Consider the following 57,671-nt stretch of genomic DNA (forward strand, 5'->3'; position numbering starts at 1 on the left):
TTTCCAAGTCGTAGATGGTTTCTACGGGGCCTAAAACTCCGTTTTTTTCATCCTCTACTTCAAACCCAATTAATTCGTGGTAGTAGTATTGGTCTTCACCTAACTCTGGCAAAGCGGTCAGGGGAAGATAAATTCCCGATCCAACCAAAGGCTCTACCTGTTCGATGGTATCGAAGTCCTCAAACTTGGCCAAGGCCTTATTTCCAGACTGAAGAACGAAATGTTCCAAAAAGAATGGAACCAAGCGTCCTTTTTGTTCGATAAAGATGTGTTCCAGATCTTCATAATCTTCTGGATAATCCACATCAAGAACGACCATCACTTCTCCACGAAGTCCATGAACTTTGGCCACATAGCCTACTTGAAAGCATTGCTCCTTGTTCATGGGGAGATTTTCTATTAAGCTTCTGTTGCTTCTTCGCCTTCTGCGGAAGCTTCAGGAGCTGCATCTTCAGCGGCTTCTTCGGCAGGAGCTTCAGCTGCAGCAGCAGCTGCTTTTGCTTCTTCTTCTCTTGCTTTGATCGCGTCTAGACGAGCCTGATTCTTAGCGGCTTCAGCTTCAAGCGCTTTTTGACGAGCTTCTTCTTTTGCCTTACCGATAGAGTCTACTTTGCTTTGGATCTTAGCTTCTTTCTCAGCTACCCAAGCTTCAAATTTCGCGTCCGCTTGTTCTTGCGTAATCGCACCTTTCACCACTCCGATTTGGAGGTGTTTTTTAAGCATTACCCCTCTGTAAGACAGCATTGCCTTTACCGTATCGGTAGGCTGGGCTCCGTTCAACAACCACTGTAGAGCGCGCTCATTGTTGATGTTGATCGATGCAGGGTTCGTGTTCGGATTGTAAGTTCCGATTTTCTCGATGAAGCGTCCATCCCGTGGAGCTCTCGCATCAGCGACAACCACGTCATAAATGGCCATTTTCTTTCTGCCTCGACGTGCTAATCTGATTTTTACTGACATAGTTTATTTTTGTTTGTTTAGCGGATGGAACCCGTCCATCCTAAATTTGGAGTGCAAAGATAGGGTAAATCTCTGAATCCCCATAAGTTGACTCGAGAATATTTATGGGTTTTTTGGCAATTCTAGTATCTTGCCAATCCTTTTTGGCCCCGTACCTGCCTGCCGGTAGACAGGGTTCAATGGATACCAAAACAGGATCGGATAGGAAATAGAAGATTTCTAAAGATTAAGTCGCTACTTTTCTATTTGAAATTATACTTGTTGAAAGATATCCGAAAGCTCAACCAATACTTGAAATAATGGCCCCGTAGTTCAATGGATAGAATAGAAGTTTCCTAAACTTTAGATACAGGTTCGATTCCTGTCGGGGCTACTACCTTCTTTCCAAAAAAGAATTGAGATTTTTTGAAATCAGTTTTCAGAACAGTCTCAAGGAAAAAACTTCATGAAGAATGAAAAAAATTCTTTTACCCATTTTCCTTTCAATTTTCCTTTCGAATTGTACAGAAAAGCCGAAAGAAAGTAGTTTCTCCTACCATCCAAAACAACTTTCTTCCCTTTCAGAATATCTACTTGAAAGCGGCTATTCGCAAATACAAATGGAAAAAGAAAAATCCGGACATCTCCATCTCAAAGGAAAAATAAACGGAGTGGAGGCCAACTTCATTTTAGATACCGGTGCAGGATTAACGATCATCGAAACGAAACGGAAAAACAAATTCAAAATGAAATCAAACGCTGCTGAAAGTACCGGAACAGGTGCTGGAGGAGCAAATCTTAGAATTGAAAATTCCAAAAATAACACCATCGAAATCGGCAATATTAAACTAGAAAACTATCAATTGGCCTTAATGACCCTAAACCATGTCAATACGGCATTTACTAGTTTGGGAATAAAAGAAACTGACGGAATCATAGGAGCTGATATATTATCTGATCAAGAAGCTATCATCGACTATACCAACCTCATCCTGTATCTGAAAAATTCTAAGTAAAACACTAGGGAGACTTAATTTAATTACCAGGTTTTTCTTTTTTTAAACTTAACCAAACCCCATTGATCGGTTACATGCCAGGACATTTGACTTGGGAATTTGGAAAAGAACTTCAAAAGCTAGGTGTAGAAATTATCAATAGAAAAGCGGATAAAACTGTGTTTCGTGATCGGAATCTAATTATTGGAGCAAGTCCCGATGCAGCCAATAATTTTGGAAGATTAGCTGCTGAGGCTTTGCTTCAAAAAGTTTCCAACTTGCCGTCTTAATTCGGTATGGATTTTTGAAAAGCTTTTGGGATACGGTTAAAAAACCTGCAACGAATTTCCAGAAGGAATATGATGAACAGGCAAATCCGGAAATTGGTTCTCTAGCCAAGTCTTTAAAAACTCGGACCCTCCCTCCTCACTGGCTGAATGCCCAATTACAATCATGCTCAGCTTTTTACCAGATGCGTTGGCAGCTCGGACATACTCGGGAGTTTCCCATTCATTCGATTCACCACAAATCAGCACATCAGGATCATATTTCATAATCCCTTCTATCTGCGCTCTTCCTCCAGCTGCCCCAGGTATCAAAAGCACTTTCTCGCATGTTTGTCCCAAGTCACCTGCATAGCGCATCGCGGGAACTCCCAATTTAGCCTTCGCATGATCAATTAATAACCGTAGGCTGGTCGGGGGAATTTTCAAAAGAGGACTACCAGGTTCATAATACGTTTCCCATCCCAACTCCTTCACCACTCCTATGCGTACTCCATCATCCACGAGTCGATGGATGTAATCATGGTTTCTCCACAAGGCAATACCATGATCTTTCATCAATCGATTTTTGGATTGGAACACCTCATCATCTTCCAACCAGTCCGTTTCATCTGCATGATTAAAAAAAGTAGGTTCATGCGGAATGATAAAATTTGCCCCTAGCTCGATCGTCCGCTCAATTACCTCCATGGTGGCAAACATGGTGGCCACCACACCCGTTACCACCTGGTCTCGGGAACCCATTTTAAGTGTATCAACGGTTTGGGGAAATGGAGCCCCAGGCACCTGATTGATAAATGCGTCCATAATATCTCCGACAGTCACATCTTTTTTAAGATTATTCCCAAAAGTTAAAAAGGGGTTGAGGGATAGGCCTGCTCCTAAAAGCACACCGGATTGAGCTAGAAATCTTCTTCTGGATGGATACATGGACTGGATTTTTTCAAAAAATTACCAAATTTTTCAATAAGAGGTCTAGAAAAAGAAAAACCACCCCGGAATCAGGGTGGTTGGAAATATTTTAAGGATTAATAATCTACTCAAATTTTATATCCGAAATCCAAATAAAACGATTCCCTGCCCCATCCCGATGCATGGTGGCAAGTTGAATAGGGCCAACATCCTGTACATTTTCCCAAGTCCAGGTTCTTCCTTCAGGAGCATTTTGTCTCCGATAAGTCCATTCAAGGATGCGATGATTCTCATCCAGATATAAATCATAGGCATCCCCAGGAGTGTAGCCATCTCCCGAGCTATAAACCACTGTTAATTTTGTAGAATTCTGCTGATGAAGGGGTGTGGGAACATTTTCGGCCACTTCATATTCGTAGCCTTGATCCCAAGCCAATTGAAAAGGCATCATGCACCAGTACTTATCATTGACAAAACCCTTATCTGCATCTGGAAGGGATTCTTTTGGCAAATCCTGACTGTAGGTAAAACTAGTATCCGGTCCTGTATAGGTAACCATTCGGTTTTTGATATCCCAAGACCAATTCCGGGAAAATATATTTACCGAATCACGTTGCACATTCCAAGTATAGGATATGGATTTTAGCTGATCGAAATTCTCAATTCCATAGGCCTTTGCTACTTGAAAAGGAAGCGTGTCAGGCATTTTTGGTGAACAAGCAAAAGTCACCAGAATCGCAAAAACTAAGAGGTAGGATTTATTCATATGTTAAAGGGTTAGATGAGGGTAACTTATTCATTTTTAGGATTGTTTCGAACCCATTTCTTTAATTTTTTTCTTTCAATAGCCTGATAAATAGGCTGGATAAAAAAGAAAAAACGGTCCAAATTCAGCATCAATGGAAATAAGCGTGAAGGGAAAATACGTTTTTTTCTGCGGATGATCCCAATCAGGATTTTTTCTGCGACTTTTTCTGGCTTTTGAATAGGAAAAGCCTTGGGAATGGATTTTCCTGCAGCAGCAAAAAATTGAGTATCTGTAGCGATTGGAAAAACCAAAGTCAACCAATCCTCCTCGGACTCTTTCCAGACGGTGCGAGCCCATTGAAGCAAAGCTGATTTGCTAGCCGCATACATACTATATCCGGGAACAGTCCAATAGGAAATCGCGGAAGCAACAATCACATGTCTACCGAAATTCCCCTTCAGTAGCTGACGTAATTCCATCCCCAACTGGATAGGACTGAAAACATTGAGCTGAAAAAGCTGATCCATTCCCTTCCAGTTTTGATACTCAGCCAAGCCATATTCTGCCTTTCCTGCATTGGCAATGCTGACATCTACTCTTTCCCAATGAGTCCGTACCCAATATAAGATCTTTTGATTCCCTTCTTTTTGGCTCAAATCCACTTTTAAAATCTGGACAGCCGAAAATTCCCTTTTTATTTCAGCCAAACCTTCTTCCGAATAATCCACAGCCAAAACATTTGCCTGTTCAGAATGGAGTAGCCGAACCAGTTCCTTCCCAATTCCTGAGGCAGCTCCTGTCACGATGATATTTTTTTGGCTAAAGAATTTTTTCATGGACAACAGCTTCGGGGAAATGGATTTGAAAAGGGCGGATATGAACTGCCAAAAGGGGCTTTATTTGATCAATTGGAGGGAAAAATGAAGGGTTGACGTGAAGAATATTCACCCTGGCTAATTTGGCTTTTCCTTTTCCAGAGGGTTTTGTAAAAAAATCTTTTCCTTTCCAATGCTGGTAGAGATCAATGGGAAGCAATTTTGTATTTGCAGGAAATGTAAATCCAAAGGGTTTTACCTCGCAGGAAAAGAAAGTTTCTTCTTTGGATTTAACCCGTATTTGGATTTGTCCCTCTTGCTCTTCCCAACTAAAATCCATCGTCTCCTTCGGAATCCCCCAATTCGCTCGACCATTTTGAGTGCTTTGCTCTGAATCCACAAAAATGCGGGTGATGGTTTGTTTTCTATGATTTTTGAATTTTCCGGGAATAAACAATAATTCCCTATAGGGACCAACCGGGCTTTGTGTATAGTTAACCAGCATGAGATAACCTAGACCTCCTGAAAATTGCCCCTTTAAATAGTCGGGCAATTGGCCCTGCTGTTCAACCCAGTTTTTGGAGAATTTATAAACCAAAATCACCCCTTCACCTTTCAAATCCCAAGGAGCAGGAGCAATAAGAAAGGAATCTTTTGTTAAGGATTCCGCCATGGCTTAATTTCTTTTAGGCATAAGGCGAAGGACTTACCGAGGTCCAACCCCCATCGATCACCAGTGTCTGACCTGTGATGTGTCGGGCCGCATTGGATAATAAAAATGCTGCTGCTTCTGCAATATCAGTGGTAGAAGCAGGCCGTCCCAAAGGAGTCAACTGAGACCAGATTTTGGCATATTCCGGGTCAGAGGTAGTTCGCTCGGTCAACGTTGCTCCCGGAGCAATAGCGTTGATTCGGATTCCATGGGGAGCCAATTCCAATACCAAATTTTTCGCAAGCATTTCGATAGCCGCTTTGCTCATGGCATAGGCGGTTAGATTTTCATGACTTTGATGAGCTGTGACGGAAGAAGTCAAAAGTATAGATCCTCCATCTTCTTGTCTTTTCATCACGCGAGCAGCCGCCTGCACCAAAAAGAAAGTACCAGCTTGATTCACCCGCATCACCTCCATAAAATCTTCACGATTGTACTCTAAAAAATTTCCAAAAAGAGTAATTCCTGCATTAGCTACTACTTGATCGACTTTGCCGAAATGATGAAGAGCTAATTCAATCATTTCCTGAATTACAGAATCCGAAGCTGCATCACCAGAACATCCGATGACACTTCCTTTTCCCATTCGGGAAAGATTTGCCACCGCATCCTCCACTAAGCTTTTTTCGGAATCATTTAAAATCACCTGAGACCCATTTTGAAGCATTTTCCGGGCAATCTCCAGACCTATTCCCTGTCCTGCCCCTGTGATAATTACTGTCTTTGGAGTTTTCATGTTTGTATTTGGTTACCCTCTTTGGGTTTAATTATAATTAATGGGAATCCCTCTTCACCTCCGATCCCGAACTTCCCTGCAGAAAATCAAAATCAACGCCTTCATGTGCCTGATTTACCCGATGAAGGAATAGATTTACATAACCTCGATCATAGGGCAGTTCGGTTGGTTTGAACGCCGCTTTCCGATTTTCCATTTCCTCCTCCGATATCAACAAATTCAGACTGCGATTCGGCACATCCAGTTCAATCAAATCTCCATTTTGAACCAAAGCCAAGGGCCCTCCAATGGCTGATTCTGGTGAAACATGTAGCACTACTGTCCCGTAGCCTGTCCCACTCATTCGACCATCTGAAATACGAACCATATCCTTGATCCCTTTTTGAAGCAGTTTGGCAGGGAGACCCATATTCCCAACCTCTGGCATTCCTGGATACCCTTTAGGCCCCACATTTTTCATCACCAAAACAGAATTTTCATCCACTTCCAAATTAGGATCATCGATTCGAGCTTTGTAATCATCGATATCTTCAAAAACCACTGCCTTGCCAGTATGGGTCAATAAATGGGGGCTTGCTGCTGAAGGTTTAAGTACGGCTCCATGAGGACAGAGATTTCCCTTGAGCACGGCAATTCCGGAATCGGGCTTAATCGGCTTCTCCAAGGTTCCGATTAATTCACGATCATAGCATTCGGCCTTTTCAATATTCTCGCCTAAGGTTTTCCCATTGACTGTGATGCAATCCGTGTGCAATTTGGATTGAATTTCACGCATTACGGCAGGCAATCCCCCCGCATAGAATAAATCCTCCACCCAGTGCTCGCCGGAAGGTTGAACATTGGCAATCAATGGAATTCGAGCTGAAAAGTGATCGAAATCTGTCAAGTCCAACTCCACTCCGATTCGTCTTGCGATGGCTGTCAAATGCAGGATAAAATTCGTAGACCCGCCCAAAGCCGCATTGACCATAATGGAATTTTCAAAGGCTTTACGAGTCAAGATTTTACTCATCCTCATATCTTCTTTGACCATTTCGACGATGCGCATGCCAGCCATGTGAGCCAGAACCTTCCTTCTTGAATCGGCTGCAGGAATGGTCGCATTATCCGGCATTGCCAAACCCAATGCTTCGACCATAGCCGCCATCGTAGAAGCTGTACCCATTGGCGCACAATGCCCTCGGGAACGAGACATAGCTGCTTCAGCTTCAATAAATTCTTCTTGAGAAAGCTTCCCTAATTTGTATTCTTCAGCAAAACGCCACACATCTGAAGTACCGATTTTTTTCCCCTTAAATCTTCCAACCAACATAGGACCTCCAGAAACCACCAAAGTAGGGAGATCTACCGACGCAGCACCCATCACCAAGGAAGGTGTGGTCTTATCACAACCGCACATGAGAACCACCCCATCCATTGGATTGGCTCGAATACTTTCCTCCACATCCATGGAGGCCAAGTTTCGAAAAAGCATGGCCGTTGGCTTGATAGAGCATTCTCCTAAAGACATCACCGGAAACTCCAAGGGAAAGCCTCCTGCCTCCCAGATTCCCTGTTTGATGGATTCTGCTAATTCCCGAAAATGGGCATTACATGGAGTGAATTCTGACCAGGTATTACAGATTCCTATTACGGGTTTTTCACCTTCAAAAAGGTGGTGAGGAAGGCCTTGGTTTTTCATCCAGGAGCGATATATAAAGCCATCTTTTCCAGTTCGGCCGTACCACTCCTGACTGCGAAGCTTCTTCTTAGTCATGGTTTTTTTGGGTTTGAGAAATTTTTCAGAAGATAGGAAAAAAAGAAGATTTTATCGAGTAAAAACCCAATCCAGATTCATCAAAAAGAAAGATTGAAGCTAATCATAAAATTGTAGCACTGGTCCACTCTGAAAACTTGAGTCTTTTGAAACTCAAGAAACACCTCAGCAAATTCTCGGAAATTTGGAAACAAAAAGAGCGGACTTAAATCCGCTCAATATCCGCTCCCAGTGCATTTAAGCGCTGATCGATGAATTGGTAACCTCGGTCAATTTGCTCGATATTATCGATAATGGAAGTACCGTTTGCAGAGAGAGCTGCAATCAACAAGGCTACCCCCGCCCGAATATCCGGGGATGTCATCCGTATACCTCTCAATGGATACTTGCGATCCAAGCCAATAACCGTAGCCCGATGCGGATCACAAAGAATAATCTGCGCTCCCATATCGATCAGTTTGTCCACGAAAAACAAGCGGGATTCAAACATCTTTTGGTGTACTAAAACGGTCCCTTTTGCCTGTGTCGCAGTCACCAAAACGATCGACAATAAATCAGGGGTAAACCCGGGCCAAATCTGGTCTGCAATCGTCAAAATCGAACCATCAATAAAGGTTTCAATTTCGTAATGATCCTGTGCAGGAATAAAAATATCATCACCCCGAAACTCCATCTGAATCCCCATTCGCTTAAAAGTATCAGGTATGATCCCCAATTTCGGAATTTGGCAGTTTTTGATTGTGATTTCGGACTGAGTCATTGCTGCCATCCCGATGAATGAACCGATCTCGATCATATCCGGCAACATGGTGTGGGTAGTTCCTCCCAATTTCTCCACGCCTTCGATATGCAACAAATTGGAACCTAAGCCGGTGATCTTGGCTCCCATTCGGTTCAGCATATCGCAAAGCTGCTGCAAATAAGGTTCACAGGCAGCATTGTAAATTGTGGTCTTCCCTTCAGCCATTACCGCTGCCATCACGATATTGGCAGTACCTGTCACGGATGCTTCATCCAAAAGCATGTACGTGCCTTTCAGATGCTTTCCATCAATATGAAAGATCTCGCGCTCAGCATCGTAATGAAATGTGGCACCGAGCTTTTGGAAACCTGTAAAGTGGGTATCCATCCGCCGACGTCCGATTTTATCACCTCCTGGTTTGGATAATTTCCCTGTTCCAAAACGAGTCAACAATGGCCCCAAAATCATCACGGAACCTCGAAGAGCAGAAGCTTTTTTCAAAAATTCTTCCGTTTCCAAATACTCCAGATTGATTTCATCTGCTTGGAAAGAATAGGATTCAGGACCCAATTTGGTCACTTTTACCCCCATATCGCTCAAAAGCTCTATGAGTTTGTTGACGTCCCGAATATTAGGGATTTTATGGATGGTGACTTTTTCGTCTGTTAAAAGTACTGCGCAAAGAATCTGAAGCGCTTCATTTTTTGCTCCTTGAGGGATAATCTCACCTTTGAGCTGATTTCCACCACGGACCCGAAAAGATGCCATTTAGTTTCGCCGTTTTTTGTTATGCCCATTTCTGCGACGGCCTCCGCCTCGCTTGTTTTTACTACTGTGCTCTTCGTGAGTGGGTACTTTGAAATCTCTTCTGGTATTCGATTCAAAAAGAGCATTTTCTTTTACCTTTTCTAGATCGATATGCAGTTTCCCTCCTGAGAGCGTTTTGATATCGTCAAGGATAATGCCATCATCGAAATTGTCACGATTCCAAGTGGAATGAAAACTTCTCATCAGCTGTCCGATGTAGATGATGGCTGCTTCCTGCTCCTCATCATCCTCGATTTCGATGGCCTTCTCGATTAATTTTTCAATGTTTCGACCATAATGCTTAAACCGAACTTCTCCTCTTGGATAGCCAATTGGCAAAGGCTTTTTCCCCAACAACTCCTTTTCAGGCATAGGAAATGGGCTGTCTACATCCAGTTTAAAGTCAGACATAATATAGAGATCATCCCAAAGCTTTTGGTCATTCTCCTGCTTCATAGCAGGATTTAATTGCTTGATGATATCAATGATGGTGTAGGCACTGGCAGTGCGTTTTTCCCGGTCTTCAATGCTGCAGACATAGTCCACCAAGCCTTGAATGTTTTTTCCGTATTCTTTCAAAATAAGTCTTGTTTTCTGATTTTATCTGCTCTAGTACCCCCTTGGGCTGCCAGTCAAAAGGTAACAAAAAATCACCAAAAGGCAGGAGGGTAATTCCATTAGTCTATAATCCTGAGCTTCGCAAAGCTAAGTAATAAAGTTTTCTCCCCAAAATGCTCAAATTGAATGGTAGCCTTGCGGTTAAGACCATCCACTTCGATCTTCAAAACCTTCCCGAAACCGAATTTTGGGTGTTCCACCAATTGCCCTTCCTGCAGGTTGTTGGTGTTGCTAGGTTTGAAATCCGGACTAGGTGTATGCACCTTCATTTGGGTCGGCATCCGAGTTTCCGGTTTTTTCTTAATCCCAATGAAACCAGAGCTACCCGGCAATCCTTCTCGTCGGAATGCTCCCGGCATTTCCCGGCTAGTCAACTTTTTATTCACCTTGATGCAGGCAGGATCTATTTCTTCCAAAAATCGACTCGGCTCGCAATTCAATAAACGTCCAAATCGATAACGACTGAGGGCATAGGTCAGGTAAAGCTTATCCATGGCCCGAGTTGTCGCCACATAGAAAAGTCTTCGTTCTTCTTCCAAATCCTCCCTACTCTGCATCATCATTTGGGAAGGGAAAAGATCTTCTTCCATCCCCACCACAAATACCTGTTTGAATTCCAAACCCTTGGCGGAGTGAATGGTCATCAAGGTAATCGCATCGGTTGTATCCTTATCCCGATCATTATCTGTCAAAAGGGCGATTTCCTGTAAAAAGGCTCCTAAGCTCTTATCCTCGTTTTCCTCATTATCCACGTATTCCTTGATGGCATTGAGCAATTCTTGGACGTTTTCGTAGCGATTGAGCCCCTCGATGGTTTTATCCTCATATAATTCGCGCAACAAACCACTTTGCTTAGCAATGGTGCTTGCGGCTTCGTAGGCATCCTTTCGCTGAACTTCAATTTGGAAAGCTTTAATCATCGTCGCAAAATCATCCACTGCCGAACCTGCTCTTCCACCTAAAAACGGAAAAGCATTTTGTACCACTTCCCAGAGGGGCATGTCATGATCATAGGCGGCAACGTGGATTTTTTCTACAGAGGTATTGCCGATTCCTCGCTTGGGATAATTGATAATCCGCTTGAAAGCCTCCTCATCCATCGGATTGATGGTAAAGCGTAGATAGGCCATCAAATCCTTGATTTCTTTTCGTTGATAGAAAGAAAGCCCACCCACAATCTTGTAGGTCAGGTTCATTTTTCGAAGCGCTTCTTCTATTGCCCGGGACTGGGAGTTCGTTCGGTAAAGAACTGCAAAATCACTGTTTTGAAGCTTCTTGTTATTCTTCTCCTCAAAAATCGTCGTTGCTACCACTCTTCCTTCTTCATTATCGGATGCGGCTTTGATTAATTCGATCAAATCCCCATCCGGATTTGAAGTCCAGACGGTCTTCTTGAGCTGGGCCTTGTTTTTATCAATGATGGAATTGGCTGCCTCCACAATGGTCTTAGTAGATCGGTAGTTTTGCTCCAATTTGACCACAAAAAGGTCTGGATAGTCTTTTTCGAAATTTAGGATATTCTGGATATCCGCTCCGCGGAAAGCATAGATACTCTGAGCATCATCGCCTACCACACAGATATTTTGATGAACTGCTGCCAGCTTTTTCGTGATGAGGTATTGGGAAAGGTTGGTGTCCTGAAACTCATCAACCATCACGTATTTGAAGCGCTGCTGATACTTATTCAGCACATCAATATGATCTCTGAAAAGCACATTCGTATTGAAAAGCAAATCATCAAAATCCATCGCTCCCGCTTTAAAAAGCCGTTCTTGGTAGCGCTGGTAAATTTCCCCCATTTTGGGCTTCATCGCGGCTTCATCATCTGCCTTTACGAAGGGGTCCGCCTGATAAGCCTGCCAAGAAATCAACCGGTTTTTGGCACCGGAAATTCGGGATAAAACTACACCGGGTTTATATACCTTGTCATCGAGACGCATTTCTTTGACAATGGTGCGAATCAAAGACTTGGAATCATCGGTATCATAAATCGTGAAATTTGAGGGATAGCCAATTTTTTCGGACTCCACCCGAAGTATTTTGGCAAAAACGGAGTGAAAGGTCCCCATCCAGGTATTGCGAGCTTCCAAACCTACCAACCGTTCAATCCGCTGCTTCATCTCATTCGCGGCTTTATTGGTAAATGTCAGGGAAAGAATCTGAAAAGGATCTACCCCTTGAGCATAGATGAGGTGGGCAATCCGGTAGGTTAATACCCGGGTTTTGCCCGATCCAGCACCGGCAATGATCATCACCGGACCTTCGGTACGTTCTACTGCTTCCCGCTGAGGTGGGTTGAGTTCTTCTAGGTAATCCATTATTTTGAGTAGCTAGTAGCTAAATTATTGTAGCAAGTGGTAAATAAGTATCAAGTACGAAGTACCAAGTAGCCAGAAACAAGAAATCCGAGACAAGAAGCTAGATTCTGATGTTTTAATTAAAACTGAATTTTGGACAATTTTTCAATTTTGAAATCTTCCAATTTTTCAATCCATCCTGCATCAAATCTTCCACCGCTTATGACTCCATAAGTACATGTCCGGTTGTTCACGGATGTTATCTTCCAACATTTTACAAAAACGATCCGTGATGGAATGGGGTTCCTCCTCATCATGAGGTGGCCTCGCTAGTGGCACAAACTCGAAACGATAATGGCCACGCTTAATTTTGGTCATTTTTCCATAATGAACATACAAGTTCATTTTTTTGGAAAGAAATTCTGCTCCTTCGAAAAACACAGCAGGCCTATTGAGAAATTCCCGCTGATAGCGGTTTTCCGAAGAGGGAGGTCGCTGATCTGAGCCCAATAGGACGATGCGTGGATCCCGTCCTAAGGTAAGCATGCCACGACGAAACTCCTTTTTCTCGGTGACAAATCCGCCAAATCGTGTCCGGATTTTTTTCATCAACTCATTGAAAAAGGAATTGTTGACTTTCAAATAGACAGTCTCAACAGGAACCTCGGAGTACAAATTGATTCCTACAACTCCCCATTCCCAATTGAAGATATGCCCGGCCACCATCAATGAACTGACGCCCTTTTTGACAGGCTGGTCAAGATCAGGCTGATTGACTATGACAAACCTGCGGCGGAATTCCTCTTCCGAAATTGTCAGCAATTTGATGGTTTCAGCAAATGTGTCAGTAAAATTCCTGTAAAATCGGTTTCGGACCTTTTTTCGATCTTTATCCGATAGCTCCGGAAAAGCAAATCGAAGGTTTTCATCGATTACCTTCTTCCGATACCGAATGACAAAACGGGCCACCACATACAGGAGATCCGTCAGCAGATAGAGTACAGGAAGGGGAAGCCGGGACAACAGCCGAAAGAAAAACATATCGTATCGTGAATGTCAGGAAATTTGACCTTTTCGAAGCAACAAAATAAAGGAAAAGCAGGGATAAGTTCCCGAATCCTAGTTATAAATTACACAGATTATTACTTTTGAGACATATGTCGGAAAGTCAGCGCAGAAAATATACGCAGGAAGAGAAAAACCGCATTTTTGACGGGGAGTTTATGCCGCATATTGACTCCATGTACAATTTTGCCTATCGACTCACCTTTGATGAAGATGATGCCAAGGACTTGGTGCAGGATACCTATTTGAAAGCCTACCGATTCATCAATTCCTTCGAGCAGGGAACCAATGCAAAAGCCTGGCTGTTTCGCATCCTGAAAAACAGCTTCATCAACGAGTACCGCAAGAAGTCTAAGCAGCCTGCCAAAGTCGATTATCAGGAAGTTGAAACTTATTACAACTCAGATGATGTTGACTTTCAAGGAACTACTGATTTGCGGGCGGAATCTGTCAAGGATATGCTGGGAGATGAAATTTCCAATGCATTGAATGCCTTGGCAGTAGATTTCCGAACGGTGATTATTTTGGCGGATTTGGAAGGCTTTACGTATGAAGAAATGGCCAAAATCCTGGATATCCCCATCGGGACAGTGCGGTCACGGCTTCACCGGGCACGGAACCTGCTGAAAGATAAATTGCGAGGCTATGCCCAATCCATGGGCTATAAGACAGACGAGGAGGAATAAAACGAATACCAAATGGAAAAGAACGGAAAACCCAATTCCGAAGATAGAAAGCTACAGTGCAGCGATGTGAGCAAATGCTTTCAGCTTTTGGAAAGCATTCTGGACGGAGAAATGGGTGAGGAAGGAAAGGAAATTCTCAAAGAAAAGCTGGATAAATGCCAGCCTTGCTTTGAGCATTTTCACTTGGAGCAAGCCATCCGGGAAGTATTGAAAACCAAGTGCACCAAGCAACCTGTACCCAATCAACTAGCCGATTCCATCCGGCAAATGATCCAAGAAAGCAAATAAGATGACTCAGGGCAAAGCCATCATTTTTTCCGCACCTTCCGGGTCGGGAAAGACCTCACTGGTCAAACACCTCATCGAACGAATCCCAAATTTGGGATTTTCTATTTCAGCCTGTACACGAGACCGGAGAGGAAGGCATGAGGTTCATGGAAAAGATTATTACTTTTTAACCCAAGAGGAGTTCAAGCAAAAAATCGACGAGGATGCTTTTATCGAATGGGAAGAGGTCTATGCCGGTAACTTTTACGGGACACTGAAAGAAGAAATTCAACGCATCTGGGATTCTGGCAAAGCCGTCATTTTTGATGTAGACGTGAAAGGCGGATTAGCGCTCAAAAAATATTTCGGTGATCAGGCCTTGGCGATTTTTGTCAAAGTACCTTCTTTGGATGTACTCAAAGACCGTCTTAATGATCGGGGTACCGAATCGGAAGAATCACTTTCAAGACGACTTTTTAAGGCAGAGTTTGAAATGAAGTTTGAACCGCAGTTTGACGTAACGATCGTCAATGATGACTTTGCGAAGTCCTCACAGGAAGCTGAGCAACTTGTCAGAGATTTTTTAGCCTCCTAAGTTGTGAAAATCGGGCTTTTTTTCGGCAGTTTCAATCCCATTCATCTTGGTCATCTGATCATCGCGGAGACGATTTATGATCGGACAGATTTGGATGAGGTGTGGTTCGTGGTCAGTCCTCAGAATCCCCTAAAAAAACGAAAATCACTGGTTCATGAATTTGACCGACTTCGAATGGTCGAGTTGGCGATCGAAGACAATTTCCATTTCCGGGCCAGCGATGTGGAGTTTCACATGCCCCGTCCGAGCTATACCATCGATACATTAACCTATCTGTCGGAGAAGTATCCCCAGCATGAATTCAGCATTTTTTTGGGCTCGGATAATCTCAAGCAATTCAAGAAATGGAAAAACTATGAGCAGATTCTCGAGCACTATCAGGTCTATGTCTATCCTAGGCCCGGAGAAAAAAGAGAGTTTGATCATCCTGCCGTACTTTGGGTAGATGCTCCCCTGCTAGACATTTCAGCGACATTTATCCGCGAATCAGTTCTAAAAGGCTATTCCGTCAAATACCTACTACCCCAGAAAGTAGAAGAATATATCCTGAACAAGAAGCTATTTTTGTAAGCTGGCTTACTTTTTTGAATTGAATGCTTGAGTAGACTCAATTGAGCCTAATATTTTGCATCCTATCCCCTTTTTTGCTTATTTGCTTCTGACCCAATAGCCGCACTTTTTTCTCAAACCAAAGCTTTAAATCAATGAGCAAACATCTTTACGAATCCGGCCTGATCGGAAACTGCGCCTATATTGCCCATATCGAGAAAGACACCAATATTTCCTGGCTTTGCATGCCCCGCTTTGACTCAGACTTTATTTTCGGCGGGATGCTGGATCGGGAGAAAGGCGGAAAATTCACGATTCTTCCTGATTCCGGAGAGTTTTCTTCCAGTCAGTCCTATGTCGAAAACACGAATATTCTGGAGACGATCATTTCCAATGGTTCGTACAGCTATAAGGTCACGGATTTTGCCCCACGCTTCAAAAATTACGACCGTTACTACAAGCCCCTGATGTTGATCCGAAAAGTGGAACCACTTTCGGGTGCTCCCAAAATTAAGATTACTTGTCAGCCCGTAACCAACCAAGGGCAGCTCGCACTTACTCCCAGTCAGGGCAGTAATCATATCCGCTACATGGGTATTGATCATGAACTTAGACTGACTACCAATGCCCCCTTAACCTATATCTGTGAGGGGAAGCCCTTTGTTTTGCAACGACCGGTGTATTTGGTATTGACCTACGGTCGGCCCCTTGAGGCTCCGATCGAGACGACTTCCGAGCGATTTCTTCAATCAACCACAGACTACTGGAGATCCTGGGTGAAGTCTACGAGTATCCCCAATTTCTCGCAGCGTCTTGTCTTACGCTCCGCTTTAATCCTGAAAATTCACCAGTTTGAGGATACGGGTGCCATCATCGCTGCCTCGACGACTTCCCTGCCGGAATCTCCGGGTTCGACCCGAAACTGGGACTATCGCTACTGCTGGATTCGTGACACTTACTACACACTGACCTGCTTCAATAGCTTGGGACACTTCGAAGAATTGGAAAAGTACTTTGACTTTATTTTAAATCTTCCCACCGGACCAGAGGGACGGTATCAGCCCCTGTATTCTATTACGGGAGATTGGCTGTTGACGGAGGAAATCTCGGAGTTGGATGGCTATCTAGGAAATAAGCCGGTTCGATTTGGAAATCAGGCTTACACCCACATTCAAAATGATTTGTATGGGCAGGTGCTGGTTTCTCTCTTACCCTTATACTCCGATCACCGATTTACAGAATCCGAGCGAAGTCATTCCGAGCCCTTGATTATGAATTTGTTGGATAAAATCGAGGCTACCATGCATGAAAAAGACGCGGGATTGTGGGAGTTTCGAAATCTGGCGCAGGAGCATTGCTACACCTTCCTCTTTCACTGGGCTGGCGCCAATGCTGCCGCCAAGATTGGAATTCGCTTAAAAAATGAAGCGATGTACCAAAAAGCCATTATGCTACGGGACGAGGCTGCCAAAAAAATCGAAGCCTGCTACCTACCGGAGCGAAATGCTTATTCCCAGGCCATCGGTTCGCAACATATGGATGCCTCCACACTGCAGTTGATTACCATGGGTTATTTCGGGGATGATCTGGAGCGGGCTAATAATCATTTGAAAGCTTTAGAAGAAGACTTATTGGCGAAAGACTTTTTGTTTTATCGCTACAAGCACATGGATGATTTCGGCGTGCCGGAGACCACCTTCTTGATCTGTGCCTTTTGGTATATCGAGGCGTTGGCTTGCGTCAATAGACTGGAAGAGGCGATCGAAGGATTTGAAACCTTAGTGAAGTATTGTAATCACCTGAATCTATTTTCCGAAGACGTGGATCAGGCAACAGGCAGCCAATGGGGAAATTTCCCCCAGGCCTATTCGCATGTAGGTTTGATGAATGCGGCTTTCCGAATTGGGAAAAAGCTGGACCGGCCAAATTTCTTGTAAAAAGTCTCCGCTCGCTGAGTCTTAAGGGATCATTCTCCCGCAAAGATGGGAAGAAGGAAAAGGGAAATTTTTGGGCAAAACTTTGGTCGTTGGGGATAATTTTAACCCCAGCCGTGGATACAATAACAGTTTATTTTTTAATCGAATCTAGGTCAGTCCGAGTTTTAAACATTCTTGGAACATACAAAAAGGAAGTGCCGGTGATAAAGTCTTAGAGCAAAATTTGGGTCACCTTGAGCGGAGTCGAAAGGTTCTCGACTTCGCTCGAACTGACAGAATTTTCTGTACAAGATTAATCCGCAAATGGCATGATAGTCGAGGACCTTTTGATTGCCTGTATTGCAGGTGCAAAGGAAGGGATGATTTCTCCCACAGATCTGCACAGAAAAAGTCACAGATTTACACAGATCTTACCCTATTATCCTATCTCGCCGCAGGCGCATTTCACTGAGCGTAGCGAAGTGTATTTCTTTATATTTCACGAAGTATATTTCGCGACCGAAGGAAGCGTATTTCTTATGATTATTGAATCAACTTCCCTAACAGATTTCTTACCTGCCGAAACGATTTGATATTGTAATTGGCTTGGGTATAGGCATAGCCGACACGGATGGTGTAGGCATTTTTAGGCATGGCTTTGAAAGTATCTTCATCCGTCCAATCATCTCCAATCGCTAAAATAAAATCAAACTCCTGCCCTTTCATCAAGGCAGTGGCAGCTCGGCCTTTGTTGATATCCGGACGCTTGATCTCGAGAACCATATTTCCTTCCAAAACCTGAAGATTATGACCCCGGGCCATGTACTTCAAATGGCTGAAAAGTTCACGCATACGAAGATCCCCCAAGCCACTTTCTACTTTTCGATAGTGCCAAACCAAGGAATGATGTTTCTCTTCGATAAAGGCTCCCGGTGTACGTAGCACATAATATTCCATCACATTTCGGATGTCTTCTTTCCAACTGTCGTCTACATCTGCATACAATTCCCAATCACTTCGATTGGACTTGCGCTTCACCCAAACTCCATGTTCTGCGATCATATCGATTTGGAAACCTTTGAACCAAGTTCCCAAGGTATCCTTATCCCGTCCTGAAATTATGACTACCTCTGCCTTTTGACTCAAACCCTTGATGATGGCCTTAAGCTCTGCATCCGGTTTTGCATCTTGTGGATTAGCCACAAATCCTGTGAGTGTTCCGTCATAATCCAAGAAAAGAATTGGCCGGTCTGCTTTTTTGAAGGCCTTATCGATCTCATTGATGACTTTGGTATCCACGTCTTTGGAGGTGAGTTCGGCCTGCTTTTCCTTCACATGCTCGATACGGTCCATGAATACTTTGACCCATTGGAAGATATCATATTTCTTGACCGTGGATTGAAGAGAAGCAATTCGCTCTTTTTGTTCCTTTGGATCCATAGTAAGCGCATCGTAAATCGCATCTACCACCCCTTGTTGATCATTAGGATTCACCAAAATAGCATCCTGTAATTCTTTAGAGGCTCCTGCCATTTCCGAAAGGATCAATACTCCACTCTGATCGGTCCGACTAGCTACGTATTCCTTGCAGACTAGATTCATCCCGTCCCGAAGTGGAGTGACTAATGCAATATCCGATAGATTGTAAAATGCACTGAGTTCCTCGAATGGAAAACTTCGATAGAAGTAATGAACTGGAACCCAATTCAGGGTAGAATAATCTGAGTTGATCCGACCTACCAAAAGATCAATTTCCTCCTTGAGCTCTTTGTAAGACTGCACTTTATCCCGACTGGGCACCACGATCATAATCATGGAAACCTTGCCGTGGAGTTCTTTATGATCTTTGAGTAATTGATCGAAGGCATGTAAACGCTGCGGGATTCCTTTGGAATAATCCAGGCGATCGATGGTAAGAATCACTTTTTGATCGAAAACCTGTTTTTGGAATTCCTTAACGAGATTTTGGGTCTTTCGACTCTTGGCTTGCTTCGCAAATTTATCGTAATCGATTCCCATCGGAAAGGAATCCACATTGATGATGCGATTTTCTGCCTGAATGTATCCACTCTCACTGGAAAGCCCTGTAATCCGTCCTACTGCACTGAGGAAGTGACGCATGTCATCATAGGTATGGAAACCAATCAAATCTGCTCCGCAAACGCCCTCCAGCAATTGCTTCCTCCAGGGAATCATTCGGATTATCTCATAAGAAGGAAAGGGAATATGCTGGAAAAAGGCAATGGTAGCATCCGGTAAAACTTCCCGTAACATTTGGGGAAGGAGTAGCAATTGGTAATCGTGCACCCAAATGGTATCATCCGGATCCGCTTTTTTCAAAATAGCATCGCAAAACTTCCGATTCACGCGCACATAAGCCTCCCAATGCTCCGGATTGTAGACCATGTATTGGGTAAAATAGTGAAAGGCGGGCCATAAGGTCTCGTTGCTAAAACCCTCATAAAACTGCTCCACGTCTTCTTTCGAAAGAAAGACAGGAGCCATCTTCAAATCATGAAGTTCCAAGATGATTTCTGCCCGTTGTTCCGGATCTTCCACTGTATTTCCCGGCCAGCCGATCCAGATATTTTCCCCGGACTTATAGATCGATCCCAAACCGGTGGCTAATCCTCCTGCTGAAGGCTTGAACTCAAAGCGCCCGTTTCGGTGGCGAAGTGAAATAGGAAGTCGATTGGATACAATGATGGTTTTTGCCATAATGGATTTTAGATTAAAAACAGGTAAAGGGGAAGGCCCCTTCGCAAAAAGGTGATATGCTTAAAGATAGGGAAATAGACTTAAAAATGGAGGCTTTTTCGAGGGAAACTGGTCTTTAAGGAACGAGGAAAACAAAAAACCCCGGGTTAAACCGGGGCTTTTGAAATGATTTAGATTGGATTACAAACCAAATGCAGATTTGATTTTATCTACGTAATCCAATTTCTCCCAGGTGAAGAGTTCCACATCCAGGGTGATTTCATCCCTATAAGGAGAATAAAATGTCTTGCTTACCACTTCACTTGTTCGACCCATATGTCCGTAAGCGGCAGTTTCTTCATAGATAGGGTTTCGAAGCTTCAGTCTTTGCTCGATGGCATAAGGACGCATATCGAAGAGTTTCTCGATTTTCTTAGCAATCTCTCCATCGGTCATTCCCACTTTGGAAGTTCCGTAAGTATTTACATAGATTCCCATTGGAGCGGCTACTCCAATAGCATAAGAAACTTGTACCAACATTTCGTCAGCAACACCTGCTGCTACCATGTTTTTGGCAATGTGGCGGGTTGCATAGGCTGCCGAGCGGTCTACTTTTGAGGGGTCTTTTCCGGAGAAAGCTCCTCCACCGTGTGCACCCTTTCCGCCATAGGTATCCACAATAATTTTTCGTCCGGTCAAACCGGTATCTCCATGCGGTCCACCGATCACAAACTTACCGGTAGGATTGATGTGGTATTTGATATCGGCGGTGAAGAGTTTTTGAATATCAGGCGTTAGCCCAGCTTTTACACGAGGAATCAAAATGGAAATCAAATCGGATTTGATTTTAGCCAACATGGCTTCTTCCGTATCAAACTCGTCGTGCTGTGTAGAAATCACGATCGCATCGATACGTTGCGGCACATTGTCATCGCTGTACTCGATCGTTACCTGAGCTTTGGAGTCAGGACGGAGGTAGGGAATATCTTTATTCTCACGTCTTAAGGCTGCCAATTCTCTCAGAATCCGGTGAGATAAATCCAGCGCCAAAGGCATGTAGTTCTCGGTTTCGTTGGTAGCATACCCAAACATCATCCCCTGATCACCTGCACCTTGCTCCTCTGGATTTTCACGTTCAACCCCTTGGTTGATATCCGCAGACTGCTCGTGAATAGCAGACAATACCCCACAGGAATTGCCCTCAAACATGTATTCACTCTTGGTATAACCGATCCGATTGATCACGTCCCGTGCGATCTTCTGCACATCGAGGTAAATATCGGATTTGACTTCTCCTGCCAATATCACCTGCCCAGTGGTAACAAGCGTTTCGCAAGCCACTTTGGAACTTGGATCAAAAGCCAAAAAATTATCAATCAATGCGTCTGAAATTTGGTCAGCGATTTTATCCGGATGACCTTCCGACACAGACTCTGAGGTAAATAAGTAAGGCATAAATTAAATGATAGTTACTTTCTTGGATGGTGCGCAAAAATACAGGAACTGAGGGAAATAAAAAACCGGATTTGGATAAGGAGAATAGAAGCGTTAAAGTGATCCTGTCGTTTCAAAAAGATTCACACCAACTCTTTCAAAAAACAAAAAATCCCCGACGAATTGCCGGGGATTGGGTATTTAAACCCTCCGAGGGATTAAGAATCCTCGAAGGGTAAATTCGAACCATCAAATCATCTCCACACTTCTCTTTACAAAGGCGGTCAAATCCCTACTTATAGAGGGACTTTGAAATAGTTAGGATTGGAAAACAGCGACATAAATCTCCCTAGAGACCAGCCCCTTAATTCATGATATTTATTTCAAATCAACCCGGAAAAGATTTGCCTTTCCATCATCCACATATCCAACCAAATAGTTGTCATCTTCATGCACAGCAATCCGACTCAAAGTTTGATCTATATCCAGAATTTCAACTGGATTCAACTCCCAGTCATAAACAAGAATTCGATTACTAGTTTGAAAAAGATCATTTTCCCAAGGTTTATCTCTATAAAGAACGTAAATTTTATTTGCTGAAACGGTAGTGCTTATATTCCCGAATACTGCATCTGGCAGAATGGTAGAAGAGAATCTGGAGGAATTTTCGGATGGATCAAAAAGAGTAGGCCAATAATGTCGTGAGGCTGTTATTTCTAAGGCCCCATTTTTATCCAGTTCTAGAACATCCATATTAAAAGAGTAAGGAGAAGTGCTTAAAGTTTTGGTTTTTTTGGGATTCTTAAAAAAATCAAACTGATAAGCTAAAGCTAAATTGATCTCAGGGACAGCGGGAGAATCAGCTTGAAAAGGATAAGCGCCCAAAGACTGAATATTTTCAGCTTCTCGAAACAAGTTGTAAGGTTTTCCGAATAGGGAAGAACCTAAAAAATGGATTGAATCAAGCTTCACGTATTGTGTGACAAGACCATCAATAGGAAACAAATAAGGTTCACACTGAGCTGTTTCGGCTGAATCCTCAAGAGAGGAGACGGTAAAGCTTTGAAAGCGAATTTGAGAGGCATCAAATATTCCTAAATTCTCACCATTACTTCCGAATCTATTCAAAAATACTGATGCACTTAGTTCGCAGGGACCTTGGCCTGAGCGGCCAAATTTACCCAAGTATCTATCTTCGACAGGATCAATCAAGCGATAGATAAAATCCAAGCCATCGTCATTAATAAATAATTTATCCTCCACCAAATACATGTTCCATGCCCGGAACAGTGAATCGGCGGAGGATAATGGGATTGAATTTAGTTTTCTTGACCGGTCAAATTCCACCAATGGATCCCGCAATTCGACTTTTTTACCGCAAGAAATGAATAGTGAAACTAGAATTACAAAAGAAAAAAGGAAACTTTTTTTCATGATCGGAAAAGAAAACGTATTAAATAAAAAATCAGACTACATATAAGATGGACATCGAACTTCAGTGCCGTTTGCTACATTAAAATTAACCTGATTACCATCTGAGTCGAAATAAACGACAACGGCACATTTTCGCCATGGATTTTCAAGACAACAAATAACAGTGGGTTCTGCCATTGACTTCTGAGACGTGACCATAGGAAGGAAAACCATCCCAATACAAATAATTTTGATAATTTTTTTCATTTTTTAAAAATTTAGAATTTAACCATCGATTTAAAAGTCCCATGCGCATCGACCTTGAACTAAAATTATTCTCTCAAATTTAAAAATGCAAGCTTTCTACTAATTTTAGTTTCCAAACTAAATAAGCCTTTTAGTTTTTCAATGAGGATTTCTTCAATTTTTTGAAATAGATTTTATTAACAGACACCTATATTGTAAGGTAATAATAGTTTATAGCGTGCTGGAATAAAAAAATCCCCGACGATTTGCCGGGGATTGGGTATTTAAACCTTCGGAAGGTGATTCCTATTCCTTAAATCATCTCCACACTTCTTTTTACAAAGGCGGTCAGATCCTTACCAGTCAGCAAACCTTGGGAAAGTTTCGCCAAGTCAAAGGCTTGCTTGGCGAGTTGCAATTGGGCTTCTTCGCCTTCTGCTTTAAGTATTTTATCAACTACGGGGTGGTTCCCGTTGATCGCCACCTTGTAACTATCCGGCATCTGTCCATAGAAACTCATCGGTCCTCCTCCGGTCTGTGCCATGTCCTTCATTCGGCGCATCCACTCTTCCATAGTGATGGTCACCGGCATTTCCTCGGGGCTTAAGCCTTCGATTTCTACCGTATAGGACTTGTTATCGATTGCTTTTTCGAAAAGCTCCTTCACCTGCTTGCTTTGCTCTTCAGTCAGCAAGTTGGCATAGCTATCTTCTTTCTGAATCAGTTTCTCTACGACATCCGCATCTACCCGCTTAAGCTGAGTTTTATCCAATTTCGTTTCGATATGCTGGATAAAGTGACTGTCAATCGGCGAATCCATCACCAGGACATCGTAATCTTTCTTATTGGCAGAGGCGATAAAGCTATCCTGCTTGTCAACATCCGTCGCATATAAGAAAACGGTCTGATCATCCTTATTGGTTTGAATGGCCTTTACCTTTTCAGTGTATTCATCCAAGGTATAGTATTCGTCCTTGGTATTTTTAAGCAGGGTAAACTCCTTTCCTTTTTCGTAGAATTTATCCTCGGAGATCATTCCATACTTCACAAAAAGGCCGATATCATTCCACTTAGCTTCGTAAGCTTTTCTATCCTTTTTGAAGAGTTCGGAAAGCTTATCTGCTACCTTCTTGGTGATGTAGTTGTTAATCTTCTTCACATTTCCATCAGCCTGCAAGAAGCTTCGGGATACGTTCAACGGAATATCCGGAGAATCAATCACTCCATGCAGCAACATCAAGAATTCAGGTACGATATCCTTCACCTCGTCGGTAATAAAGACCTGTCGGCTGAAAAGTTTGATCTTATTGCGTTGCAATTCAAACTCATTCTTCACTTTCGGGAAGTACAATACCCCGGTCAAGTTGAACGGGTAATCTACATTCAAATGAATCCAGAAAAGCGGATCTTCACTCATCGGATAAAGCTCCTTGTAGAAAGCCAGGTAATCCTCATCCTTCAGATCGCTAGGTGACTTGGTCCAGATTGGAGAAGTGGTATTGATGATATTATCAACTTCGACGGACTTCCATTTCTTCTCACCTTTGTCATCTACACCGTCTTCAACAGATTCGGTCTTGGTGCCAAACTTGATCGGAACAGGCAAGAACTTGCAGTATTTGTCCAAAATCCCCTGTAGCTTCCACTTGTCAAGGAATTCCTCGGAATCCTCATTGATGTACAAAATCACATCAGTTCCACGGTTTTTCCGCTTCCCTTTTTTGATTTCAAATTCGGTGCTGCCATCACAAGTCCAGATAGCTGGCTCTGCGCCATCCTGATAAGATAGGGTGTGGATTTCTACTTTTTTGGCCACCATAAAGGCAGAGTAAAAGCCCAAACCAAACTTACCGATGATCTCATTGGCATCTTTGGCATCTTTGAACTTCTCCACGAATTCGGTAGCACCGGAGAAGGCAATCTGATTGATGTACTTCTTGATCTCCTCGGCGGTCATCCCCAGACCTTTGTCAGAGATGGTGATAGTCTTCTTTTTCTCATCAAAAGAAACCTCTACGGTAATGTCACCCAACTCACCTTTGTACTGACCTAATGTCGCAAGCCGTTTGATTTTTTGGGTGGCATCGACTGCATTGGAAACCAATTCACGAAGAAAAATTTCGTGATCAGAATACAAGAATTTTTTAATGATAGGGAAAATATTCTCGGTATGAATCGAGATGGTACCTTTTTCCTGCATGGTATAAATCAGTTTAGTTATTACAATATTTGACACTAGCGATTTATCAATGCCCGTTCCAATCGGAAAAAAGTGACAAGTTGGCAGAATGAATTATTGGGAAATACAATTGAAATATACTCCCTTCGGTCGTGAAATAGATTGGAGATACACTTCGCTCCGCTCAGTGAGGTACGCCTGAGGCGAGATAAGCTCTCCTTCGTCGAGCGAGATAGCATTGGTTCACTTCTTCAAATTACTTTACGCCTTCGAAGTTTTGCCGGAGAAAAAGAAAGTTTAATTAGGTTTTCCGGAAGTTTTGTTCTCATTTTCAGAGGAATCTTTCAAAGCTTCGAATCCCGAAACCACATCAAAAAGTTCTTCATCTATCGAACTTTGTCTTAAATGATGATAGGCTTGACTGATCTCTTCAAGTAGGCTTTCTATATTTTTCTCAGCTTGTTGCATGGCTCCTAATCGGCTATAATTTTCACTTGCCAAGGATTCTGCACAGGCTTTATACAGGGTGACAAAAAGATACTCACTAATCAAGGAACCAATGATGTCCTTGTCTTTGCCGATGACTTCTGGGTTCATCTTTTCCGGCCAGGAATGGGCCATCAAATCTTGTCGCCACTTTTCATCAAAAGGGAGTAATCTTTTCACTGTGGGAGTATAGACTGTCTCCGGTTTGGATTGGTTATGGAAAATGTAAAACTCGCTCAGTAAACCTTTTTCATAACTTTCCTCTACACTTATTAGTATCGAGCTAATTAGAGAAGTAATAGCATCAAGGGAATTGGGCAGGGGAAAATTCCGAGTTTCGTTCATCGCAGTCTCTTTAATCAACAAAGACACCCTGTCCCCGATGGTCCAAACTTCCTTAATCGGTGCGCGCCCCTGAAAGGATTCGCCAAGAAAATCAATGACTTTGTCGTTGAATTGCCCCACAAAACCCTGATCAGATCCAAAGACTATGGCGCAAACTGAGTTTTCGGAATTCTTTTTCAATTTCTCCATTTCCAGTAAGGATCCGATCTGCTCATCCTGAAGATAGGCCAAAATACCCATGGCAACAGAAGAATAATATTTGCCGATAGATTCCACGGCAGCCTCAAATTGGCCGATATTCGCAGCTGCCATGGCTTTCATGGTGCGCACAATGGATTTTAACTCCTTTGCTCCACCAATCTTTCGACTTAAACTTTCTAAGGTTTGCATTATTCCTGACCCGGTTTATTTTCCGTCTTTTCCTGTAAACCCTCAAGGGTATGCTGTGCAAATTCCACCAAGTATTTTCGGTCCTCCTCGTTCAATACCTCATTTGAATTAAGCCGTGAGATCAGATCATCGGCAAGTTCCGCTGCGGAATTGAGCAAGGCTTCTTCTGCTGCCTCAATTTTATCGAGTGGTATAGTATCAAAAACACCCTCCTTCAAAGCAAGAAGAATTAAAATTTGAGCTTCTACAGCCATCGGATGGAGTTCTTTTTGCTTTAAGCAGGCTCTAATTCGCTTTCCATGCTCAATGATTTTTTTGGTGTTTTCGTCCATATGGGAACCAAAACGAGCAAAGGTTTCCAATTCCTCAAACTGTGAAAAAGCAAGCTTAAGATCACCGGTAATGGAATGGTAAGCCGGCAATTGGGCTTTCCCTCCTACCCTCGATACAGATCTACCTACATCCACGGCTGGAAGTATACCCAGCTCAAACAATTTGGGTGACAAATAAATCTGCCCATCTGTAATCGATATTAAATTGGTTGGAATGTAGGCAGAAATATTTTGGGCTTCGGTTTCGACGATGGGTAATGCCGTCAGCGAACCGCCGCCAAGTTCTTTGCTCAAATGGGTAGATCGTTCCAATAACCTGGAGTGGATATAAAAAATATCTCCTGGGAAAGCCTCTCTTCCCGGAGGTCTCCGAAGAAGAAGGGAAAGTTCTCTATAAGCCCTCGCATGATTCGTCAGGTCATCATATACGACCAACACATCTTTACCCTCTTGCATGAAATATTCAGCCATACTAGTGGCTGCATAAGGAGCTATATATTGTAACCCCGGAGAATTATTCCCCTCAGTAACCATGACAATAGTGTAGCTCATGGCACCTCTTTCCCGCAGGTTAGCAATCACTTTTGCGGTGGATGATGCTCGCTGTCCAATTGCACAATAAATGCAGATAACGTCTTTGTCTTTTTGATTGATAATGGTATCGACAGCAATGGCAGTTTTTCCGGTCTGTCGATCACCAAGAATCAACTCCCGCTGTCCCCGGCCAATCGGAATAAGTGCATCGATCACTTTCAAGCCGGTCTGGAGTGGTACTGTCACCGCTGATCGATCCATAATGGGTGTAGCACTTCGTTGAATCGGCAGGCGTTTATTTGCGATTAAAGGCTTTTGATCATCCAAAGGTTTACCCAAAGGATCTATCACTCTTCCTATCAAAGAATTCCCTACGGGTATATCCATCACACGTCCAGTCCGCTCTACTTCATCCCCTGTTTTTAGATTTGAGACATCACCCAAGATGACGACGCCTATCTCCTGTTCATCGATATTGAAGGCAATCCCAAAAAGCTCATCTGGAAATTTCAAGATTTCCTCATAGCCCACATTCGGCAATCCTGAAACCTTTACCACACCAGCAGACACACTAATCACTTTTCCAACCTCTCGTGGGATAAATGAAAAATTATGTCCTTCTCTCAATTTATTTAACCGAGTGAAGGTAGTCCCTACAATATTTTTGGCTTTCCCATCGGCCATATTACTTTTTATCAGAAGGTTGATCTTTCTTATCTTGAATTGGATCGTTCAGTTCGTTTTCGAAGGAATGGATATATTCTGAAATTGTCCATGACAATTTGTACCCATTGGCGGAAAGCTCTATCCCACTAATCAACTTGGGGTTAACTTTGAATTCAAAACCATATTCCTTCTTGGTGAGGCCATTTACTTCCTTTTGAATTTCACTTTTTTCGCTTTTTGAAAGATCAAAAGCGCTCTGCACCAAAATAGGATCTTTACCTGAAGCCAAGGTTGAGACAAACTTTTCCTTTTCTTCTTTTCCCAGCTGATTCACCTTTGCCACAAAGGTTCGCACCATTTGTTTTTCAAGATCGACTGATGAAAGATCAGCCAAGGTTTTGCGGGCGATTTCAAGTACTTCCCGTTGAATATTTTCTTCTATTTCATTTTTTTGAGCAGCATGATTAGCCAGAATTTCATCATCGAGTTTTTTCTTTAATGCATTCGCTTCGAGTCTGGCTTTTTCAGTTAGTTTCTTTTTTTGCTCCTTACTTTCAGCGATGACTTTCTGCATCAATTCATCCCGTTCGCTGTCGAATTTTTCATTCTTTTTGTTGAATTCCTCCCGTTCTTTCAGAGCTTCTTTCTTCTTTGATTCAGCATCTTTCAGCTGGGCCACAATTTTACTTTCTCGCTCATCTATTGCTTTCAGAATAGGCTTATAGAGATAGCGTCTCAGCAACCACATCAAAACTAGAAAGTTGATAACCTGCGCTACTAATGTGAACCAGTCGATTTGCATGTTTTTGTCTTAATTAACCGATAATGTGATTCCAGAAAGGATTGGCGAAAATGAGAATCATCGAAATGACGAAACAGTATATTGCCAAGGACTCAAGCATTGCAAGACCAACAAAAAGGGTCCGTGTAATGGTCTGACCGGCGTCGGGTTGCTGGGCCATAGAGGTTAAAGCAGCAGAAATCGATTTTCCCTGACCCATAGCCGGTATCATACATCCAATTCCGGTGGTCAGCCCAGCGGTAATGATGGATATCACTGCAATTAGGGTTGTATTATCCATAGTGTTTAATTTTTAGGTTTCAGTTTGATTTTTTTGGATTTGGATTCCTGCGTGGCAGCAGCAATGTAAACTGTAGCAAGAATGCTGAAGATATAAGCCTGAATCAACCCGGTGATTAGCCCAAGTACAGTCATCAGAATAGGAAATAGCAAAGGAGCAATACTCAATAGAATTGCTACGATCAGTCCACCGCTCATGATATTTCCAAACAATCGCACCGCTAGTGCAAGCGTCCTTGAAAGTTCGCTGATGATATTGAAAGGCAGCATAATAAAGGTGGGCTGCACATAGGTTTTCAAATATCCGATTACTCCGCTCTCCGAAATTCCGAAAATAGGAACCGCCAAGAAAACGCTGATTGCCAATGCCGCAGTCGTGGAAAGGGAACTTGTCGGCGGAACGTAGCCTGGAAAGACAATGGATAGATTGGAGAAAGCAATAAAAATGAAAATGGTCCCAATAAAGTCTAGGTACTTCTTTGGCTCTTCAAGACCGATTTCTTGGATCTGCTTATTCATCCCCAAAACGAGCATTTCCAAAATGCACTGCCAACGTGAAATACGGATATCAGTCCTCAACCTGCGTGTAATCAAGTAGGAAACAATCACCAAAACCGCCATGAGAACCCAGGTGGTAACTAAGGTGAGATTGATATGGATAAATCCATATTCCCAGAAGACCCGCTCATCAGGACTGAGTTCCATTTCAGATTCCGTTTTTAATTTTCACTGACTTATCATCTCTAGTTTTCACATAATGCTGGACTAGAAAACGGGCCAATACAAAACCCACTAAGCTGAGCAGCATATGGATCCAACCGCCCGGAGAAATAAAATAAAATCCCATCAGCACGAAGGCTGTCCGCCCTATCATACTAAGAAAATACCACAGTGCAGGTCTTTTTGAAGTAATTGTTTTCTTGACCGTCAACCAGAGGCCTCCGAAAAACACAAGACCCATGGCCATGCCTGCCATCAATACCAAAAACTTAATTAAAAATTCATTCATCCTCTTCTTCTTTATCTTGGTGCATCATTTCATTTTCTTTTGCCACCCATTGCCAAGCAATAAGACAGCCTAACATTAAGCCGGCAATCATCAAGGAAAGCGTCCAGGAAAACGATTTTGGATGATTTTTATCCAGCCATAAGCCTAACATGCATCCCAATATCGTGGGAACGGCTACAGACCATCCCACCATCCCGAAAGTACCCAGCCCAGCCCACTCACTACGCTTATGTTGATGAAGTGTCTTGAGCTTCTGTTCCTCCTTCTTTCCAATTTCCTCACTGAAAGAAAGCTTCTCATCTATGACTGTATTTGGCTTATTCTTCTTCACGTAATTTTTTGATGTTTTGAATGAACTCACTTTCCAATTTTGCCACAGCTTTACGCGCAAAGCGTTCTTTTTCATCCAGATTCCTAAATTCCTGTTCAATGGATTGACGCAGCTTCCCTAAATCAGCCCCTCCAATAGCATTCCGAACAGATACCTGAATTTCACCTCCTGCCTTAATCAAAATTCCCTCATCTACTGCCACATAATGAACTGTCCCTCCTTTAGTTTCATAGGTTAAAATTCCAGGAACCAAAGCAGCGACACAGTCCAACCTGCGAGGAAGAAAGCCATAGGACCCTTTATTCGTGTCCACAATGACACGATTCACCTCAACATTGTCCAAAAAAACTCTGAATGGTAGCATGATCTTAAGCTGCATGATCTTCCTCTTTTACATCCTCTTTTGATTCTTTTTGATCCCCATTCTCACCATTCTGTTTGTTTTTACCCTTGGCAATCGCTTCTTCTATGTTTCCAATCATGTAAAAAGCGCTTTCAGGCAAATCACTAAACTCATCTGAAAGGATTCGCTCACATCCTGTTAGCGCATCTTCCAACCGCACGCCTTTTCCCTTTATTCCGCTGAACTGCTCTGTTGTAAAGAAGGGTTGGGTAAAAAACCGCTCCAAGCGACGGGCACGATTGACAATATTCCTATCTGCAACCGATAATTGCTCCAATCCGAGCATAGCAATAATATCCTTGAGTTCTTCATATTGAGCTAGAGTCTCACGGATTTGATTCAAAATTGAATAATGCCTTTCGCCAATAATCCCCGGGGTAGCCATTTTTGATGTAGACTGTAAAATGTCTATAGCTGGATAAAGGCCTTCACTAGCCCTTTTTCTAGAGAGGACAATTGATGCCGACAGGTGTGAAAAGGTATGAACTGCAGATGGATCGGTAAGGTCATCTGCAGGAACATAGACGGCTTGAATCGACGTAATGGCTCCACTTTTTGTATTTGCAATTCTTTCCTCCAACATGGAAAGCTCTGTGCCCAAAGTCGGCTGATAACCCAGTCTGGAAGGCATCTGACCCATAAGACCTGAAACCTCCATCCCCGCCTGAATAAACCTGAAAATATTATCGATCAATAAAAGAACATCCCGGTGTTCATCATCCCTAAAATATTCTGCCATGGTCAAGGCCGCATGACCAACCCGAAAGCGGGCTCCGGGAGGTTCATTCATTTGACCAAATACCATCACCATGTTCTTCAACACATCTGCATTTTTCATGTCATGGTAGAGCTCATGTCCTTCCCGGCTTCGTTCACCGATTCCGCAGAAAATACTTGCGCCCTGGTGATAACCCACCATGTTATGGATCATTTCAGTAAGAAGAACGGTTTTCCCTACCCCAGCTCCCCCGAACAAGCCTGCATTTCCTCCATGTTCCAGAGGCACGAGCACATCAATGGCTTTGATGCCCGTTTCAAAAATCTCCGACTTGGTGGAGCGCTTTTCCAGTGAAGGAGGAGGCTGATGTATATTTCTTAACTTATTTTTTGGAAGCACTGGCCCATGATCAATGGTGTTTCCGAAAACATCAAACATACGCCCCATTATCTCTGGGCCAACCGGTACTGAGAGTTGCTTACCGGATGTTTCAGCAGTCATTCCTCTTGAAAGTCCTTGGGTTGGTGTCAAGGCTATTCCCCGCACCCGATTATCATCGAGCTGTGTCAGGACCTCAATAATGATTTCCTTATTGGAGCCTGTTCGAATAACACTGTTAATTGCGGGAACACCTTGATCAAACCAAACGTCCACAACACTCCCTCGGATTGAAATCACCCTTCCTACGGACAATGCCTCCCTTTTCACATGTATCTTGGTCCCCATGGATTTTGAAATTGACTTCAGGTAAAGCTATCATTTTAATAAAGCACTAAAAATGACTTTCATCATCAGAAATCCTAATTCTTTAGGAGGAAAGAGAGGAAATAAGTGATTTCTTAAAACCAAAAAATTTCAAGAAGATCTAAAAGCACAAATTCATTCCAATAAGATCCATATAATACGAAGTCAAAAGAGGAGCAACCATAGTTTTGAAGAAAATTCCCAGAAAAATATTATTTGCTAAATATAGCTCTTGGCGGTATAATCAATGTTATTTGATTTTTTTACAGAAATTAATTGGACTTTTTTTAGATTCATTGCCTTTTTTTAATTACCTTATACTTGCCAAACAACCTTATTTCCAGACTCTTTTCCCAGTCCCTACTTTTCAATTTTTAAAGGCAGGAAGGCAAGGAGCCAAAAATCAATTTTTGACTCAGTATAATGCACACGAAGGAAAACGTTTTTCGTCTTTACCCGAATCTCGGCTATTGGTTGATGGGATTAATTCCCCTAACCATTGCCGGTTTTTTTGTCACGTACATCAGCAAGATTACCTTTCCACAACCTGGAATTGTACACATTCATTTTATTCTCATGGCCCTTTGGCTGGGAATGATCGTATCTCAGCCTCTTTTGATTCGATATAAAAAAGTAAAAGCCCACCGAAGCCTGGGTAAGCTGAGTTATATTCTTGTTCCGCTTGTCATTATTAGTACTTGGTTGATGATGCGGCACTCCTATCAAGTCCAACTATTGTCCTATCAGCAACAGGTAGATGCGGGTATGGCTAGCGTGAACTTACAAGAGGCTCAACTTGAAATCGCAGCCTTTTTATCCATCGCATTTATCTACTTGTTTTGGTTGATTGTATTTTATTATTTAGCCATTATCTATCGAAAAAAGCCATCCTTGCATGCTCGTTGGATAATTGCCGCTTCCCTCACTTTTTTGGGTCCCACCATCGATCGAATTTTGATTTTCTTATTTGACATCTATTACCTAGCGCCGGGAATTCCCGTTGAGGTTCTTGCTTTTGTTTTAATTGATATGGTATTGATTTTCCTCATCTGGAAAGATATTCGCAAAGGTCAAAACATCCTTCCTTTTGGATTTGCTTTAACACTTTATTTACTGCTTCAGCTTTTCCATTTGACGTTGAATGATACAGCGCTTTGGGAAAAATTTGTGAGATTTTCACTAGCCTAATTTTATACTAATGACACGAAAAACATTAACTCTATTCTTGCTTCTTACTTCTTTTCCTTTCCTTTCATTTTCCCAAACTTCTGAAGGAATTCAAAGAAAAGCGCTGGATTTCCTCAATTCCTTGGACCCTTCCCAACAAAATGAAGTGATGGTTTCCATGGAGGATTCAGCAAGAGTAGCATGGACCAATCTTCCGGTGGGCTTAGCTCCCAGAACAGGTCTTCGCTATGGCGATCTTAGCGAGAAAAGTAAAATCGCCTTTCACCAATTACTGAGCGAATTACTCAGTTCTCAGGGCTATCTTAAAGCATTTGCCATCATGCAGGTGGATGATATCCTCCACGAACTTTTTGAACTGAAATACCAGCGAGGGGAAATCAATGAAAACAACATCAAAATGATCCGCGGACTGAATTGGGACTATGGGAACTACTATGTGTTGCTTGCAGGGAATCCAGAGAAAGACAGCCAATGGGGAGTGAAATTTGAAGGGCATCATCTTTCGCTGAATTTGACAGTTTCAGGGGATGAGTTTAGCATGACACCCTTATTTATGGGTTCGGATCCAGCCGTCGTAGAAGATACCCAGTATGCCGGGCTTCGGCCTTTAAGTAAGGAGGAAGATTATGGGTTTTGGTTTGTCAATTCCCTTAATGAATCCCAAAAGGCCATCGCTACATTGGAAGATGAGGTTCCTGGAGATATCATCACAAGTCCCAATCGACCACAATGGTTGGAGGAGTATCAGGGAATCAAAGGAAGTGAGCTTTCCGAAGCCCAACAGCAAATCTTACATTACTTGATCGAGGAATACATTGGCAATCTCAACCATCCAAAAGCAGAAGAATATCTCGCGAAGCTTCACGCTCATGGAATGGATGAAGTATACTTTGCTTGGATCGGAAGTTACGAACCGATGAAACCGCATTATTATGTGATTCATAGCCCGGATTTCTTAATTGAATATGACAATGTGGGTTTTTTGGATAATGCCAATCACATTCATTCGATATGGAGGGAAAACGGAAATGATTTCGGGGAAGATATTCTCAAAAATCACCGGATGTCGCATAAACATTGAAAAGCGGCTTTTAAAAACATAAAACAACAATTAAGACATGAAAAAGCTTCTGGTCATCTTGATTTTACTCTTGGGGATTTGGCAAAATGGTCAAGGTCAAGTACGCCCGCAGATTGAAATCCAGACCAGCAAGGGCAATCTCATTGTAGAATTGTATCATGAAACTCCCCAGCATCGGGACAATTTCCTTAAGCTCGTACAAGAAAGCGTTTATGATAGCCTGCTTTTTCATCGGGTCATTGAGGAATTTATGATTCAAGGTGGGGATACCCAAAGTAAAAATGCAGCTCCTGGGGAAGCCTTGGGAAGTTCGGACCTTCCGTATCAAATACCTGCTGAATTCCACCCTGATCTTTTCCACAAAAAAGGAGCATTGGCTGCTGCCCGAACCAATAACCCTCAGCGGGCCTCCAGTAGTACCCAATTTTATTTGGTTCAAGGGAAAATCCAAAATGACAGTCTGTTGACACATAACGAAGGACGGATCAACACCTTCCTTCAGCGCCATTTTGCTGTAAACAACCCAATGAACAAAGGACTTTTGGACTCATTGACTCAAGCCCGGGAAGTAAAAGATTCTGTGCTTGTCCAAACCCTCTCGAAAACCTGGGAATCAAGAATCGCTAATCAGGAATTTGAAAAATACAGCATTCCGGAGGCTCATCGGCAGGTTTACAAAGAAATTGGAGGAACACCTCATTTGGATCAAAACTATACTGTTTTCGGTCAGGTGATTTCAGGCCTTGAGTTCATAGATGCAATCGCAGCAGTGGAAACGGACCAGCGAAACCGCCCGTTAGTAAATGTATACATCCTCAAAATGAAATGGTTAAACCCAAGTAATCCTTAATCCTATATGAAAAACCTAATTCTCATAGGAACCTTGATGTTATTTCTGATTTCCTGTTCAGAGGAACAGAAAACAGAAATGTCCAGTCAATTCCCAAACATCGTCTTCATTTTTACCGATGATTTGGGTTATGGGGATTTAGGGTGCTTTGGAGCAACAGACATTCTGACGCCGAATATTGACCGGATGGCTAATGAAGGAATTAAGTTCACCAATTTCCTATCCGCCTCGCCAGTATGTAGTCCATCACGTGCAGGTTTACTTACCGGAAGAATGCCCCAACGTATGGGAATTAACCAAGTATTTTTCCCGGAGAGCTTCACAGGAATGGCCCCTGAGGAAATCACCTTTGCGGAAGTCCTTAAAGGAATAGGCTATCAAACAGCCATCGTTGGCAAATGGCATCTTGGACATCGGGAAAAGTATCTTCCACTCAATCAAGGCTTTGACAGTTACTATGGAATTCCCTACAGCAATGACATGGAATCGGTGGTCTATATGAAGGATAATGAGGTGGACTCCATTCAAGTCAATCAGCGCTATACTACCAAAACCTATACCCAAAAATCCTTGGAGTTTATTGATGAAGCAGCAGGAAGTCCATTTTTGCTCTACCTGGCGCATAATATGCCGCACGTACCCATCTATGCATCCCCAGCTTTTGAGGGAACTTCCCAACGGGGATTGTATGGGGATGTAATTCAGGAAATAGATTGGAGCGTAGGACAGATTCTTCAGAAACTGGAGGAAAAAGGTCTTTTGGAGAATACTTTGATCGTCTTTTCCTCAGATAACGGACCTTGGTTGGTGATGGAAGATCATGGTGGATCGGCAGGTCCACTTAGAGAAGGCAAGCAGTTTACGTTTGAAGGAGGAGTTCGCGTACCTACAGTCGCCATGTGGAAAGGTAAGATTGACCCTGGTCAAGTCTATGAGGAAATGGCAACCCAAATGGATTGGTTTCCCACCTTTTGCAAACTAGTCGGAGCGGAAATTCCGCAGGATCGGGCTATTGACGGCAAAGACCTAAGTGCCGTTTTATTCGAAAACGGATACCGTGAAGGAGACGAATTCATTTATTACATGGGCGCCGATCAGCGTGCCTATCAGCAAGATGGTTGGAAGATCAAAAGACCTTTCGGTGGTTTTCAAGGCGCCGCTTGGATGAGAGGGGTTCCAGCGCATGACACCCTTCTTTTTAATCTTCGAAATGACCCGGAGGAGACCAATAATTTGGCCAAGGAAAACCCTGAAAAATTAGCGCAAATGATGCGAGCGATGGATTTAGCCGTAGAGCAATTGGGGCCGCTTCCGCCAAGTCTTGTCGTAAGAGGACCGCAAGATAATAGCCATTATCAGTATTTGAATCAAAAACGACAGCAGGAATGATCAGGCAGGCTATCCTTGTGTTTTTATTTTTGACTTCCTTACAAGGATTTAGTCAGGAGAAATATGAACAGAAGGTAGATAGTCTCTGTACTTTATCCTACGAAGCCTATGGAAATTATGAATTTGCGAAGGCGCTTGATTTTGCTGAACAGGCTTTGGTATTGTCGCAAGGTGCGGATTTTTCCGAAGGGAAACTCAAGAGTAATTTTTACAAGATTATTGCCCAAGAAGAATTAAGCCCTTCTTCCTTCGATCCCAAGTCTATGGAAATCCTAATTCCCCAATTTCAAAAAGCAGGTTTTGATTTGGAAGAAGCTCGGGCCCATACATTTTTAGCTGGCATTTATTCATTTTATGGAGATCTTGAAAAAGCAATTCAAAACCACCTCATGGCTTTGGATATTTACGAACGAAAAAAGGATATCCTTGGAGTCGCCAGTGTTCACAATAATTTAAGTCTGATTTATTATGATCAACATGATTATGAAGAGGCCTTCAGCCATGCTCGGATATCCATGGATCTGGAGAAGAAAGAAGGAGATCCAAGAAGAATCCATTCCAGTTTGAATAATCTGGCAATCATTTTTGAGCACACTGGCCCAGTGGATTCCGCCATCTATTATCACCAAATGGCTCTTGACATAGCCTATGAAATCAACAACCCATATTCCATTGGTCTTTCCTTGAGCAACTTGGGAAACAATTATGCCGCCAAAGGGGATTTGGATTTGGCTGAAAAGACGCTCTTGCAAGCCTTACAGGTTCGAGATTCGTTGGGTTATTCCCGGGGGATAGCATACACACACAATAGATTGGCAAATCTGTATCTTCAAAAAGGAGAGTTTGCAAAATCCAAGCTCCATGCTGAAAAGTCGCTAGAAAATGCCGAAAAAGCCTCAGAGGTCAAGGTAATCCGAATGGCGTACGAGCGCTTAATGGAAGTAGCTGAGAAAACCGGAGATATACGATCCGAACTTACCTACCTCAAAAAAGCCTCCACCTTAAAGGATAGCATTCTCAATGAATCCAACACCAAGGAAATCACCCAAATGATGTTGAAGTATGAATTCAACAAGGAGCAATTGCTTGACAGCATTCAAAATGCTCAAGTACTTCGTGAACAAAGTCTTCTTTTTGATGAACGACTAAAAGTAGAGCGGAATCAAAGGATCATTTTTATGATTAGCGGGGTCCTGTTTTTGGTGTTGGCAGTAGGCTGGTGGAGAAGGTACAAATTTATCAAAAAAGCAAGCCACATCATCGAGCGGGAAAAGGGTCGATCTGACAAACTTCTATTGAATATCCTGCCCCTAAAGGTAGCGGAGGAGCTGAAGGAAACCGGAAAATCCGAAGCCAGGGACTTTGAAGAGGTGACCGTAATTTTTACGGATTTTGCAGATTTCACCAAGAAAGCCCAGCATCTCACCGCCAAGGAATTAGTGCATGAGTTGAATATTTGCTTTAAGGCCTTTGATCAAATCATGGAGGAATTCGGGCTGGAAAAAATCAAAACCATTGGTGATGCTTACCTGGCTGCAGGAGGACTCAACAATCATTCCTGCGTCATGGATGTCATTCATGCTGCTCTAAAGATCAAAGAATTTATCACCCAACGAAATTTTGACCCTTCCATTCCCTCCAAGGCCAAATTTGACATGCGGATAGGAATCAATACAGGGCCGGTAGTAGCAGGAATCGTAGGGATCAAGAAATTTCAGTATGATATCTGGGGAGATACGGTTAATACAGCCCAACGAATGGAAGCCGCTTGTGGATTGAACAAAATCAATATTTCTAAAACAACCTATACCCGAATCAAAGACAACCCGGATTTATGTTTTGAATTCAGGGGATTAATCCCGGTTAAGGGAAAAGGTCCACTTTCCATGTGGTATGTTGAATCCAGAAAAAACCAAATTCAAAAGTTTCAAGCAATTCATCACGAGGGGATAATTTAATTCCCCCTCCACTTCCAAACTGGAAAATTGCACAAAGTCAAGATAATTCCTTAACTTTTTGAATGCCATTTACTTCAATTTCATGAGAACAGACTTTTTGTATTCCTTGATTATCGGAATCCTTTTTTTTTCCTGCTCCCCTAAAAACCAAGAAACCTCCCCATCTCAAAAACCAAATATTCTTGTAATTGTAGCTGATGATCTAGGCTATGCAGACTTAGGATCTTTCGGAGGAGATATAGAAACACCCAACTTGGATCAGTTGGCTCAAGAAGGGGTTCGCTTTACACAATACCATACGGCTCCCTTTTGTGCGGTGACCCGAGCTATGATGCTATCCGGCAACTACAATCACGTGGCAGGAATGGGTTCCCAGGATTTGGTCACGGGAGTACCTGGCTACGAAGGGCATTTGAGTGACCGCATTATCCCTGTACCCGAATTATTGCAGCAGGCAGGCTATCATACCTATACCGTAGGAAAATGGCATTTAGGTCTTCGCCCTGAAGACGACCCTCATCAAAAAGGCTTCGAAAAATCATTTGTAACTCTGGAAGGTGGTGCCAATCATTACAGTGACCGGGGAATTTTTCCAGATGCTCCAGAATCACCATATACGGAAAATGGCCAAAAAGCCAGTTGGCCAGAAGGTTCCTATTCCACAGATTTCTACACAGATAAGTTGATCTCCTACATCGAATCTAACAGGGAAGATCAACAACCTTTTTTTGCATTTGCTGCCTATACTTCCCCTCATTGGCCTCTTCAAGTGGACGAAAAATTCTGGAAAAAATACCAAGGTAGGTACGATGAGGGATATGAAGTTCTACGAGAAAAAAGGTTGGAATCCCTTAAAAAAGCAGGCATCATTCCTTCTAATGCCAACCTGCCTGAATTACACCCAAGAGTAAGTCCCTGGGATTCCCTTTCTCCGGAAGATCAACAAACAGAAGCTCGGAAAATGGAGCTCTATGCAGGTATGGTTGATAACTTGGACTACAATGTTGGCCGACTATTAACCTACCTCAAGGAAAACGGATTGTATGAAAACACCTTGATTGTTTTTGTCTCTGACAATGGAGCCGCAGCAGAAGACTTTTTCTACAATTCCTATTTCGGTCCTTTCCTCCAAGAGAATTATACAGATGCTTACGAGGAAATGGGAAGGGAAAATTCCTTTATTTCCTATGGCCCTCAATGGGCTGAAGCTGGGTCTGCACCCTATCGCTATTTCAAAGGCTACACCACAGAAGGTGGAATGGTCGCTCCGATGATCATTGCTGGTCCTCAGGTAATTCAAGAAAATCCAATTGTAGATCAATTTGTGACCGTGATGGACCTGGCTCCTACTTTTTATCAGCTTGCTGACTTAGAATACCCTCCCCAATGGAAAGGAAAGGAGGTAAATCCCTTGGCTGGAAAATCTCTTTTACCCCTCATCCAAGATGGTCAAGAAACTGTGCATGACTCATCCTATGTATTTGCTCTGGAGCACCGGGGACGAATTATGCTTCGAAAAGGCAAATGGAAATTGCTCAATATCACCACTCCCTATTCCGAAGAAAATTTTGAATTGTATGACTTATCGGTAGCCCTGGATGAGCAAATCAATGTGAAAGATCAGTACCCAGCTAAATTTAAAGACTTACTCCAAGAGTGGAATTCTTATTCCAACTCTGTTGGTGTCAAAATCCCTACTCCACGGCCTGGCGAAGGCTTAATTGAATAATTTATGAATGAAAAACCGGCACAGGAACTAAAGCGGGAAGTGGGAATGGGTGGAGTCATTACCAATGTCCTGAGTATTTCCATCGGTAGTGGGATCTTCCTTTTACCGGCTTTGGTTTATGGAATTTTAGGGCATGCCAGCATTTTGGCCTATATCTTTTGTGGTTTGATTTTCCTCTTCCTAGGGCTTTGCTTTGGAGAATTAAGCAGTCGGGTACCAGATACTGGAGGTTTGTATGTGTATATCAATCGAGCCTTTGGACCCATGGCAGGGTTTATTGCCAATATCCTGTACTGGTTCGGTGTGGGAGTTTTAGCCTGCGGAGCTTTGATGAATGCCCTTGCAGATATCGCAGGCTCCTATTTTCCAATTTTTAAGGAAACAGGAATTCGAATTATCTTTTTCGCAGCCCTAACAGCTTTCAGCGCTTTTCTGAATATCAAGGGAATCAAGGACAGCATGGTCTTTATCAAAATTCTCACTTGGACCAAAGTCATTTCCCTGATGGCTCTGGTTAGTATCGCCCTGACTCAGTTGGATTTTGCCAATATTAGTTGGGAAGGATTCCCTGAATTCGGAAAAATCGGAGAGGCTTCCATCCTTTTGATTTTTGCCTTTTTAGGAGGAGAATTGGCCTTGGCGAATGGAGGTGAGATGAAGGATCCAACCCGAACGGGTCCCATCGGATTTTTCATCGGAATTATTATGGTGATCTTGGGATTTTGTACCATTCACTTGGCCGCACAAGGGGTATTGGGAGATCTCATGCTCACCAATCAAGAAGCCCCGTTAGCGGAGTTAGCAAAGGTAATTTTTGGAGAAACCGGATTTATTCTGGTTCTGATCCTCTCCTTTATCGCCGTTTGGAGTACCCTAAGTTCCATTCTGACGCTTTTGCCTCGAATTCTCTATGCAGGTGCAAAAGACGGATTGCTCCATCCCACTCTTTCTAAAATTCACCCTAAATACGGCACCCCTTACATCGCTATTATTTTCCTGGCCATTTTGGAATTTGGATTCGCTGCATCCGGAAGTTTCCAATATCTCTTGGTTTTGGTTACTGGTGCTTCTTTGGTCATCTATTTTGGGGCAGTCTTAGCATACCTCAAATTCCGGTGGAATAGTAAAACTGAAGCTCCGAAGTCATTTCAAGTTCCTTTTGGGAATACTGTCGGAATTCTCACCCTGATCGCAATTTCCTGGGTATTTTTTCACCTAAGTACTAATGAATTACTAGCAATTGGCCTATTTATGTTGATCCTGGCCATGATATACATACTAAGAGCACAGATTAAAAAAAGAAGCAATCAACCGATCATTAATCCATAAATCCCATGAAAAAAGTACTGGTTTTCCTTTTCCTCTCTTTTGGGCTATTCACGCTGACAATTGCCCAAGAAAAAACGAATCTCGAATTGACGGATCTATTCGATCTGGAATATATCACTAGCCCGAGTATTTCCCCGGATGGAAGTAAAATCGTCTACGTACGAAACTTCAAAGACATCATGACCGATCGCGATTACTCCAATCTTTGGATCGTGAATGCGGACGGCACCCAAAACCGCCCCATCACCCAAGGAAATCGACGCGACTATGCTCCTGTTTGGTCCCATGATGGAACCAAGTTGGCTTTCCTTTCAAATCAGCAGGACGATAAAGTGAAGCTTTTTGTCCACTATTTCGATACCAACAGCTCTGTGGCTTTGACCAATTCTGCCAATCCTCCGAGTGCTGTTTCCTGGTCCTATGATAACCAGCATTTGGCGTTTACTCAGTTTGTTCCCGCAAAACCATCTTCCTTGTTGAATATTCCAAGCAAACCTCAAGGTGCTGAATGGAATGCTGCTCCAATCTTCATCGATGAAATGGTTTACCGAAGAGATGGAGGAGGTTACGTAAGTCCGGGTTTCCGCCAGATTTTCACGATAGATCTTACCGGTGGAACGGCTCGACAGCGAACTTTTGATGAAAACAATTACGGTTCCCCAGTATGGTCAAAAGACGGGAACTCCTTGTTTTTCTCCGCAAACCTCCACGAAAACGCTGAATTCGAACCCAGAAATCCTGAGGTCTACCAACTGTCTCTTTCGGATGGAAGTATCAAAGCTTTAACCTCCCGTTTTGGTCCTGATTCCAACCCTACTCTTTCCCCAGATGGAAAGTTAATCGCCTTTACAGGAAGTGATGATACATTTCAAGGCTACCAAGTCACACATTTGTATGTGATGAATGTCGATGGTTCGGGCGTGAAAAACCTCACAGCCGATCTAGATCGTGATGCAGGAAATCCCCAATGGGAAGCCAATAGCCAAGGTATCTATTTCCAATACGATGAGTTTGGAGACACCAAAGTGGGGCATGTTTCCTTGAATGGAAAAATTCGAACGCTTGTGGAAGGTCTTGGCGGATTGGATTTGGGAAGACCTTACAATTCCGGCACCTATTCCCTATCTGCGAACAATCGAATTGCCTACACCTTAGGTAGTCCCGAGCATCCCGCGGATTTGGCTGTCTGGAGCGGAGGCAATTCTACTCGACTGACTGCGCTGAATGATGATGTGTTCTCCTACCGAAAAATCGGGAAAACGGAAGAAATCTGGTGGGAATCCAGTTTTGACGGGCGAAAAGTGCAAGGTTGGATCGTAACACCTCCCGACTTTGACCCCAACAAAAAATATCCATTCATTTTAGAAATTCATGGAGGACCTTTTGCCATGTATGGTCCTTCCTTCGCCTATGAAATCCAAGCCTATGCTGCTGCAGGATATGTGGTACTCTATACCAATCCAAGAGGAAGTACTGGGTATGGGCAAGAGTTTGGGAATCTAATTCACCATGATTATCCCAACCATGACTACGAAGACCTGATGTCCGGAGTAGATGCTGTGATCGAAAAAGGATATATCGATACAGCTAATCTTTTTGTAACCGGAGGTTCCGGAGGTGGTGTATTGACGGCTTGGATTGTTGGAAAAACCGACCGCTTTAAGGCCGCTGTAGTAGCCAAACCTGTAATCAATTGGACCAGCTTTGTGCTTCATGCAGACAATCCGGTCTTTTTCACTAAGTATTGGTTTGGAGCAAATCCTTGGGAAGACATTGAAAATTATTGGCGTAGATCTCCCCTTTCTTTGGTCGGAAATGTGACTACCCCAACCATGCTCTTAACCGGGGAACGTGATTTCAGAACACCAATCTCCGAATCCGAACAATACTATGCCGCTCTGAAGCTTCAAGGCGTGGAATCCGCAATGGTTCGTATCCCTAATGCCTCTCATGGTTTGGTGAATCGCCCCAGCATGTTGATGAGCAAGAGTGCTTCTATTTTGAGCTGGTTCAATCATTATCGAGATAAAGAATGAAAGGATTTAGCTGCCTCTTTCTTTGCTTTTTATTCCACTTCAGTTTTGCGCAGGAATCTGAGAAATCTCAGATTCTTGCCCAAAGAGCAAAATCCAACGCTGCCCTACGGGCATTTGATGAACCATTAAATGCGACCTTTTTGACAGATGATGTACTGATCACCACGGGTGCAGGAACTTTGATTTCAGGAAAAGAAGCATTGATGGGCTATATCCAAGAAGCTTCTGGACCCCGAATGTATTGGGTTCGAACTCCGGATGAAATCATCGTCAATCCAGAAACTCAACTTGCTTGGGAAAGCGGAACCTGGAAAGGCTATTTTGAAGATTCAGATGATCCTGTTGTGGGTGGTAATTATGCAGCTCAATGGACCAAGAAGTCGGGAACTTGGCTGATTCAATCTCAACTGTTTGTGACCTTACCTAAATGATCTGATGAAAAAGAAAAAAACTCCTTGGTGGGGAAATTTTAAGGACTTCTTCCTGCTTTTCTTGGCAGTATTCTGTGGATTTCTTGCCGACAATTACCGGGAGTCTTTAAGCAACAAAACCATTGAAAAGGAATTTTTGCTTTCCCTAGTTGAAGACCTAAAATCAGATACAGCAAATCTGAATAATTACATCACTTTTAAAAAAATGAAAGGGCACTTGATGGATTCCCTGGCCATAATGCTAGTGGATAAAGATCATCACCTTTTGGGAAATCAGATTTATTATTTAGCCCGGCAAGTTTTCAATGAAAGTCCATTTGTTTACTCCGATGGAACCATTCAGCAACTAAAAAATGCCGGGAGCCTCCGCTTGATCAAAAAACGAGTCATTGTCGAAGAATTGCTCAAATATGAAAAAAAGGTAAAAGTACTGACCGATTGGGAGGAAAATGAAAGCCTTACCAAATCCACTTTTAGAGTAATGGGAGGAAGGGTTTTTAACTCACAAGCCCTAAATGCCACTATGAATGAGGAAATGAACTTCGTGATCCCAACAGATAATCCTCAATTGATCACCGATGACTTCCAAACGCTTAATGAGATGGCATTCCAAGTCCATTATTTGTCAAAAATGTGTTTTGGAAACAGTATGAGGGCTACTTCACTTCGGGCAAATGCTATCAATTTATTGGAATTGATACAGTCAGAATATCAACTGGACTAGGATGACAGAACCCATAAAAACCAAAAATCAAGAGGAAGAAAAAACATTCCCCACTTCCAAAAAACTCAGAAATTGGAGTTCCTATTTTAAGGAATTCCTCATGCTCTTCTTGGCAATCATTTTAGGTTTTTTTGTGGAAAATCAAAGGGAATCCTACGTTGAGCAAAGAAGCGCAGATGTACTCGCTCAGTCTATTTTGGAGGATTTGGATGAGGACCGGGAATCTTTGAAGGAAGCAATCAGATATCTCGAAGAAAAGGATAGAAAAATTGTCGAATATATCGAGATGCTACATGCACCACCCAGCTCATGGGATACCTTGAAGATTTACCAGTACATGACCAAGGTGTTTTCCACCTTTCCGTTTTCCTCAACTGATGGTACCTATAGCCAAATGAAATCCTCGGGGACGCTCAGATATTTTGACCAATCCCTCGTGAATCAAATGAATGCCTATGACAAGCAAATGAAGAAAACTGTTTTTCGAGATGGATTGGTTGAACGCGCAGAATGGGAATTGGTGCCTCTGGCAGCTACAATATTGAATTTTGAAGTCACAGGGGAAATGCGGTTTGGAAGACCTCCTACCAAAGAAATGTACCTGAAACTAAAGGATCAACAAACGCTTGATTTATTCATAAACAAAATCATGGTCGTCCGTACCATGTGCGGCAGGTCTTTAGAGGAATATAAAATACAACTTGATCTAGCGGAGAAACTTACCTCATCATTGGAGTCTCGGTGATTTCGCAGAAAATACTGATATTGAAATCCTTACAATAAAATTGAACATGATTAACCTTACCATAAACGGAAAAGAATACTCCGTGGAAGCACCCGCAGGAATGCCCCTGCTTTGGGTGATCCGCGAGCAATGTGAATTGACTGGGACCAAATTTGGATGTGGAATTGCCCAATGCGGAGCCTGCACCGTACATGTGGACGGAAAGCCTATCCGCTCTTGCATCACTCCAGCTACTTCCGTGGAAGGAAAAAAAATTACCACGATCGAGGGCATTGCTCCTGATGAAAATACCTTACACATCGTCCAACAAGCTTGGATAGAAGAGCAAACTCCCCAATGTGGCTACTGCCAATCCGGACAAATCATGTCTGCAGTAGCTCTGCTGAATGAAAATCCTGCCCCTTCCGACGAGGAAATCGAGCAGGCTATGTCCGGAAATATCTGCCGCTGTGGGATGTATGGTCGAATCAAATCCGCGATCAAACGCGCCTCAGCAGCACTTCAAGCCTCCACCTCTAATCCCCAGTTACGATGAAAAAGTGGACAAGAAGAGCTTTCATTGGCACCGGAATATTAGCAAGCGGAGCCTTGGTCATCGGAGTGGCTATCCGTCCTGGCAACCGATCCTCAAAAGTGGCTGGTTTAATCGCTGAAGAGGGAGAAACGGTGATGAATATCTGGCTAAAAATCTCCCCGGATAATACGGTTACCGTCATCATTCCCCATGCGGAAATGGGACAGGGTGTACATACTACTTTGGCAATGATGCTTGCTGATGAACTAGATGCTGATTGGTCTAAGGTCAAATTTATGGAAGCCCCTGCAGATAAGGAATATGCAAACTATGTTGTCGCCAAGGGCTTTATCGCTGGAAATAAGACTTTCCCCAAATTTTTGGAAGAAACCATTGATGGTGTTTTTCTAACGGCAGTGAAAACCATGAATTTCCAAATCACAGGGGGTAGTGCCTCTGTGAGATTTACCGGTCAACAGGGAATGCGAATCGCCGGAGCTGCTGCCAAGGCTATGCTGCTCCAAGCTGCTGCAGATACATGGAAAGTGCCAATCGAAGAACTCAAAGCTAAAAAAAGTACCATTTCTCATCCTGCTAGCAATCAAACCGCAACTTATGCTGAATTGGCCCCTGCCGCGGCCAAAGTAAAGGCGCCCAAACAACCTAAACTGAAAACCCGAGATGAGTTCACCCTCATGGGTACTTCCCCAGCCAGATTAGATATTCCTGCCAAAGTTTCCGGGCAAGCTAAATTTGGTATGGACATGATCGTCCCCAACATGAAATATGCCACCATCAAGGCCGCCCCAGTATTCGGAGCAAAGGTAAAATCAGTGGATACTTCCATCCCTTCAGACAGTGAAGGAGTGTTGAAAGTTCTGAATCTGGAAAATGCTGTAGCAGTGATTGCTCAAGGTTATTGGCAAGCAAAAAGCATGTTAGACCGTCTTGCTATCAAATTTGAATCCACAGAAAATGATGGTAAAAGCCAAGAGGATATTTTCAATGGATATAGATTGGCCATGGATAAGGCTCTGGAAGAAGCAAGCCTCAGTGAACATTATCAATCCGGAGATGCGCATTCAGCACTTTCAGGCGCTGAGACCGTTGTGGAAGCAGAATACCAACTCCCTTTTCTGGCGCATGCCACCATGGAGCCGATGAATTGTACTGCATGGGTTCATGATGGAAAATGCGAAATCTGGTGCGGAAGCCAAAACCCCTTAGGTGTGATGGCCGCTGTAGCGGAACTTTTGGACATTTCTCTAGACCAGGTCACTGTGCATAATCAGCTTTTGGGCGGTGGTTTTGGAAGACGGTCTGAGACTGATGTGATCAGACAGGCGGTTGCGATAGCCAAGGAAGTCGATTTCCCAGTAAAATTGATCTGGTCGCGGGAGGAAGACACCCAGCATGACCTATACCGTGAGGCAACGATCAGCCGTATGAAAGCCGGCTTGGATCAGTCCGGAAACCCGGTGGCCTATTCTCACCAGTTTTTGTTTAAACACCATCCACCAGAAGCAGCGGATTTACCATACGCTGTTCCAAATCAATTGATTCAGTTCACGAGTCCCAGCTCTTTTGTTCCATGGGGCAATTGGCGAAGCGTGGACCATTCTGTCCACGGGTTTTTGACCGAATCCTTTATTGATGAACTGGCTTTTGCAGCCAAGAAAGATCCTTTAGCTTTCAGAAAAAGCCTAACCCAGGATAAGCCAAGATTTCAGAAAGTTCTTGACCTAATTCAAGAAAAATCTGATTGGGACTCGCCTTTGCCTGCCAATTGGGGAAGAGGGATTGCCATTGCCCAATCCTTCGGATCTATTGTAGCCGAAGTAGCCGAAGTGGAAGTCAATGTCGAAGGAAAAGTCAAAGTACATCGGGTAGTCTGTGTTGCTGACCCAGGTTTTGCCATCCATCCAGACGGGTTTACAGCACAAATGGAAAGTGGAATCATCTATGGATTGGCAGCAGCAATGACCGGAGAAATCACCATTGAAAACGGAGCGGTAGCGCAAAGCAACTTCCACGATTATCAGGTCACCCGAATGAATGAAGCTCCTAAAATCGAGACGCATATCATCAATTCCGGAAATCCTCCGGGAGGAGCAGGTGAACCCAGCACGCCGGTGATTGCTCCTGCGGTAACGAATGCGATATTCAATGCAACTGGAGTTCGAATCCGTAGGCTACCGATTTCAAAAACCGATTTGCGGGTTTCGATTAGACAAACGACTTAAATAAATATGATCACCTTTTTCCGCAAAATCCGCCAAAAACTCCTCTCCCAAAATCGGGTGACTAGGTACCTTGTTTATGCCATTGGCGAAATCATCCTTGTGGTGATCGGAATCCTAATTGCCTTACAGGTCAATAATTGGAATGAAGCCACAAAGCTGAAACGACAAGAAATTCAGTTACTCAAAGAGATGCTCACGGAGCTGAGGAAACAGCAACAAGATTTTATCTTCAATATCAACCACCATAGGGAGGCCAAAGAAGCCTGTGAAATATTGCTACAGGCCTTAAGCAACGACCAGCCATACCATGATTCATTAGACATACACTTTTCCAGAAGTTACAATTTCACCATTTTAGATAATCAACAAAATGCTTTCGCTGCTTTGAAGAGCAAGGGCATTACCATGATCCAAAATGACAGTCTCCGGTTTTTAATTTCTGAATACTACGACGTTCGAATGCCATTTCAGATAAAAATCCAAGAAGGCAGTATGAAGCAAGGGCTCGAAATCTCTCAAAGCCATCTAGGTTTATTTCAAAATTTTGCTTGGAATAAATCCATGGAACCTTGGGATTTTGAAGAACTGAAAAAAAATCGAGCCTACCTTTCATGGCTTAGCTTTACTGCCGACAACCGAGGTTTTGAAATGGAAAATTTTCAAACAACTCTTAAGCGGAACAGCGCATTAATCGCTTCAATAACTGAAGAGCTTAACCAAAAATAATGATCTCACTTTTTAGAAAAATCCGTCAAAAGCTTCTTCAGCAAAATCGAATCACTAGATACCTAGCCTATGCCCTAGGGGAAATACTATTGGTGATGGTGGGGATTTTACTGGCACTTCAGGTCAACAATTGGAATGAATACCAAAAGGAGCGAAAACTGGAACAAGTTTTCCTAAAAAAACTGGTGAAAGACCTGACCGATGATATTGTATTACTGGAAGGAATTATTCAGGAAGACTCGCTGATGTTCATTCGCCTTTCCCAAATGTCCGATGATATTTTGGAAGCAAATGATATTTCCGAAGTTGATATACGGGATAATGCACTCTTTAAGGCGAACCTGTTTTACCCAAATAAGATCGCACTAGATAATATTACAGCCTCTGGACAAATCGGATTGATTCGTAATGATTCCTTGATCAACAATCTGAGGGAATACTATCGATCCATAAAAATTTTCAATGAAGGAATCGATCAATCCCTAAAAAACTATAGCCGGGATATAGAAAATTTTGTCGTTGGATTCGACCATAGAAGAGAGCATCCTTCCTTGCCCAAAAAGACTTTAGAAGAATATAGAGAAAATCCTTTCTTCCTCAATTCCTTATATTTTAAGAATGGCCTGTTGAAATTTCAGAAAGCCAACTATCAGTCCTTACGAAAAAAGGCAAGGGAAATTAGGGATTTGGCACAGTCGGAAATAAAAGCTTCCCTGAATAATTAATGCTGAATGATGATGAAAAAGCTGCTTTTCCTTTTCCTGATTATTTACAGCCATATCGGATTCGCACAAGAATCAATAATCAAAACCTATTCCTATTCGGAGTTTTTCAGATTGGTGGAAAACGAACCGGATTCTGTCTTTGAGCTCAAAAATGCCATCATAAAGATGGATTTGGAGGTTGATCAAGCGCATACCTTTGCCGGGGATACCGGATCAACCAAAAATTATACGCGTAAGGACTCCATAACCCTCACCAAAGAGATCAGACTTGAAAATGTTTTCTTTAATTCTTGGGGAATTGTTCAAGACAGTAGTATTCTATCTATAAGTCTTTACAAAATTCGGTTTTTAAAACCCGTAATCGTCAAAAATTCTTCATTGGGAGATGTCGACCGCTGTAGTTTTTTTGATGAGCTTCGAGTTTCCTTTGATGAGAATTTCTCAGGCATCTTTATGAAGGCTAAGGAATTGGAAAAGCAAAATTTTGCATATACCTCCATTGAAAATTCCTTATTCAAAAAGGGGATATTCTATAATACAGACAAAGCTGATCTATCAGATTTACAATGGGGCCTAATTTCTTGTGAAGTTTTGAATTCTTCGAAAGACTTCATTGGCTCAGTATTTCAGGTTGAAAATCAATTCAATCTCTGGATAACCAACACCAAGTTTAGAGGATCAGGAGAGGAGGTTTTGATTAACGTTTCTTCTGTTCAGAGACTTGACTTTGACAAAAACAGCTTTGAAAATGTCAACCCAATCATCTTACTTGGAAGCAATGGTAAGGTAAACCGAATGAACTTTAGTGAAAACCAATTTGACACAAGGGTAAAAATTAGCCTCGGTCAGTTGGAAGATGATTCCACCATCGATTGGAATCAATTTTCTTCCGGACTTATTAATTATTTTTCTTATCAAACCTGGTTTGCTTACCTCAATTATTATCAGCTAGATTCCATAGCAACTTTTAAACAAGACCCAGATATATATTCTGAAAAAAATTTAGCCTATTATCAGAACACTGCCAGAATAGAAAACTCGAAAGTGTACAGGGGGGAGATGAAACTACTGGGTAAGCTTTATTCACTTTATCAGCAACAGCACGATACAGAATATGCAAACGGGACTTATGTTGAAATGAAAAATCTGGAAACATCCAGATTGGCTTATCTCTATCGTGTCAACCCTTCCTTTGAGACTTTTTTTACCTGGAAGATCAACCAATTTCTCAAGGTATTCTCTGAATACGGAACCAAACCCTCCAAGGCAATCGTATTCTCTGTCTATGTGATTTTTGCCTTTGCCCTGATTTACCTGTTCTTCCCCAATTCCTGGGATGCCCATGGCAAAAACCGAATCGTGGATCGCTATCGCTTTTTCTTCAAATACCTCCAGCGGAATGCCGGCGTACATGAGGTCTATCTGGAAGAAAAACAAAAGGATTTACTGGCCTATGAGGAATTCAGATCCATGATTTCGGATTCCGAGAAGTCCGTCCCCCGATTTTTCTCAGCAACTGCGCTCCCCCTCTATCGATGGGCGATCTCAGGCACCCAATTGAGCGCGAAAATTTTAAGCAAAATCGATATTCTAAAAGGTACCTGGGAGGAACTACCTCCTGCACAAAAAGCCTGGAAGTCTTTTCTCTTGACTGGGGCATTTCTGGTGGCGTTACTCTATGACTTTTTAATCAAAGTCCTCAATGCACTCATGCTCTCCATCAACACCTTTACCACCTTGGGTTTTGGAGAGATTCCCATCAAAGGATTGCCAAGATACCTTGCAATTATCCAGGGATTTATCGGCTGGTTTATGCTGACAATATTCTCTGTTTCCCTTATTTCTCAATTGCTGAACTGATATGATCTCCCTTTTCAGAAAAATCCGACAAAAACTCCTTTCCCAAAATCGAATCACGCGATACTTGGCTTATGCTCTAGGGGAAATATTGTTGGTAGTCATCGGAATTTTGATTGCGCTGCAAATCAATACCTGGAACCAGCAACGAATTGAAAATGAGGAGGAATTGGAAATCCTTTCTGGGCTAAAAGAAGAATTTGAAAATAATCTGGAGGAAATAAACTATAGTATCAATATTAACAAAAAAGTAACAGAGGACTGCTTGCAGCTCACTCAGATAATTCGATCTAATTCTATCGAAAATAATGCTGAACTTATAGATGATCTACTGGTGAAGATAGGCACATTCAATTCCTTTGATGCGCAAACAGGAGTTGCAAGCGAAATAGTCAATTCCGGGAAATTAAATCTTCTGAAAAATGACGCCCTACGCACTCAAATAGTAAACTGGCTGACGCTCTTAGTTGATCAGGAGGAGGATATTCTTTTTAGATCAGACAACTATACCATGAATTTAATGCCATTTCTCATGAAGCGCTTTCCATTAGCAAATGGTGAACTCACCAAAAAACTCCCCTATGACAAGAAAGATTATCTTCAAACCTACCCAGATAAATCTCCTTTCAAGACCCAGCTCGCCAAAGCGGATTATTTAGAATTTGAAAATCAAATCTGGCACCACAAGCATAACAATGATTACGTTTCAGTCAACGAATTGAACATCAAAGATTTTATCAACCTCACACTCAAAATGATTGAGGATGAATTGAATAGAAAAAAATAGAATGATCTCATTTTTCCGAAAAATCCTCCAAAAGTATGAAACGTATCTACAACGTTCTTAAAGAAAAATGGCCTGAATATATCCTTGAGATTCTGGTGATTACCATCGGTATTTTGGGGGCCTTTGCGCTGAATAATTGGAATGAAAATCGAAAAGAGACCTCCTCAAGGAAGGAAATGCTCAATTCATACCGAAATGAGCTAACCGACAATATTGCTTTTTTAGAGAACCGAATTACTGCCAAAAATGAACCGATATTGACCCGCCTGGAGGCATTCATACAGTCGAATATCGGAATGGAAAAGGATGATGCTGGAAGATGCATCGTGGATGTCTTATCTTTTCCCCCTTCGGTACCTGAGATATCTATACTGAATGAATTACTAAACTCGAACCTGTTTAAAAATCAGTTGGAGATCCTTGACCCATCTAGGAAACTAAAGCTGACAGTCAATCAGCTCGAAAATTCTGAAGATTTTCTAAATCAAAATTGGGTGAGTGAAGTCAGTCCATTTATAAATCAAAACAACCTAAATGTGATCAGCTACTCAGTTTTGCGGGATCTTCCTTATAGTTTGACAGATGAGCAGCTAGAAACAGTAAACTCTCCACAGTTCAAAAATCTAGCAGTTAACAAATTCTTCCTATTGTCCGACTGGATCGCGGTTCAAAAAACAGCCTTAGGCCAAATGAAGAAAATTTTAGAATTGGTAGAAGAAGAACTCGTGAAATGAAAAGAATCCTCTCTATACTCAAAGAAAAATGGCCTGAATATATTCTTGAAATTCTGGTTATTACGATAGGTATTTTAGGAGCTTTCTCACTTAATAGCTGGAATGAAGCCCGAATAGCCTCTGAGTTTGAGGAAGAGATTCTTTCTCTGATCGATAAAAACCTGGAACAGGATGCTGTTCTTTTGTCCGAAGAGCTATCTAAAGCTAAACAAGCTATTGAATTGACCGATCTCCTCCTTGAACAGGCAAATATTAATCCCTTAAATGATAGTCTTAATTTTTGGATGGGGAAAATAATTTCTTTCGAAAGATTTAAATCTCAATCAAGCGCCTTTGAAGTTCTGAAATCAAAAGGGATTGAATCTATCAGTAATAAAAATCTGCAATTGTCCCTAATCTCCTACTATGATGTATCTCTTTTCGAGGTGGAAAGGGGTCTACAGGATGTTGAATATTCATTTGTAACTGACTGGACACCAGTCATCAAAGAGCATTTCAAAATTTTTCGCTGGATGAATTACCATGAACCAACTGATCCTCAGACATTTTTTAAGACTCCTTCTCACATCGTTCTTTTTAAACTTTACAAGGACAATCGAGAAAGTTCGGTGAGGCATATTGAAAATGCTTTGGAAAAAATTCATGAGATCAGACACCAGATAAAACAGCAATTAAAATGATCTCATTATTCCGAAAAATCCGCCAAAAGCTCCTATCCCAAAATCGGGTGACTAGGTACCTTGTATATGCCATCGGAGAAATCATCCTTGTGGTGATCGGGATATTGATTGCATTACAGGTCAATAATTGGAATGAATACCGCAAAGACAGAATTGAGGAGCAGGAACTCTTAATCCAATTGGAATCCGAATTTCAAAGCAACTTAGAACAGCTGGATGAAAAAATCGATGTACGTAATCATTTGATCCAATCTTCCATGAAACTACTGGAATTAATCGACAGCAAGAACCCAGTTTTGCCTGATACGATCATTTATTATACCAGTAAAACCATGATCGCTCCCACTTTTGATCCGATTACCAATGACTTGATCTCAGCTGGAAAGCTGCAATTGTTGACCAATAAGCGCCTAAAGAATTTGCTGTCTCTCTGGACCAGTGAGGTTTTACAAGTGACAGAAGACGAATTGTCTTGGCGGTCAGTGATGAATAATCAGTATTTCCCCTTTTTAATTGAAAAATCTTCCCTTAGAAACCTGATTTCTGGCTATTGGTCTACGAATCAAATCAATAGTATCCTCTTGGATAAACAAAAACAAGTTCGTTTTTCAATATTGACTAATCAGGAGCTGGAAAAATTACCCGAACTTCTTAAGGAAGACGACTTTGGAGATTACCTAGCAGATTGTGCCACTTGGAATACCATCATCAACAGCCAATCTGAAACCTTAAGAGAACGGATTGTGGAGATTCTCACGCTGATCCAAGAAGACCTAAAATCCAGCAAATGATACAGCTTTTTCGAAAAATCCGCCAAAAACTCCTTCATCAAAATCGGATTACCCGATATCTGGCCTATGCGCTGGGAGAAATCATCTTGGTGACCATCGGAATATTGATTGCTCTGCAAGTCAATAACTGGAATGAAGAAAAGAAGCGACAAGAGGAATTTGAAGTCACCATTGAGCAAATCTACAATGTCTTGGATGTGGAAATTCAAGAACTACTTTTTATCGAATTTCATTCTTCCCAACAAAATATATACTTAGACAGCCTATATAACTATCCGGAACTTCTGGACCCTAACCTTCTCCCAGGACTATTGAATTATGAGGAATCAGAATCTAGCCCTTTCCGAACCAGCATCGGGTTTTTATTGCAAAACCTCAAAGTGAAGCCCGGAAATACTACTGAAATATTACTGGCAAGGGATCTTACTGAATATGCCTCTTTTGCCAATTTGGAATTTAATCGTTCGGAAAAACTCCTCAAAGAGCTGCTTTTAGTGGAAACCATCCCTACTCCCGATTTGACATTTGGAATTGCTTTAAATCAAAGATTTTTAGAAATGCCAGGCGTATTTAGCGAAGCTCAGATTCTGAAAAGTCAGGAAATGATTAGTCGACCAGAGGTCAGAGCAGCTTTGATCAAAGCTGCGGTCCTTCATGACAGCTATGCTGCTGAGGCTTTTCATATCCGCGAGCTTGGTGAAAAATTGAAAGGCGAAATCAAAAAACAATTCCCACAAGTCAAATTACTTTATGAAAACCTAGGATTAGTGGGCGAAGGATCTCCGAATAGGGATTGGGGGACTGATATCCCCTTTGAAAAGAAGTCTGAGGAGCCCGCTATTTGGGAAGCGGAAATTGAATTGGTAGGAGGTCAGGTAAAATTCCGGGAAAACCAAACCTGGAACCGAAACTGGGGAGGCCGAAGCTTCCCTAAAGGGCACTTGGAATGGCAAGGACCTAATATCCAAGTACCCGCAGGAAAATATCAGATTAACTTGAATCTGACGGAAAAGACCTACGAATTTATCCCTCTTGACTGATGATCTCCTTCTTCCGAAAAATCCGCCAAAAACTACTTCAACAAAATCGGGTCAGCCGGTATTTAGCCTATGCGCTAGGGGAAATCCTGTTAGTTGTAATTGGAATTTTGATTGCGCTACAGGTAAACAATTGGAATGAGAACTTAAAAATTCGGGAAAAGGAAAAATTATTCCTAGAAAGAATAAAGGAGGAAGCATTATGGAATATTGATATTTTGGATAATCAAATAAAAATATATCAACAGAATGCATCTAACCTAGATTCTGTTGCTTTTGCCTTAAACAATGACCTTCCCAAAAATGAACACCTGAGAATTCCTGCATCACCCTTTTTTATTAGTGCATGGAGACTGAGAAATTCGGCCTATACCGAGTTAGTATCTTCTGGTTCATTGGGTATTCTGTCTGATATTAAGTTGCGGGAAATACTAGATGAAGCGGCAAGCTTCCAGTCTATTACAATCCAGACACTCAATTACTGGAGAGACATGTCGGTTGCAGATATTAATCTTTTTCAGCCGTACAGAATTCAAGAAATCTTCATAACCAATGGTGATACAACCCAAAATATGAGTCTGGACTATGATCGTATGAAAGGGCAAAGTGAGGTAATCGCAGGAATACAGTTTTGGAGTCTAGCTAATCGAAAGTTTGCAGGAGGTATTTTAGAGTTTAGAGAGTATTTCCAAAATATTCTGGATCGAATTGAGTGCCTGGAAAATAAAAATTGTCCCAATTGATATCATGATCTCCTTTTTCCGAAAAATCCGCCAAAAACTCCTCCAGCAAAATCGGATCACCCGATACCTGGCCTATGCTTTAGGGGAAATCATTTTAGTAGTCCTTGGGATATTAATTGCTTTACAGATCAATACCTGGAATGAATTCCGTAAAAGTAAAACCCTTGAAAACGATTACTACTGCAAACTCATGGAAGATGTCAGCCTAGACATCTTACAAATCCAAAATCTGATTGAACAAACTCAAATACGACTTCAAGCGAGTAATGACCTGCTTTCCTTGCTTCAAAAGGATTCCTTGGACAGACCCCTGATCATGGAAAAAAATCTGGAATCCATTTCCTTGATTACCTATACCTACCGTCCCAGCATGGCGGCCTATGAAGACCTAAAATCCAGCGGAAACCTGAATATTCTCCGAGACAATGATATAAAAACCATGATCGTCGATTACTACTCCATGATCGATGGAATGCTGGATGTGATCAATACCAATGCCGACGGTGCGGTTCAGCTTTTCTATAAGAAAGACAACTATGCAGCCATCCAATGGCAGGACATGGACTTTGTAAAAAACAATCTGGATACCAGCAAAGTAGATCTCAAAAAGTTGGAATCGTTTCATTTAACCGACCGGGAGTTTGTGGAGAAATTAACGAGTGATGCGGTATATTATGTGGGTGCCAACTCCAGAATATTATTTCTCTACGAATCCATCCTCCCGGATATCATCCAAGCGAAAAATGAATTAGAAAAAAAATGTAATTCTAAGTCACCATGATCTCCTTCTTCCGCAAAATCCGCCAAAAACTCCTCCAGCAAAATCGGGTAAGCCGGTATTTGGCTTATTCCGCAGGGGAAATTGCCTCGGCGATGATTGGTAATGGCAGTCCCTTTAGGGGCTCGATATGGGTAGAACAAACAATT

The 57,671-nt window shown here is 42.4% G+C and carries 54 protein-coding genes, 1 tRNA gene and 1 pseudogene (1 of these 56 running past the window's edge); 31 read left to right on the top strand and 25 right to left on the bottom strand.

All coding sequences use genetic code 11. The features are described from left to right. Both rimM and HWE15_RS02095 read right to left on the bottom strand, forming a co-directional pair. Positions 1-385, bottom strand: the 5' portion of a protein-coding gene (gene rimM, locus HWE15_RS02090) for a ribosome maturation factor RimM (protein ID WP_290505838.1). The gene continues 146 nt to the left of window position 1, outside the view; 385 of the gene's 531 nt are visible here — the first part of the coding sequence; it begins with the start codon at positions 383-385; its stop codon lies off the left edge, out of view. Positions 386-399: 14 nt separating this feature from the next. After that, positions 400-960: a 30S ribosomal protein S16 gene (locus HWE15_RS02095; protein WP_135076008.1), complete on the bottom strand. Its 561-nt coding sequence runs from the start codon at positions 958-960 to the stop codon at positions 400-402. Positions 961-1,261: 301 nt separating this feature from the next. On the opposite strand from HWE15_RS02095, the gene HWE15_RS02100 reads away from it, so the two are divergent. From HWE15_RS02100 to HWE15_RS02110, 3 genes are all read left to right on the top strand, one after another. After that, a tRNA-Arg gene (locus HWE15_RS02100) sits at positions 1,262-1,333 on the top strand. Positions 1,334-1,412: 79 nt separating this feature from the next. Beyond that, positions 1,413-1,955: a retropepsin-like aspartic protease gene (locus tag HWE15_RS02105; RefSeq protein WP_290505839.1), complete on the top strand. Its 543-nt coding sequence runs from the start codon at positions 1,413-1,415 to the stop codon at positions 1,953-1,955. Between the two features lie 62 nt (positions 1,956-2,017). Further along, a complete protein-coding gene (locus tag HWE15_RS02110; protein WP_290505840.1) occupies positions 2,018-2,224 on the top strand; it encodes a hypothetical protein in 207 nt (68 codons plus the stop codon). Between the two features lie 36 nt (positions 2,225-2,260). Here HWE15_RS02110 and HWE15_RS02115 read toward each other — a convergent pair whose 3' ends face one another. From HWE15_RS02115 to HWE15_RS02160, 10 genes and pseudogenes are all read right to left on the bottom strand, one after another. Then, positions 2,261-3,148, bottom strand: a complete 888-nt coding sequence (locus HWE15_RS02115) for a Nif3-like dinuclear metal center hexameric protein (RefSeq protein WP_290505841.1) — start codon at positions 3,146-3,148, stop codon at positions 2,261-2,263. A gap of 106 nt (positions 3,149-3,254) precedes the next feature. Continuing rightward, a complete protein-coding gene (locus HWE15_RS02120) occupies positions 3,255-3,896 on the bottom strand; it encodes a hypothetical protein (protein WP_290505842.1) in 642 nt (213 codons plus the stop codon). Positions 3,897-3,922: 26 nt separating this feature from the next. Next, positions 3,923-4,714 (bottom strand): SDR family oxidoreductase, encoded by a 792-nt coding sequence (locus tag HWE15_RS02125; RefSeq protein ID WP_290505843.1) that lies wholly within the window; start codon positions 4,712-4,714, stop codon positions 3,923-3,925. Next, the gene (locus HWE15_RS02130) at positions 4,698-5,366 is read right to left on the bottom strand and encodes an acetoacetate decarboxylase family protein (RefSeq protein WP_290505844.1); all 669 of its coding nucleotides are present in this window, start codon (positions 5,364-5,366) and stop codon (positions 4,698-4,700) included. The genes HWE15_RS02125 and HWE15_RS02130 overlap by 17 nt, the downstream gene beginning before the upstream one ends. Positions 5,367-5,379: 13 nt before the next feature. Continuing rightward, positions 5,380-6,141 carry an SDR family NAD(P)-dependent oxidoreductase gene (locus HWE15_RS02135; RefSeq protein WP_290505845.1) on the bottom strand — a complete coding sequence of 254 codons (762 nt, stop codon included), beginning with the start codon at positions 6,139-6,141 and terminating at the stop codon, positions 5,380-5,382. Between the two features lie 37 nt (positions 6,142-6,178). Further along, complete coding sequence (locus tag HWE15_RS02140; protein ID WP_290505846.1) at positions 6,179-7,897, bottom strand: IlvD/Edd family dehydratase; 1,719 nt, start codon at positions 7,895-7,897, stop codon at positions 6,179-6,181. Positions 7,898-8,102: 205 nt separating this feature from the next. Beyond that, complete coding sequence (gene murA / locus HWE15_RS02145; protein WP_290505847.1) at positions 8,103-9,407, bottom strand: UDP-N-acetylglucosamine 1-carboxyvinyltransferase; 1,305 nt, start codon at positions 9,405-9,407, stop codon at positions 8,103-8,105. After that, positions 9,408-10,031 (bottom strand): annotated as a pseudogene (locus tag HWE15_RS02150) (DUF4290 domain-containing protein); the annotation flags it as partial. It abuts the gene before it with no gap. Positions 10,032-10,123: 92 nt separating this feature from the next. Next, positions 10,124-12,382, bottom strand: coding sequence for an ATP-dependent helicase (locus HWE15_RS02155; protein ID WP_290505848.1), 2,259 nt, complete (start codon positions 12,380-12,382; stop codon positions 10,124-10,126). 183 nt (positions 12,383-12,565) lie between these two features. Continuing rightward, positions 12,566-13,402: a lysophospholipid acyltransferase family protein gene (locus HWE15_RS02160; protein WP_290505849.1), complete on the bottom strand. Its 837-nt coding sequence runs from the start codon at positions 13,400-13,402 to the stop codon at positions 12,566-12,568. A 116-nt stretch (positions 13,403-13,518) separates the two neighbouring features. Here HWE15_RS02160 and HWE15_RS02165 point away from each other — a divergent pair, with 116 nt between their 5' ends. The 5 genes from HWE15_RS02165 to HWE15_RS02185 all read left to right on the top strand — a co-directional run bounded on the left by HWE15_RS02165 (position 13,519) and on the right by HWE15_RS02185 (position 17,460). Continuing rightward, the gene (locus tag HWE15_RS02165) at positions 13,519-14,112 is read left to right on the top strand and encodes a sigma-70 family RNA polymerase sigma factor (protein WP_290505850.1); all 594 of its coding nucleotides are present in this window, start codon (positions 13,519-13,521) and stop codon (positions 14,110-14,112) included. Positions 14,113-14,124: 12 nt separating this feature from the next. Next, positions 14,125-14,400 carry an anti-sigma factor gene (locus HWE15_RS02170; RefSeq protein WP_290505851.1) on the top strand — a complete coding sequence of 92 codons (276 nt, stop codon included), beginning with the start codon at positions 14,125-14,127 and terminating at the stop codon, positions 14,398-14,400. Between the two features lies 1 nt (position 14,401). Further along, on the top strand, positions 14,402-14,974 hold the full coding sequence (gmk, locus tag HWE15_RS02175) for a guanylate kinase (RefSeq protein WP_290505852.1): 573 nt from the start codon (positions 14,402-14,404) through the stop codon (positions 14,972-14,974). A gap of 3 nt (positions 14,975-14,977) precedes the next feature. Continuing rightward, complete coding sequence (gene nadD / locus HWE15_RS02180) at positions 14,978-15,544, top strand: nicotinate (nicotinamide) nucleotide adenylyltransferase (protein ID WP_290505853.1); 567 nt, start codon at positions 14,978-14,980, stop codon at positions 15,542-15,544. 134 nt (positions 15,545-15,678) lie between these two features. Further along, positions 15,679-17,460: a glycoside hydrolase family 15 protein gene (locus HWE15_RS02185; protein ID WP_290505854.1), complete on the top strand. Its 1,782-nt coding sequence runs from the start codon at positions 15,679-15,681 to the stop codon at positions 17,458-17,460. Positions 17,461-17,982: 522 nt separating this feature from the next. Here the strand turns inward: HWE15_RS02185 and HWE15_RS02190 are convergent. The 13 genes from HWE15_RS02190 to atpD all read right to left on the bottom strand — a co-directional run bounded on the left by HWE15_RS02190 (position 17,983) and on the right by atpD (position 32,429). Continuing rightward, positions 17,983-20,157 carry a bifunctional alpha,alpha-trehalose-phosphate synthase (UDP-forming)/trehalose-phosphatase gene (locus HWE15_RS02190; protein ID WP_290505855.1) on the bottom strand — a complete coding sequence of 725 codons (2,175 nt, stop codon included), beginning with the start codon at positions 20,155-20,157 and terminating at the stop codon, positions 17,983-17,985. Between the two features lie 180 nt (positions 20,158-20,337). After that, the gene (gene metK / locus HWE15_RS02195; protein WP_290505856.1) at positions 20,338-21,591 is read right to left on the bottom strand and encodes a methionine adenosyltransferase; all 1,254 of its coding nucleotides are present in this window, start codon (positions 21,589-21,591) and stop codon (positions 20,338-20,340) included. Between the two features lie 357 nt (positions 21,592-21,948). Then, positions 21,949-23,004 (bottom strand): BF3164 family lipoprotein, encoded by a 1,056-nt coding sequence (locus HWE15_RS02200; protein ID WP_290505857.1) that lies wholly within the window; start codon positions 23,002-23,004, stop codon positions 21,949-21,951. Between the two features lie 538 nt (positions 23,005-23,542). Next, positions 23,543-25,429, bottom strand: a complete 1,887-nt coding sequence (gene htpG / locus HWE15_RS02205) for a molecular chaperone HtpG (protein WP_290505858.1) — start codon at positions 25,427-25,429, stop codon at positions 23,543-23,545. A gap of 276 nt (positions 25,430-25,705) precedes the next feature. After that, positions 25,706-26,629, bottom strand: coding sequence for a F0F1 ATP synthase subunit gamma (locus tag HWE15_RS02210; protein WP_290505859.1), 924 nt, complete (start codon positions 26,627-26,629; stop codon positions 25,706-25,708). Beyond that, positions 26,629-28,179, bottom strand: coding sequence for an alternate F1F0 ATPase, F1 subunit alpha (locus HWE15_RS02215; RefSeq protein ID WP_290505860.1), 1,551 nt, complete (start codon positions 28,177-28,179; stop codon positions 26,629-26,631). Before HWE15_RS02215 ends, HWE15_RS02210 begins: the two co-directional genes overlap by 1 nt. Before the next feature lies 1 nt (position 28,180). Further along, positions 28,181-28,963, bottom strand: coding sequence for a F0F1 ATP synthase subunit B (locus HWE15_RS02220; RefSeq protein WP_290505861.1), 783 nt, complete (start codon positions 28,961-28,963; stop codon positions 28,181-28,183). A gap of 13 nt (positions 28,964-28,976) precedes the next feature. Continuing rightward, on the bottom strand, positions 28,977-29,243 hold the full coding sequence (locus HWE15_RS02225; protein WP_290505862.1) for a F0F1 ATP synthase subunit C: 267 nt from the start codon (positions 29,241-29,243) through the stop codon (positions 28,977-28,979). Positions 29,244-29,248: 5 nt separating this feature from the next. Then, on the bottom strand, positions 29,249-29,947 hold the full coding sequence (locus HWE15_RS02230; RefSeq protein ID WP_290505863.1) for a F0F1 ATP synthase subunit A: 699 nt from the start codon (positions 29,945-29,947) through the stop codon (positions 29,249-29,251). A gap of 1 nt (position 29,948) precedes the next feature. Further along, on the bottom strand, positions 29,949-30,251 hold the full coding sequence (locus HWE15_RS02235) for an ATP synthase subunit I (RefSeq protein ID WP_290505864.1): 303 nt from the start codon (positions 30,249-30,251) through the stop codon (positions 29,949-29,951). Beyond that, complete coding sequence (locus tag HWE15_RS02240; RefSeq protein ID WP_290505865.1) at positions 30,244-30,582, bottom strand: AtpZ/AtpI family protein; 339 nt, start codon at positions 30,580-30,582, stop codon at positions 30,244-30,246. The genes HWE15_RS02235 and HWE15_RS02240 overlap by 8 nt, the downstream gene beginning before the upstream one ends. Continuing rightward, positions 30,569-30,946 (bottom strand): F0F1 ATP synthase subunit epsilon, encoded by a 378-nt coding sequence (locus HWE15_RS02245; RefSeq protein WP_290505866.1) that lies wholly within the window; start codon positions 30,944-30,946, stop codon positions 30,569-30,571. The genes HWE15_RS02240 and HWE15_RS02245 overlap by 14 nt, the downstream gene beginning before the upstream one ends. Before the next feature lie 4 nt (positions 30,947-30,950). After that, positions 30,951-32,429 carry a F0F1 ATP synthase subunit beta gene (atpD, locus tag HWE15_RS02250; protein WP_290505867.1) on the bottom strand — a complete coding sequence of 493 codons (1,479 nt, stop codon included), beginning with the start codon at positions 32,427-32,429 and terminating at the stop codon, positions 30,951-30,953. Positions 32,430-32,870: 441 nt separating this feature from the next. On the opposite strand from atpD, the gene HWE15_RS02255 reads away from it, so the two are divergent. The 23 genes from HWE15_RS02255 to HWE15_RS02365 all read left to right on the top strand — a co-directional run bounded on the left by HWE15_RS02255 (position 32,871) and on the right by HWE15_RS02365 (position 57,525). Beyond that, complete coding sequence (locus HWE15_RS02255; protein WP_290505868.1) at positions 32,871-33,635, top strand: hypothetical protein; 765 nt, start codon at positions 32,871-32,873, stop codon at positions 33,633-33,635. Between the two features lie 10 nt (positions 33,636-33,645). Next, positions 33,646-34,716, top strand: coding sequence for a DUF3500 domain-containing protein (locus HWE15_RS02260; protein ID WP_290505869.1), 1,071 nt, complete (start codon positions 33,646-33,648; stop codon positions 34,714-34,716). 37 nt (positions 34,717-34,753) lie between these two features. Further along, positions 34,754-35,566, top strand: coding sequence for a peptidylprolyl isomerase (locus tag HWE15_RS02265; protein WP_290505870.1), 813 nt, complete (start codon positions 34,754-34,756; stop codon positions 35,564-35,566). Positions 35,567-35,572: 6 nt separating this feature from the next. Further along, a complete protein-coding gene (locus tag HWE15_RS02270; RefSeq protein WP_290505871.1) occupies positions 35,573-36,955 on the top strand; it encodes a sulfatase-like hydrolase/transferase in 1,383 nt (460 codons plus the stop codon). Further along, complete coding sequence (locus HWE15_RS02275) at positions 36,952-38,913, top strand: adenylate/guanylate cyclase domain-containing protein (protein ID WP_290505872.1); 1,962 nt, start codon at positions 36,952-36,954, stop codon at positions 38,911-38,913. The genes HWE15_RS02270 and HWE15_RS02275 overlap by 4 nt, the downstream gene beginning before the upstream one ends. A gap of 82 nt (positions 38,914-38,995) precedes the next feature. Beyond that, positions 38,996-40,642, top strand: coding sequence for an arylsulfatase (locus HWE15_RS02280; protein ID WP_290505873.1), 1,647 nt, complete (start codon positions 38,996-38,998; stop codon positions 40,640-40,642). Positions 40,643-40,645: 3 nt separating this feature from the next. Continuing rightward, positions 40,646-41,971 (top strand): APC family permease, encoded by a 1,326-nt coding sequence (locus tag HWE15_RS02285; protein ID WP_290505874.1) that lies wholly within the window; start codon positions 40,646-40,648, stop codon positions 41,969-41,971. Positions 41,972-41,976: 5 nt separating this feature from the next. Then, positions 41,977-44,007 (top strand): S9 family peptidase, encoded by a 2,031-nt coding sequence (locus HWE15_RS02290; protein ID WP_290505875.1) that lies wholly within the window; start codon positions 41,977-41,979, stop codon positions 44,005-44,007. After that, on the top strand, positions 44,004-44,438 hold the full coding sequence (locus tag HWE15_RS02295) for a nuclear transport factor 2 family protein (protein ID WP_290505876.1): 435 nt from the start codon (positions 44,004-44,006) through the stop codon (positions 44,436-44,438). The genes HWE15_RS02290 and HWE15_RS02295 overlap by 4 nt, the downstream gene beginning before the upstream one ends. Positions 44,439-44,442: 4 nt before the next feature. Further along, complete coding sequence (locus HWE15_RS02300; protein WP_290505877.1) at positions 44,443-45,162, top strand: hypothetical protein; 720 nt, start codon at positions 44,443-44,445, stop codon at positions 45,160-45,162. Position 45,163: 1 nt separating this feature from the next. Next, entirely contained in the window at positions 45,164-45,907 is a 744-nt protein-coding gene (locus HWE15_RS02305; protein WP_290505878.1) for a hypothetical protein, read from the top strand. Positions 45,908-45,953: 46 nt separating this feature from the next. Then, positions 45,954-46,442 (top strand): (2Fe-2S)-binding protein, encoded by a 489-nt coding sequence (locus HWE15_RS02310; RefSeq protein WP_367203706.1) that lies wholly within the window; start codon positions 45,954-45,956, stop codon positions 46,440-46,442. Then, a complete protein-coding gene (locus tag HWE15_RS02315) occupies positions 46,439-48,664 on the top strand; it encodes a molybdopterin cofactor-binding domain-containing protein (RefSeq protein ID WP_290505880.1) in 2,226 nt (741 codons plus the stop codon). Before HWE15_RS02310 ends, HWE15_RS02315 begins: the two co-directional genes overlap by 4 nt. Before the next feature lie 6 nt (positions 48,665-48,670). Continuing rightward, positions 48,671-49,390, top strand: coding sequence for a DUF6090 family protein (locus HWE15_RS02320; RefSeq protein WP_290505881.1), 720 nt, complete (start codon positions 48,671-48,673; stop codon positions 49,388-49,390). Further along, a complete protein-coding gene (locus tag HWE15_RS02325) occupies positions 49,390-50,115 on the top strand; it encodes a DUF6090 family protein (protein WP_290505882.1) in 726 nt (241 codons plus the stop codon). Before HWE15_RS02320 ends, HWE15_RS02325 begins: the two co-directional genes overlap by 1 nt. A gap of 12 nt (positions 50,116-50,127) precedes the next feature. Further along, a complete protein-coding gene (locus HWE15_RS02330) occupies positions 50,128-51,975 on the top strand; it encodes a potassium channel family protein (protein ID WP_290505883.1) in 1,848 nt (615 codons plus the stop codon). Between the two features lies 1 nt (position 51,976). After that, the gene (locus tag HWE15_RS02335; protein WP_290505884.1) at positions 51,977-52,759 is read left to right on the top strand and encodes a DUF6090 family protein; all 783 of its coding nucleotides are present in this window, start codon (positions 51,977-51,979) and stop codon (positions 52,757-52,759) included. A 35-nt stretch (positions 52,760-52,794) separates the two neighbouring features. Next, complete coding sequence (locus HWE15_RS02340; protein WP_290505885.1) at positions 52,795-53,493, top strand: DUF6090 family protein; 699 nt, start codon at positions 52,795-52,797, stop codon at positions 53,491-53,493. Then, positions 53,490-54,173, top strand: coding sequence for a hypothetical protein (locus tag HWE15_RS02345; RefSeq protein ID WP_290505886.1), 684 nt, complete (start codon positions 53,490-53,492; stop codon positions 54,171-54,173). The genes HWE15_RS02340 and HWE15_RS02345 overlap by 4 nt, the downstream gene beginning before the upstream one ends. Further along, entirely contained in the window at positions 54,170-54,964 is a 795-nt protein-coding gene (locus tag HWE15_RS02350) for a DUF6090 family protein (RefSeq protein ID WP_290505887.1), read from the top strand. Before HWE15_RS02345 ends, HWE15_RS02350 begins: the two co-directional genes overlap by 4 nt. Beyond that, positions 54,961-56,004, top strand: coding sequence for a DUF6090 family protein (locus tag HWE15_RS02355; protein ID WP_290505888.1), 1,044 nt, complete (start codon positions 54,961-54,963; stop codon positions 56,002-56,004). The genes HWE15_RS02350 and HWE15_RS02355 overlap by 4 nt, the downstream gene beginning before the upstream one ends. Further along, the gene (locus tag HWE15_RS02360; RefSeq protein ID WP_290505889.1) at positions 56,004-56,744 is read left to right on the top strand and encodes a DUF6090 family protein; all 741 of its coding nucleotides are present in this window, start codon (positions 56,004-56,006) and stop codon (positions 56,742-56,744) included. The genes HWE15_RS02355 and HWE15_RS02360 overlap by 1 nt, the downstream gene beginning before the upstream one ends. 4 nt (positions 56,745-56,748) lie before the next feature. After that, positions 56,749-57,525 (top strand): DUF6090 family protein, encoded by a 777-nt coding sequence (locus tag HWE15_RS02365; protein WP_290505890.1) that lies wholly within the window; start codon positions 56,749-56,751, stop codon positions 57,523-57,525. Positions 57,526-57,671: the final 146 nt, after the last annotated feature.

This window comes from Algoriphagus sp. (genome assembly GCF_013373065.1).
Lineage (GTDB): Bacteria > Bacteroidota > Bacteroidia > Cytophagales > Cyclobacteriaceae > Algoriphagus.

What these genes read in the sequence shown, in the direction of transcription:
- HWE15_RS02270 (WP_290505871.1), top strand. Translation starts at nt 35,573, where the DNA reads ATGAAAAACCTAATTCTCATAGGAACCTTGATGTTATTTCTGATTTCC.
- HWE15_RS02280 (WP_290505873.1), top strand. Translation starts at nt 38,996, where the DNA reads ATGAGAACAGACTTTTTGTATTCCTTGATTATCGGAATCCTTTTTTTT.
- HWE15_RS02285 (WP_290505874.1), top strand. Translation starts at nt 40,646, where the DNA reads ATGAATGAAAAACCGGCACAGGAACTAAAGCGGGAAGTGGGAATGGGT.
- HWE15_RS02330 (WP_290505883.1), top strand. Translation starts at nt 50,128, where the DNA reads ATGAAAAAGCTGCTTTTCCTTTTCCTGATTATTTACAGCCATATCGGA.
- HWE15_RS02140 (WP_290505846.1), bottom strand. Translation starts at nt 7,897, where the DNA reads ATGACTAAGAAGAAGCTTCGCAGTCAGGAGTGGTACGGCCGAACTGGA.
- HWE15_RS02315 (WP_290505880.1), top strand. Translation starts at nt 46,439, where the DNA reads ATGAAAAAGTGGACAAGAAGAGCTTTCATTGGCACCGGAATATTAGCA.
- HWE15_RS02160 (WP_290505849.1), bottom strand. Translation starts at nt 13,402, where the DNA reads ATGTTTTTCTTTCGGCTGTTGTCCCGGCTTCCCCTTCCTGTACTCTAT.
- HWE15_RS02120 (WP_290505842.1), bottom strand. Translation starts at nt 3,896, where the DNA reads ATGAATAAATCCTACCTCTTAGTTTTTGCGATTCTGGTGACTTTTGCT.
- atpD (WP_290505867.1), bottom strand. Translation starts at nt 32,429, where the DNA reads ATGGGGACCAAGATACATGTGAAAAGGGAGGCATTGTCCGTAGGAAGG.
- HWE15_RS02355 (WP_290505888.1), top strand. Translation starts at nt 54,961, where the DNA reads ATGATACAGCTTTTTCGAAAAATCCGCCAAAAACTCCTTCATCAAAAT.
- HWE15_RS02210 (WP_290505859.1), bottom strand. Translation starts at nt 26,629, where the DNA reads ATGCAAACCTTAGAAAGTTTAAGTCGAAAGATTGGTGGAGCAAAGGAG.
- murA (WP_290505847.1), bottom strand. Translation starts at nt 9,407, where the DNA reads ATGGCATCTTTTCGGGTCCGTGGTGGAAATCAGCTCAAAGGTGAGATT.
- HWE15_RS02215 (WP_290505860.1), bottom strand. Translation starts at nt 28,179, where the DNA reads ATGGCCGATGGGAAAGCCAAAAATATTGTAGGGACTACCTTCACTCGG.
- metK (WP_290505856.1), bottom strand. Translation starts at nt 21,591, where the DNA reads ATGCCTTACTTATTTACCTCAGAGTCTGTGTCGGAAGGTCATCCGGAT.
- HWE15_RS02350 (WP_290505887.1), top strand. Translation starts at nt 54,170, where the DNA reads ATGATCTCATTATTCCGAAAAATCCGCCAAAAGCTCCTATCCCAAAAT.
- htpG (WP_290505858.1), bottom strand. Translation starts at nt 25,429, where the DNA reads ATGCAGGAAAAAGGTACCATCTCGATTCATACCGAGAATATTTTCCCT.
- HWE15_RS02125 (WP_290505843.1), bottom strand. Translation starts at nt 4,714, where the DNA reads ATGAAAAAATTCTTTAGCCAAAAAAATATCATCGTGACAGGAGCTGCC.
- HWE15_RS02235 (WP_290505864.1), bottom strand. Translation starts at nt 30,251, where the DNA reads ATGAATGAATTTTTAATTAAGTTTTTGGTATTGATGGCAGGCATGGCC.
- HWE15_RS02340 (WP_290505885.1), top strand. Translation starts at nt 52,795, where the DNA reads ATGAAACGTATCTACAACGTTCTTAAAGAAAAATGGCCTGAATATATC.
- HWE15_RS02155 (WP_290505848.1), bottom strand. Translation starts at nt 12,382, where the DNA reads ATGGATTACCTAGAAGAACTCAACCCACCTCAGCGGGAAGCAGTAGAA.
- HWE15_RS02095 (WP_135076008.1), bottom strand. Translation starts at nt 960, where the DNA reads ATGTCAGTAAAAATCAGATTAGCACGTCGAGGCAGAAAGAAAATGGCC.
- HWE15_RS02130 (WP_290505844.1), bottom strand. Translation starts at nt 5,366, where the DNA reads ATGGCGGAATCCTTAACAAAAGATTCCTTTCTTATTGCTCCTGCTCCT.
- gmk (WP_290505852.1), top strand. Translation starts at nt 14,402, where the DNA reads ATGACTCAGGGCAAAGCCATCATTTTTTCCGCACCTTCCGGGTCGGGA.
- HWE15_RS02200 (WP_290505857.1), bottom strand. Translation starts at nt 23,004, where the DNA reads ATGAAAAAAAGTTTCCTTTTTTCTTTTGTAATTCTAGTTTCACTATTC.
- HWE15_RS02275 (WP_290505872.1), top strand. Translation starts at nt 36,952, where the DNA reads ATGATCAGGCAGGCTATCCTTGTGTTTTTATTTTTGACTTCCTTACAA.
- HWE15_RS02190 (WP_290505855.1), bottom strand. Translation starts at nt 20,157, where the DNA reads ATGGCAAAAACCATCATTGTATCCAATCGACTTCCTATTTCACTTCGC.
- HWE15_RS02360 (WP_290505889.1), top strand. Translation starts at nt 56,004, where the DNA reads ATGATCTCCTTCTTCCGAAAAATCCGCCAAAAACTACTTCAACAAAAT.
- HWE15_RS02290 (WP_290505875.1), top strand. Translation starts at nt 41,977, where the DNA reads ATGAAAAAAGTACTGGTTTTCCTTTTCCTCTCTTTTGGGCTATTCACG.
- HWE15_RS02345 (WP_290505886.1), top strand. Translation starts at nt 53,490, where the DNA reads ATGAAAAGAATCCTCTCTATACTCAAAGAAAAATGGCCTGAATATATT.
- HWE15_RS02365 (WP_290505890.1), top strand. Translation starts at nt 56,749, where the DNA reads ATGATCTCCTTTTTCCGAAAAATCCGCCAAAAACTCCTCCAGCAAAAT.
- HWE15_RS02165 (WP_290505850.1), top strand. Translation starts at nt 13,519, where the DNA reads ATGTCGGAAAGTCAGCGCAGAAAATATACGCAGGAAGAGAAAAACCGC.
- HWE15_RS02255 (WP_290505868.1), top strand. Translation starts at nt 32,871, where the DNA reads ATGCACACGAAGGAAAACGTTTTTCGTCTTTACCCGAATCTCGGCTAT.
- HWE15_RS02295 (WP_290505876.1), top strand. Translation starts at nt 44,004, where the DNA reads ATGAAAGGATTTAGCTGCCTCTTTCTTTGCTTTTTATTCCACTTCAGT.
- HWE15_RS02115 (WP_290505841.1), bottom strand. Translation starts at nt 3,148, where the DNA reads ATGTATCCATCCAGAAGAAGATTTCTAGCTCAATCCGGTGTGCTTTTA.
- HWE15_RS02135 (WP_290505845.1), bottom strand. Translation starts at nt 6,141, where the DNA reads ATGAAAACTCCAAAGACAGTAATTATCACAGGGGCAGGACAGGGAATA.
- HWE15_RS02185 (WP_290505854.1), top strand. Translation starts at nt 15,679, where the DNA reads ATGAGCAAACATCTTTACGAATCCGGCCTGATCGGAAACTGCGCCTAT.
- HWE15_RS02230 (WP_290505863.1), bottom strand. Translation starts at nt 29,947, where the DNA reads ATGGAACTCAGTCCTGATGAGCGGGTCTTCTGGGAATATGGATTTATC.
- HWE15_RS02305 (WP_290505878.1), top strand. Translation starts at nt 45,164, where the DNA reads ATGACAGAACCCATAAAAACCAAAAATCAAGAGGAAGAAAAAACATTC.
- HWE15_RS02170 (WP_290505851.1), top strand. Translation starts at nt 14,125, where the DNA reads ATGGAAAAGAACGGAAAACCCAATTCCGAAGATAGAAAGCTACAGTGC.
- HWE15_RS02320 (WP_290505881.1), top strand. Translation starts at nt 48,671, where the DNA reads ATGATCACCTTTTTCCGCAAAATCCGCCAAAAACTCCTCTCCCAAAAT.
- HWE15_RS02220 (WP_290505861.1), bottom strand. Translation starts at nt 28,963, where the DNA reads ATGCAAATCGACTGGTTCACATTAGTAGCGCAGGTTATCAACTTTCTA.
- HWE15_RS02325 (WP_290505882.1), top strand. Translation starts at nt 49,390, where the DNA reads ATGATCTCACTTTTTAGAAAAATCCGTCAAAAGCTTCTTCAGCAAAAT.
- HWE15_RS02105 (WP_290505839.1), top strand. Translation starts at nt 1,413, where the DNA reads ATGAAAAAAATTCTTTTACCCATTTTCCTTTCAATTTTCCTTTCGAAT.
- HWE15_RS02245 (WP_290505866.1), bottom strand. Translation starts at nt 30,946, where the DNA reads ATGCTACCATTCAGAGTTTTTTTGGACAATGTTGAGGTGAATCGTGTC.
- HWE15_RS02265 (WP_290505870.1), top strand. Translation starts at nt 34,754, where the DNA reads ATGAAAAAGCTTCTGGTCATCTTGATTTTACTCTTGGGGATTTGGCAA.
- HWE15_RS02310 (WP_367203706.1), top strand. Translation starts at nt 45,954, where the DNA reads ATGATTAACCTTACCATAAACGGAAAAGAATACTCCGTGGAAGCACCC.
- HWE15_RS02260 (WP_290505869.1), top strand. Translation starts at nt 33,646, where the DNA reads ATGACACGAAAAACATTAACTCTATTCTTGCTTCTTACTTCTTTTCCT.
- HWE15_RS02335 (WP_290505884.1), top strand. Translation starts at nt 51,977, where the DNA reads ATGATCTCCCTTTTCAGAAAAATCCGACAAAAACTCCTTTCCCAAAAT.
- HWE15_RS02300 (WP_290505877.1), top strand. Translation starts at nt 44,443, where the DNA reads ATGAAAAAGAAAAAAACTCCTTGGTGGGGAAATTTTAAGGACTTCTTC.
- HWE15_RS02225 (WP_290505862.1), bottom strand. Translation starts at nt 29,243, where the DNA reads ATGGATAATACAACCCTAATTGCAGTGATATCCATCATTACCGCTGGG.